The following is a 57,418-nucleotide window of genomic DNA, read 5'->3' as shown; positions in this document are numbered from 1 at the left end:
GCGCGACGCCGCCGGGGCGCTGGTCGTGCTCGCGGCCTGCGCCAGCGACCTCACCGACCGGGAGCACGACGAGGTGCTGACGCTGTCCACCGCGTTCCTCGCCGCGGGTGCCGCCGGGGTGGTCGGCACCCGCTGGGAAGTCGAGGACATTCCCACGGCCATGTTCATGATCGTGTTCCACCACTACCTCAACTCCGGCTATGCCGACCCGGCGAGCGCGCTGCGGGCCGCGCAGCAGTGGATGCTCGACCCGCGCCGCCGCCCGCTTTCCGGTATTCCCGAAGAACTGGCGGCGTTTTTCGCCGACATCGACCCCACCGGGCTCGCCCACTGGGCAGGATTCACCTACCAAGGCCGCTAGCACCGGCACGACGAAGGGAGCTCCATGGCGCCGGCCACGTTCGGCATCGACCTCGGCACCACGCATTCCTGCATCGCGCACATCGACGAGGCGGCACGCCCGGTGATCGCCAAGAGCGCGGTCGGCGAGGACACCACGCCCTCGGTGGTGTACTTCGAGCGGCCTGGCGTGGCGCTGGTGGGCACGGCGGCGAAGAACTCCGCGCTGCTCGCGCCGCACCTGGTGGCGCAGCTGGTCAAGCGCGACATGGGGCGCAGGAAAACCGAGTTCACCTACCACGGCAACCGCTACACCCCGGAGAAGATCTCCGCGCTGATCCTGCGCGAACTCGCCCGCGCCGCCGAGGAGAACACCGGGCACACCGTGCGGGACGTGGTGATCACGGTGCCCGCCTATTTCGGCATCGCCGAACGCGACGCCACCCGCAAGGCCGGGGCGATCGCCGGGCTGAACGTGCTCGACGTGCTGGACGAGCCGGTCGCCGCGGCGCTGCACCACCATGCGCTGGACGACTCGCCGCAGGCCCGGCACGTACTGGTATACGACCTGGGCGGCGGCACCTTCGACACCACCGTGATCCGGGTGTCGGGGCACGACATCCAGGTGGTGTGCACCGACGGGGACGGCGAGCTCGGCGGCGCGGACTGGGACCAGCGGATCGTCGACCACCTGCTGGCCGCGTTCCGGGACGCGCACCCGAACCTGGATCCCAGCGCCGACGAGCAGGCCATGCAGGAGTTCACCGACCGCGCCGAGGACGTCAAGAAGGCGTTGAGCGCCACCATGTCCCGCAACGTCGCGTTGCGGGCCGGGGGCGCCGCGGTCACCGTGCCGGTCACCCGGCAGCAGCTGGAGGACCTCACCGCCGACCTGCTCGACCGGACGATGTCGATCACTGAGCGGATCATCGAAACCGCCCGGCGCAAGGGCGTCGAGCGGTTCGACGAGGTGCTGCTGGCGGGCGGGATGACCCGGATGCCCGCCGTGGCGGGCGGGCTCAAGCAGCGCTTCGGGCTCGACGCCCGGCTTTCCGAACCGGACCTCGCGGTCGCCAAGGGCGCGGCCCTGTTCGCGCTGATCAGGCAGGCCAAGAAGGTTCAGGGCGCGCCGGCCGAACGGCAGTTGGGGATCAGCGCGGCCGACGTCGACGCGATGGCCAAGAAGCGGGTCGCCACCGTGGTGCCGCGGGCGTTCGGGGTCAAGGCGGTGGACCCGCGTGATCCGCTGGCGCTCACCGATCCGATGCGGGCGCGGCAGATGGTGGCGCACCTGCTGCACGCCAACACCGAGCTGCCCGCCGACACCGGTCCGTATCCGTTCCAGACGGCCGTCGACAACCAGCGGATGGTCGAGATCGAGGTGTGGGAGCAGGCCGGTCCGCTCGCGTCGGACGAACCGGCCGACAACACCAAGGTCGGGACCGGCATGCTCACCGGCATCCCGGCGCGCCCGGCCGGTTGCCGCATCGAGATCACCTTCAACATGTCCGAAACCGGTGAACTGACGGTGCACGCCAAGGAGCTGGAGGGCGGCAACGATGTGCGCTTCGAGCTCAAGATTGGCGGCATGGACCAGAAGGCGGTGGCCAAGGCCCGCACCGACATCGCCGGGCACCAGGTGAGCGGTTAGCGGGGCAGGACATTGACGGCAGGTCAGGGCAGGGCAGTCGCTGGCCTGGTTTCGAGACCCCTACTCTGCGGCGAGGCTGCGTAGCGCGAGATCTACCTGGTGTCCGATCACGCTGGGTTCGGGGTCGGGGATCAGCTGCGCGATGCGGATGAGACCGAGGAGCTGGTAGGCGATGTCGTGAGCGGTCACATCGGTGCCGAGGGTGTGATCGGTCCGGGCGCGATCGACAGCCTGCTGGCCAATCTTGGTGAGGTGCGAGAGGCATCGTTCGAGATCCTCGTTCGACGGTGATCCGACGGCGAGCAGATCGACCATCGCCTTGTTGCCGGCGAGTTGAGCCATCGTCGAGGCGAAGAACTCGCGGAGTCCGGCAATCGCGGGTACTCCTTTGGGAAGGGCTGCCTTGGCGAGGTCGGCGAGGTCGGTCCCTGTCACGGCCTGCACGAGGTGCTCGCGTGTGGGGAAGTGCCGGTAGAGGGTGCCGATGCCGACACCGGCCGCTGCGGCGATGGCGCGCATGTCCACGGCCATGCCGTTGTCCCGGAAGGCCTTTCCCGCGGCCACCAAGATCCGCTCCCTGTTGGCGACGGCGTCTCGTCGCTGCTTCCGATCCTCGGCCATCCCCTCACTATAGCGATTCGGAACATCTGTTCCGTCGATGCTAGTTTGATCCGGAACACCGGTTCCGAAACAAGGAGGAAAGGGCATGCGGACGATCGTGATCACCGGAGGCACCGACGGCATGGGAGCAGCGCTGGCGCGTCACTTCCTGAGAACGGGTGACCGCGTCGTGGTGATCGGGCGAAGCCGTGCCAAGTTCGACGCGCTGCTCACGACCGTGACGGGCAACGACAAGTCAGCGGCGTCACGAGCGGATTTCGTCGCGGCTGATCTGTCATTGGTCGCTGACAGCCGCCGCGTGGTCGAACACTTGCAGGCGAACCACGCGCGAATCGACGCACTGGTTCTTGCGGCCTCGTTCATCCGGCAACGTCGACACGCCACGGTCGAGGGGCATGAGGCGTCCTGGGTGCTGTTCTTCATCTCCAAGTACCTGTTCGTCACGGGACTCGCCGCGCTCCTCCATGCGGCCGAGCGGCCGGTCATCGTGAACATGGCCGTTCCGGGTGCGCGAGATGATGCGATCGACTTCGACGATCTCGAGATGCGCGAGGGGTTCACCTTCGCGAGGTCCAACGCGCAGCAGCGTCGAGCCAACGAGTTGCTCGGCATCCTTGCCACCAATGAGAATCCGGACCTCGCTTACGTGACCTGGGGCCCGGCTCGGCTCGTCCGTTCCAGCTTCGCCGGCGAAGCTGGGAAGGTCATGAAAGCCGCTGCCGCAGTTCTCGGGACGCTGCTGGGCCAACGCCCGGATGCTGCGGTCAGCCCGATCATCGGCATCATCGGCACCCCGGCCTCAGGAAGGGCCGCCTACCGCGGCGCTAAGAAGCTCACGCTCACCGTCGGCAACCACGACGACGAGGACGCCGCGCGCCTGGCAACGGCGGTCGGGGACTCGTTCTGACGCCACGCCGCACCGCTGCGCTACACCGAGCCGCAACCGGGCAAGTCAAGCGCTACCAGCGAATCCTCGCCGAAGAAACCCGCTACGCCCGCGAGTACCGATCCGGGGAACAACGTTCAGGAGCACCAACCTCCAACCTCCGACACCTAGCGGCTCAGTCCAGCAGCGCGGCCGGCTCCGCCACCACGGCGGTGACGCGGCTTTCCGCCTTCGGCAGCGAATAACCCTCCGGGTGGTGCGTGAGCACCACAACCAGGTAGCGGTCCCCGCTGCCGACGAGGCCGCTGGTGTGCGCGTCGACGCCGCCGCGCCCGGCGGCCCAGGCTTGTCTGACCGCCCACTGCTCACCGGGCAGCCGAGAACGGGATCCTGACCGTTCAGTTGCCGGTGCCGCCAAGCACTTTGTCCGGGCTCGCTGTCACGCAGCTGGCCTGCACGGGCGTCGGGGTCGGCGCGATGGCCGGGCGAACGCCCGGAAGCTCATGGCGCGGCTCAACGGCGCGGGAGAGGCCGGGAAACCCTGTTCTGCCCGGCCAACGGCTAGGGTGCGGCACCGGAGTTCCGCAATCCCGGCTTTCTCGCCCCGGTTCGATGGATCTTGGTGTTGACTGGGCAGGTGTCGGGTTCGTGGATCTCGTCGGGTCGCGCGGACGAACGGGAACCGTGGGCACCACCGGAAAGGAGGTCGGCGGTTGAGTCAACAGCGGATGCTGGACGCGCTGGCGACCGAGTGGGACGACGTGGCCGACCGGCTCGATCCCGAGACGTTCACCCGGCTGGTCGCGCTGGTCGCCGAGTTGCAGGACGCGGCGGATTCGGAGACCTCGGCGCTGATCGCCGAGGACATCGCCTCGCTGCTGGGTGATGCGCTGCCGATGACCCACCCGGTCCGGCAGGCGCTGGCCGAGCCCCAGTCGCGGTTCCGGCGGCCGACGGTGGACTGGCAGCGGCTGAGCGCGGACCTGCGCGTCCAGCTGACGAGCTCCGCGCCGCACCCCGACCTGGACCGGCTGCGCGCGGCGGATTCGTTGGACGAGCAGCAGGTCGAGGCCGCCGGGGCGGATCCGGCCGACCCCGACCTGATCCGGCTGCCTTCGGAAGACGGCCCGAGCCGGTGGCCCGCGTTCCAGTTCGACGCCGCCGGTGCCCCCCGCGAGCTGGTGCGGACCGTGAACCGCTACCTGCACGCCGCGGAGGACCCGTGGGGCGCGGCGGACTGGTGGCTCGGGCCGAACGACTGGCTCGGCGGGGTGCCCGCCGAGCTGATCGGGCAGGTCGCCGACCGGGCGCTGATCGACGCCGCCCGCGAAGACTCGGCGGAGGTGTGAGCATGCCGGAGGCCACACCACCACCGGAGTTCGAAGCCGCCCCGAACAAGTACGTGCTGCCCGCCGACACCACGCTGTTCCGGCTGCATTTCCGCACGCGGCACGCGGCCGAGTTCAAGCCCGCGCAAGCGGGCAACGGGTCGTCGGGCGGCCGGTTCGACGGAACCGCGGCCGACCCGTTTCCCACCTACTACGCGGGCTTGCACGTGACGACGGCGTTGGCGGAGGTGCTGTTGCGCAACCTCGGGTTCGGCGGCAACGGGCAGCGGCTGGTCCGCCGGGCTCAGATCGCCGAGCGGCGGCTCAGCGCGGTGCGCACCGCCCGGGAGCTGAACCTGGTCAGCCTGCTGACGGCACCGGATCTTGCCGCGGTTGCACAGGATTCATGGCTGGTCGACGCCGAGGGCGAGGACGCCTACGCGCGAACCCAGGCGTGGGCGGCCTGGATCCGATCGCAGGCGGAATGGGCGGACGGCTTGATCTGGCCGTCCAAAAGGGACACCGGGAACCCGGCGCTGGTGCTGTTCGGCGACCGCTGCGGCGCGGACGGCCTGGACGGCGACGAACCGGAGCTGCAGATCGACCTGGACACCCCGATCGGCGAGGCCTGGCTGGGCAAGATGCTCGCCCCCTACCGCGCAGCGGTAGCCCCCCGACCGAACTGACGTTCCCGCTGGTCCGGGGCCGTGAGCGTTTTCGGGTCGCGACAGAGGCTGTTTGGGAACTCGTTCTGGGTGGGGGCTCCGCCGGCCGCCCCGGCGGGAGCGACCTGGTTCCGCCTCGCCAACCGCGGTGAAGCGAACGGCCTGTTCACCTCGGTAGGCGGCACGAACGTTCGCTTCAACCAGAACCATCCAAACTTGTCCTGCCTGGCGGAACGTCAGGAGGATTCCGTCATGCCAGTGGGGATTTGCCCTTCTTGACGGCGCCCCTGTTCGGTTGCAACGCAGGACGAGGCTGGAAACAGTATCCAGAACGGGAAATTTACCGTTGGGACCAGGTGCCGCCGTGCTGGAGGAACGCCCATTCGCGTTCCCACGCCCGCATGGACATGCGGCGGGCGAAATTCTGGGTTCCGGCGATCAGGGCGATGCAGGCCAGCTCGATCACCAGCAGCACGAGTATCGCGGCGAAGATCGCCGAGATCGTGATCGAGCCAGCGCTCGCCGGCGGCGGCACGCGGTTGCCCGCCTGGTCGATCCACACCGTCAACGTGTCGCCCGGCGAGCTGTCGGCCGGTACTTGGAGGGTCGTGGAGTGCGGCTGCAGCCCGGTGCGCCATTCGACGACCGCCGTGGAGCTGAGGGCATCCTGGCTGTAGGCCTCGGAGACCGGCACGCTGAGCGTGGGACGGGTGGTCAGCGTTGCGGTCACCGGCTGGGTGGTGGCCGCCGACTCCGCCGCCCGCTGCGTCAGGTCGGCGTGCAGTGACGCACCGAACAGACCCGATGCGGGGATCGCGATCAGCGCGATCATGAGTAGCAGTACCGTGATGCCGGCCGCCAGTCGATCGATGGGCCTGCGCAGCGGATTCCGGTTCACCCCCAGCGCGTTCACCAACCATGCTGCGTGCGCTTTCAGCGCCGCGACCATCGCCAACCTCCAAGACCCTCGGTGCACCATGAGCCGCGTAACGACCGTCGTGTGGTTTTGCGTCGATGGTTGTGCGCGGCAACCGCCAATACGAGTATCCCCCCGATCCAATCTGCCGTTATCACAACGTGACCAGTCATACACCATTGGTGTAATGGGTCACGTTGTTCGCAGCTCCGCACTCCCAAATAACGGGAAACCAAATATTCGGCCGAATGCACCTGTTCCGGCATTCGAAACGGTAGTGGCGGGCCTCCGCGACCGCTGGCCGCAGCGATCCGTCAGATCAACCTTCAGTCCTTAGTGGACGGAAGAAGGGCCGCAACTCGCCGGCCACCTGCGCCGGCTCCTCGCGCGCCATGAAGTGCCCGCCGCGTCGCGGCGTGCTCCAGTGGCGCGGGTCTCGGTAAACGCGCTCGGCGAGGCTCTTCGGGAAGTCCACGAACGCGGGTTCGTGGCTCGACGTGACCGCCCCGGGCACCGCGATCGCCAGTACCGGGTCGTTGCGGTGGTAGTCGTACTGCCGGAACGACGAGCCGATGGTGCCGGTGGCCCAGTACGGGACCGTCACCGTGCGCGGCGGTATCGGTCAGCGGCCCAGCGACGAGCAGCATCGCCACGAAGCTGCTCGGCCAGCCGTGCGTCAGGACCAGCGGCATCGGCTCGGGCGCGCCTTGCGCGCTTGCCCCGCAGATGCACGAAATGCACCTGCCACCCGACCTGCCACCCGACCTGCCACCCGACCTGCCACCCGGCGACCTGCACCCGGCGACCTCGGCGACGCGCTCAACGCCTACCCGCACTACGGGTTCGCGCCAAGCGTGCGCGCGGGTCGTCGAGGACTTCGCCGGAAACGGAAATGCGAAAAGGCTGAATCATTCTTCCTTCGTCCAGGCACGTTCGTGGAACGGCCCTCCTGGACGACGGTCAGACAGCCACCGCAGCAAGGTACGCCCAGCGGGAACCGGTCGTGGTCATCGGGCTCACTTCCTCGCGTCGCGGTCGGCAGCACCCTACTGCAGTGATCGCCGTGCACGAATATCGCTCGTGAGTGCTGGTTCCGGTAAGAACCGGAACCAGCACTCACGAGCGCAGCCCGGTCAGCCGCCGCGCACCGACAGGCCGGTAGCCATCGAGGCGATGCCGGACGCGACACCGGCCGCATCGTCGATCTGCTGGTCGTCGTCCCGCACGCCGGGGCAGGCGAGATCGGCGAGCGCCGAGGCCGCCTTTCGCCCGAGGCCGCGAACGATGATGCGGATACCCATCGAGCAGGCCTTCTGCGCCAGCGCACTGGCCTTCTCGTGGTCCGCCAGCGCCCCGTCGCTGAAGATGCACAGCACGCGGTCGCCCGGGTATTCCGGCAGCACGTCGATGCCGAGCTGCAGCGCGTGTGACAGCACGGTGCCGCCGGCCGCTTTTGCCTTTCGGAGCACGGAGATCACGTCGTGCAGCTGGGCCTCCGGCGGCACGTACTCCTGCACCCCATCGGACCAGAGCACCAGCCCGCTCTCGTAATGCGCGCCTCCGGCCTCGGCGAGGAACTGCTCACCGCCGGCGATGGCCTGGGACAGCAGGCCGCCGCTCATCGAGCCGCTCACGTCGATGCACAGCAGCACGTGCCCGCCGTACCGTTCCTGCAGCCTCGGCAGGTGTGGGCCCGGTGGGGACTGCGTCAGGCCGATCCCGCCGAAGTTCCGGCGAATCCACGAACTCATCGCTTCCCCTTCAGCACCGCACCGACAGACCGGCGATGGTCTTGGCGAGCTGGTCGGTCTCCGCGCCGTCGACGACACCGTCCACATAGGCCTCCAGGTCCAGCGCGGCGCCGCCGAGCGGTTCCCGCGCGGTCACCGCGAGCAGGCCGTCCGCGCTGACCCGCAGCGTCACCTCGATCACCGAACCCGCGGGGAGCGGCGGCAATCCGGCGAACTCGCCGTCCAGCACCCGCCGGTTGTGCTCGACCTCCGGCGACGGCACGTCGCCGGACTGCTCGAACACCTGGATCCGTACTGATCGCTGCCGGTCCACGATGGTGGCGAACCGGGCCGTCGCGACGGCGGGCAGCGGTTCGTTGCGGTGCACGAGGTGTTCGGTGAAGCTCCGCAGCTTCTCGTCGTGGCTGTCCTCGATCAGCACGCCAAAGCTGCGCGGTACCACTGCGGCCGTGGTCCGGGCACCGGCCTGCGACGAGGCGAGCCGACGCGCGCGAACGGCTGCGCCGGAGACGACCGCCAGGTCCGGGTCGACGATCTTCGGGGCGCGGCCGAGATGTGCTTGCAGCGCCGTCCGAATCGCCGGCATCTTGGTGGCTCCGCCGACCAGCAGCACCTCGTCGATCCGGGACACTCCCTTCTCCGCGGCAGCGGCCAGCGCCCGGTCCACGATCCGCAGGGTGCGGTCCACCAGGTCGGCTCCGAGGTCTTCCAGCGTCTTCCGGTCGATGTCGAAGCTCGCCGCATCAGCTCCGCAGCGCAGCCCCACCCTGCGCCCGGTGACCGTGCTCAGCTGACGTTTGACCTGCTCGGTGACGTCCCGGAGCTGCTGCTGGAAGTCCTCGTCATCCGGGTCCGCGTCCGGAAACTCGCGGGCGAACGCGTCCGCCAGGTGCTCGGCGATGCGCTCGTTCCAGTCGGTGCCGCCCAGCCTGCTGTCGCCGTCGGTGGCCACCACGTGCACCTCGCCGACGGCCACTCGCAGCACGGTCGTGTCGAAGGTGCCGCCGCCGAGGTCGTAGACGAGCGCGGCGCCCGACTCAGCCTGGGTGGCGTAGTGCAGCGCCGCCGCGGCGGGCTCGCTCAGCACCTCCAGCACGTCGATCCCGGCCAGCCGGGCCGCTTGCAGCGTGGCCTCGCGTTCCCGGATCCCGAAATACGCCGGGACGGTGATCACCGCCCGGACCGTCTCATGTGGACCGAAGCGGGCGATGGCGTCGTCGACGAGGCTGCGCAGGATCAGCGCCGACACCGATTCCGGCGTGTGCCTCGCGCCGTGGAACATCAGCTCGAATACGGTGCCCATCCGGCGTTTGATCAGCTCGACGGTGTTCTCCGGGTCCAGGCTGTCCCGCGCCGCCGCGCCGACCACGGCCGTGCCGGCGGACGCGAAGTGCACCACCGAGGGCGTGGTGAGCTCGCCCAACCGATTGCGGACCACCTCGACATCACCGTCCACGATGCACGCCACCGCGGAGTAGGTGGTGCCGAGGTCGATGCCGAGCACCAGCTCGTCAGCCATTGTTCAGCACCGAGGTCACGACGTCGGCGCAGCTGGTCGCCGAAAACAGGATGCTGGCCAGCATCGCGATCGCCAAGACCACGACCAGCAACCAGCGGGACACCCGGTAGTTCGCCGGGGGACGAATGCTCATACCGCCTCCGTGGTCGGTTTCTCGTCGCGACCGAGGGCGAAACCGCCGCGCCCCAGCAGCCAGCGGAACGGCGCGGCCGGGGTGAGCCGGTGGCCGGGCTTGGTCCCGGTGACCGACGAGACCACGAAGTAGCGGACCTCGGCGAAGTCCCGCTCCGCGGCCAGCACGAGGTTGTCCAGGCCCGCGGTGTTCAGCCAACCTCGCACCGCACCGGCGCACAGGTCGGCGGCCCACGGCAGGTCGGTCAGCAGGTCCGCCTTGACCACGGCGATCGCCAGGGCACGCCGTTCGGTCTCGACCCCGTAGTCGCGCAGCCGCCGGGCCGTCACGTGGTAGACCTGCTCGGGGTCGCCGTTGGCCGGGTGCGCCTCGACGAGGCGGGATTCCAGCGCGCCGCCGAGCTGGTCGCGCACCCAGCCGATGGCGAACGGGTCGACCACGAAAACCAGTCCCCCGGCGTGGTCCAGGAATTCCAGCTCGCTGTTGTCGTCCCGGTCGAGGTAGAACTCGCCGGCCGCGTCGAAGAGGTGCACCAGCGCCTGGCCCCGGGACTTCCCCGAACCGCCGCGGGTGAACCGGACCGTGATCGCCGGGGGCAGCTGCCCGGCCGGGGTCTTCGCGGTGTCGCCGCCGCTGGCGATCAGCTGCTCGCCGTGCTGGAAGGCCTGCCTGCTGGTGTCGTCGACGAAGTCCAGCACCACGCCTTCGGCGGCGGCCACGTCCCGGAGCGTGACCAGACCCGCGTGCACGAGCCGGGTCTTGCCCGCCGACACCGGGCCGAAGACCGGCACCCGGATGTCGGTGACCGCGCCCGAGCCGCCGCGCAGCGGCCGGTCGCACCGCTGGCAAAGCGCCTCCAGCTGCCGGGACGCCCGCAGCACTGTCGTCGGGAGCTTCGCGCCGCACCCGCAGGTGCGCGACGCCGCGCCCAGCACGCCGGGCCGGATGTCGTGGTGCACCACCTGGCACGCGCTGCACCGGTAGGCGGGGACTGCCATCACGTGGTAGCACACCGGGCAACTCCCGCTGGCCTTCCGCATCCGCCGCACGACGTGGTCGTAGCCGCGCAGGGCGCCGACCACCGCGGCCCACCCGAGCCAACCGAGGCCCAGCGCGATCGCGCAGATGACCACCACCTCGACCGCGCCCAGCACCGCACCCAGCGTGACACCGGACCAGACCAGGATGGTCAGGCCGATGCTCACCCACTTGAGCTTGCTGCCGTTGCCGTAGTTGAAGCCCCACCGCCAGCCGCGCACGATGAAGCCGGAACCGTTGTGCCAGGCGGCGATCAGGTCGCGGCGCCACTGGGCGGCGAGGTAGCTCGGCCAGGCCCAGTCGCGCGGAAACGGCCCCTTCGGCTCGTGCAGCCCGGCGGTGCCGTTGACCACGTCGTTGGGCGTGACCAGCACCGGAACCCGGGAACCGCGCCCCAGCAGCACCTGGCAGGTCGCGACGAACGCCCAGGAGCTGCCGATCAGCATGAACACCGGGAACAGCCAGGCGACGATGGTGATCACAACCGAGGCGATCCAGAGCCCCAAGCACAGCAGCAGGATGCCGCCGATGATGTACGGCATCACTTCTCCCGTCTGTGGAACAGCCGCCGAGCGAGCTCACGGGTGCGGGTCGGTTTGGGCTTCTGCTGCGAGTACTCCTGCAACCACTCGTGCCAGGCGGCGGCGTCCTCGGCCGCCACGCCGCGCAGTAGCTTGCTGATCCGCCGGTAGTCGGACTGCTTGTGTTTGCCGGCCCAGCGTTCCAGGGCCTTGTCGAAAGCTTTCCGCACCTCTTCGGAGGTGGTGTCGTGCCAGGCGGTCAGGAACGCCAGCACGACCGCCTGGTCCCGCCGCGACGGCTCGGCCTGCTCGTCGTTCCACACCGCGGGCAGCGCGTGGACCAGTATCGTCTGCAGCTGTTCGCCGCCCTGCTCGGTGGCGTCCAGCGTGGCTTGCGGCGAGGCGCCGATCAGCGCCGCGATGATCTGTTCCGCGCGGGCGGTGAAGACCTCTTCGGAGACGTCTTTCAGTGCCGCGGCATCGGTTGCGGCACCCTTGCGGGTGACGGTGCTCAGCCAGGACCGCAGCCGGCTGTCCTCCTCCCACAGCTTGCGCAGGTTCTCCCGGTCGCCGATGTGGTGCCCCAGCATCCGCAGGACGTCCAGGTAGCGACCGGACACTTTGGACTTATCGAGTGCCGCGAATGCCTTCTGCGCCAAGGAATCCGAAACAGCCGTAGAAGGAAGAACGGTGAGAAAGTCCTTCACCTCGGCCATGGTGGGCGCCGAGTTCCGGAACAACGCCTCCCACACCGCTTCGCCGGTACCCGGCCGGTCCGGTGCGCGCAGCTGCTCGCGGAAGCGCTCGATAGTCTCCTGGCGGGCCGGACCGCCCGCGGCCACCGCCGCTGCGCCGATCGCCGCATCCAGCGGAATGAAGGGGTCGCTGAGGGTCGGGGCGAGCAGCCGCCACCAGCGGTCATTGATCGCCTCGACGACCGCGGCCGAGTCCGGGCCGGTCAGGCGGCGGGTCAGCGCGTCGCGTAGCAAGTCGGTCATCTCCGGGCCGCACGTCCAGCGCGCCGGGTCGAAACCGGCGTGCGGGTGCTCGGCCCACCACTCGACGAACCGCCCGGCGGCCTCGCCGAACCTCCCGACCCGGGGCCGCACGTCGAACCTGGTCGCGGTCCGCAGCAGCAGGTCCATCCGTTCCGGGGCGACAGCGCCGACGGCTGCCTCGACCAGGGCGCAGGTCTCCTCCGCCTCGTCCGGGCTCCACGGCCACGGCGCGAGTGGCGGCCGGGCGTCGGCCGGGGTGCCGCGCACGATCTCGTCTATCTCCGCGCGCAGCAACGCGGTCCGCACCCGACCGGCCTGGGCCGTGTTGGTCTCCGCCATTTTCGCCAGTACCGGCAGACCGGGTGAGGCGGCCAGCACGGCATCCAGCACCGGCTCTACGACGTCCGTCGCGGACACCGACGGCAGGGCGACCAGCCACTCGGCCAGCGCCAGCGCGGAATCCTGCCCGGAAACGGTCTCGTCGAGCATCAGCACCCCGGCGGCCAGCCGATCCGCCACGATCGGCGGCTTCCCGCCCCGGCCTCGTGCGAACTGGTGCGACAGCTCGATGGCGTCGACCACGTCGTAGGGGTCGGCGCCGAGGAAGCGCGGCACCCAATGCCGGGCGGCGGCGGTCGGCTCGGCCTTCCGGTGCTCGCCGCTGACCAGGTTGAACACCGCGTAGTCGGAGTTGCGGTCCGGGTCGGCCAGCGATCCGGCCCAGTCCGGGTGCACCGCCAGCACCTCGTGGCCGCTGTACTGCGGATTGGTCGCGAATACCCGGAAGCCCACCCGCAGCGCCCGTTCCTGCGGCAGCAGGAGCGTTCCGGCCGCGATCCAGCGCACCGCGGTCTCCGCGTCCTCGCTGACGAATACCAGCCGGGGCGCGCCCTCGTCGTGCACCCGGTCCATCGCGGAATGCACGGCGAGCAACCAGGATTCGCCGTCCTGCCGGCCCAGCACCCAGTCCCGCAGCGCCTCTACGCCGAGCGGGCCGGCCTCGGGTTCGGCGGGCACCGCCTCGCACTCGGTTGTCTCCGCAGGTTCCTCGACCCACCACCGCGCGCCCCACAGCTGCGCGGGCCGGATCGGCCCGTACAACTGCGGGTCGGCGGTGGCCAGCGCATGGGTGAACTGGTTGCCCTCCCGCACGCCGCCGGTCTCCGCGCCCAGGTAGATCCCGCGGGCGGTCGCGTAAACGGCGCCGTGCACGTGGACCAGCGAAGGCGGGTATTCGGAGACCTCGCGTTTCTCGCGCATCCAGCCGACCGGGGCCTCGTAGAGCGCCGAGCGCTGCACCGCGGTCATCATCTCGTCGGTGGTGCCCGGGGTGACGGCCTGGAACTGGAATCCCGCGCCGCCGCGCAGTCCCTGGCCCGGTCGGCAGTCGGTGTAGTACAGCGACTGGAACTCGCGCCCGCTCATCGTCGGCTCCGTTCGATGATCCCGAAGTGGCTGAGCAGCCACAGCAGTGGTTCGTCCACGCGGAACGGCCGCACCCCGGCCGGGTCGATCTGCTTGCGGTCATAGTCCGGCTCCGCACCCAGCGAGGAAACCGCGAAATAGCGGAATGCCTGGTAATGCGCCCGCAGATGCCCGTCGAGGTCGTCGGCGCCGAGCTCGGCCAGCAGCGCCCGCAGGTGCTCGTCGGCGTCCTGACCGCCCGCCTCGTCGTATTCGGGCCCGGTGGCTGGCGGGCGCAGCAGCGGGTGGTTGTCGCCGAGCATCCCGAAGAACGCGTCGATCTTGGAGAACACCACGGCGATCGGGGTGGCGATCTTCTTGCGGTCGCTGAGCCCGACGCTGGAGCGCAGCATCTCGGTGACCCGGTTGAGCACGTTGATCGGCGGCTCGGCGTCGCGGCGGCCGACGTCCGGCACCGCGATGCGGTCCTGCGCACCGGGCAGCTGGAACGGGTCGAGGAGCACGATCAGCCCGTCCGCCGCGGTCAGGTAGGCCTGGCTGTTGACGAACTCCTGGGTCGTCATGTCCTCGCCGGCGGCGTCGTAGAACGACAGCGTCGTGGTGTTGTGCACCTGGCGGCCGAACTGCACGCGCGGCTGCCGCCACTGCATGACCAGCGGGATGCGGATGCCGTCGGCGGAGCTGGCGGTGGACTCGAACAGCGCCCGGTCGCCGAACAGCGCCTGTTCGTAGCGTTCCAGCCACTGGGCGGTGCCGACCCCGGCCTGCTCCCCGGCGAAGGAGATGTCGGCGTCGAAGCGGCGCCGGATGTTGTGCCGCAGTTCGTGCACCAGCACCGTGGTGTAGACGGTCTTGCCGGCGTTCTTGCCGCCCACCACCCCGATCAGCGGGCTGCGGCTGTCGGCGAAGTTGGCGGGCAGCGGCGTGTGGCACACCGGGCAGGCTCGGATGCCGCTGACCGTGCCGCAGTCCGGGCACGGCGCCCGGCGCGGCGTGCGCCCGAGCAGGGCCTTCGCCGCGGCGAAGGCCGGCCAGGAAGCGGGGGCGTAGCCGGTGAGCCGCTGCCGTTCGGGGTCGACGACCTTCCGGCACTTCTCCTTGCCGGGTGCGGGCCGACCGGTGCACTGGAACCACAGGTTGCTCGCGGGAAACCGGTGGTAGCAGTAGGGACATGCGAGTTTGGCCATCAGGAGCCTTCCCCGGACTCGTTCCACGCGGCAAACCGACCGACCACCCCGTTCCACCGCAATTTCAATGGAAATCGGAGGTCCGATTTCCATTGAAATCGCGGACCTCCGGAGTGTCGGTCCGTCGACACGCCGGAGGTTGTGGAGAACTTCCGCAATTTCCATTGAAATTGCGGACCTCTCCACGTCGAGACGGCGACGGGCTTCGGGGTCGGTTGTGCCGCATCGAGGATGTGCATCAGGACACCTTCAGCTGGGAGATCGGCGGATCGATCAGCTCGATACCGGCGGCGTGCACGAAGCACCGCAGCCAGAACGGTTTCCGGCGCGGCAGTTCGACGGTCAGCTCCAGCGGTTCGCGGAGATCGTGGACACCGCGGTGCAGGACGTGGCCGTCGTCGGGTTTGAGCGGCATGACGCGGCCGGGCGCGACGACCACCAGCACCGTGCAGTCCGGCACCGGCTGGTCGGCGGTCAGCACGATTCGCGCGGTGCTCGTGCCGAACAACCGGTTCTGCCGTTCCACCCGGTAGCTGACCTGCGGCGGCGCCCCGGGCACCTCCAGCGCGGCGGGCAGCGACCGGCTTTCGCCGTTGTCGGCGGTCGCGATCGCCGACACCTGCGCGCGCACGGTGCCGGGCCCGGCGCCGATGCGGCAACCGCCGTCGGCCTGGTACTGCTGCCGGGTCAACCGCAGCTGCCCGCCTCCGGTGCCGGCCAACGCGTTCGTCCAGGTCACTTCGGCCATCCGAACGTCTTCCGGCCACACCCACGACAGCACCAGCTCGCCGCCGAAGCGCCGCGCGTCCAACGAGGTGACCGGCGGCAGCGTCGCCGCGACCCGCGCGGTGTGCCGCACCGGCACGGCCTCGGCCGAGACCTCGGTGCCGTCCGGTCGGCGGTACCGAGCGGTCAGCAGGTAGGTGCAGTCACCATCGGTGTCCACTGTGGAATCGCGAAAGGCCGTGCCACCGCTGGTCGGCACCGGAACGTCCGCGGATTCCCCGTCGCGACGCCGGCGCACGTCCACGCCGACGGCGTCCCGGTGAACGACCCAACTCCCCTCGACCGCCCCGCCGCGAACGGCCAACCGCACCTTGTGCACGGGCGGCAGCACGTCGATGGTCGCCCCGACCGGCCGGGACCAGACGCCACCGTCCCCGGCGGCGAAAACCGCGTACCCGACGCGCCCGCCGGCCGCCACGGCCGCGTCCACCACCGCCGTCGCCCCGCCTTCGGCGACTACGTCGCCGTCGTCGGCGTCGCCGGGCATCCGCCCGGCTCGGCGCACCACCCGGTACCGGGTGCCGTCGTCGTGGTCGGGCTTTGCCCGCCACGACACCCGCACCCCGACGCCTTCCGGCTGCGCAGTCACGGCGTCGACCGGGCTCAGCGGGATCCGCCGCAGCTCCGCCGCTATCGCGTCGTCGTCGGCGGCGAGTCGCGCGGCTTCGCCGAGCTGCCGCCTGGCTTCGCCTTCGGCTCCGCCGCGCAGCGCACGGTGCGCGGCTTCGCGCAGCTGCCGTACTTGCTCCGCGTGCCGGTCGACGGCCGCTTTCGCGGCGGTCGCCTCGTCGGTGTCGGTGATCGCTGCCAGGGTCTGCTGGGCGGCGATGAGCTGGCCGTCGGCCAGCAGATCGGTGACCTTCTGCAGGCCGGTGACCGGTGGCGCGGTGGTGCCGGTTTCGCTGAGGACGCTCACCACGACCTGCCGGACCTCGCCCGCGTCCAGCCCGCTTCGGCCGAGCACCTTCAGCAACGCGCTGGCGGGTGCGCCGTTCTCGCGGAGCCGGCGCACGTCGTCGAGGAGGTGGTAGAGCGCCAGCAGCCGGAGGTCCGCGCCGTCCTTGCCGACCACCGTGTTGAGGATGCCGAGCGCCTCGCGGGCGGCCTGGTTTCCGGAGCGCCGGTTCTCCCGGTCGATGGCCTGCTGGATGGCTTTCGCGGTGAGTCCGGTCGGGAAGGACGGAGTGCTGTCGAAGTCCACCAGGAGCCGGTAGTTCTTGAGCTTGCCGTGCAGGAGTTCGGGAATTCCGGTGACTTCAGCGTCGCCCAGCAGGGCTTTCAGCCGCCGGAACAGGGTCTCGGACAGGCCGCTGATCTTCGGCAGTTCCCGCGGTGTCGCGGTCTGCACGCCGGCCTTGTCCAGGGCCTGGTCGACCTCGGCGGGCGCCAGCTGGCCGAACGTCTCGCGCATCGCCGCCAGCTGCCCGGGCGTGATCAGGCCGAGTTCGCCGAAGCTCGCCTTCAGCATCCCGACGAGTTCGTCGATCTGTTCCTTGCTGGCGCCGGCCCTGTCGATGTTCCGGTTGCGCCACCAGGACATGCCGGACATCGCATCGCCGTGCGCGCGCCGCAGCTCCTCGTCCTCACGCAGGAACGCCTTGTAGACGCTGGTGGTGAAGCTGGACTTCGCGGTGGACTGGGCGCTCTTGTTCCAGTGCGAACGGACCTGGGTGAGCCGCTGCGCCAGCTCAGCGTCGGAGCAGCCCGGCTCGACCGCGTACCTGGTCAGCAGGTCGTCGGGTAATCGGCCGCTGCGTCCCCGCAGCGGCCGCACCACTTCGCGCTCATAGGCCTTGGGATCGAAGGGTTGCATCGGATCCTGCCTTTGACCTTTGTTCGATCTTCATCTCGGACACGGCGCAGCCGCCGCCGCAGGTTCTCGACTGTGTCCTGCGGGGACACCCCGCACCCCGGACAACCTCGCGGCGGATTCTCAGCCGGAGACCGTGATCCCGGCGACCACCTTCTTGGCCTCGGCGACCTCCTCGTCGCTGCGCACGCTCACCCGGACCTTGATGTCCAGCGACTTGCCGGTGGACGGTTCGGCGGCGGTCAGCTCCAGCAGGCCCTCGTCGTCGACCGTCATGCGGATGTTCACCGGCGATCCGGCGGGCAGCTGCGGCAACCCGTCGATGAGCCCCTTGCCCTCGTTGATCGGCTTGTTCTCGTCCAGGTCCGGCCCGGCGACCACCCCGGATTGCTCGAACAGCTCGATCATCACGCTGGTCTGGCCGTCTTCGACGGTGACCGCCTCCAGCACGCGCTCGTCGGTGGGCAGCGAGTCGTTGGCGTGCACGAGGTGCTTGACGAAGTGCTTCGTCGGCTTCTGCTGCCAGTCCCGGTCGCTGGTGTCGACCAGCTTCACGCCGAAGGCCTTGGGCAGCACGTTGCGGGTCTGTTTGGCGGCGAGGTTCTCCAGCGCCTTGACCGAGATCCCGGTCTGCTGCGCCACGTTCTGCACCGCTTCCGCGACACCGGTGGTGCCCTGCTCGGCGGCCTCGGTCATCTCGCGGTGCACCACGCGGCCCAGCGCGTACAGCGCGGCGCCCTTGGCCACCGCCAGGTCCGGGTCGTGCAGCTTCGGGTCCCAGCCGAAGTCCGCGCGCAGCCGCTCGGCGACCGCGGGCATCTTGGTGGACCCGCCGACCAGCAGCACGTCGTCGATCTGCGCGCCGGGCTGCTTGTTCTGCAGGGTCGCCAGCGTGCGCTTGACGATGTCGACGGTCTTGTCCAGCAGGTCCTGGGTTTCGGTCTCGAACTGGGCGCGGGTCACCTCGACGCGGGCGCTGACCCCGGCGCCGCGCAGCGCCACCGCGCGGGATTCCGCCTTGGACAGCTGCTTCTTGGTCTCCTCGGCGGTGGTGGCCAGCGACTGCATGAACTCTTCGTCGTCGTCGGCCTCGGTGCCTTCCGGCGCCTGCTCCAGGAACTTCGCCAGCAGGTGGTTGCGCAGCCGCGTGTCCCAGTCCGCGCCGCCGAGGTTGTCGTCGCCGTCGGTACAGATCACCACGATCTCGTCGGAGGACACCCGGATCACCGTGGTGTCGAAGGTGCCGCCGCCGAGGTCGTAGACCAGGATCGTCTTGTCCTCGGCGTCGGTGGTCGCCTCGTAGTGCAGCGCCGCCGCCACCGGCTCCGGCACGATGCCGATCACGTCCAGCCCGGCGATCTGACCGGCGTTCTTGGTCGCGCTGCGCTCCAGCATGCCGAAGTAGGCGGGCACGGTGATCACGGCGCGAGTCGCCTCGCCACCTGTGTGCGCGGCGGCGTCCTGGGCGAGCTGCTTGAGGATCAGCGCCGAGATCGACTCCGGGGTGTAGGTGGTGCCGTCGAACTGGAACTCGGCGTCGCTGCCCATCTGCCGCTTGATCAGCGACACCACCCGGTCCGGGTCGATGATCGCGGAGTTCTTCGCCACCGACCCGACGACCACGTTGGACTCGTTCTCGAAGAACACCACCGAGGGCGTGGTCTCGTTGCTGTCAGTGTTGCGGCAAACCGCAGGTCGGCCGGTCTCGTCGACGTACGAGATGGCCGAATAGGTGGTGCCCAGGTCGATGCCGAACACCCTCAGGTCGCCGTCAGACATCTGCGCTCATCCCCTCTGCTCGCGGGTCGTTCTCGGTGGCCACGGTTTCGGCGCTCCAGCGGTACACGTGCACCCGCGCGGGGACGGTCACGCGATCGGTAGTGGTGTCCAGGTATCCGTCGGAGACGACGACGGCGATCCGCTCGTGCTGGGCGGGGTCGTCGGCCGGGAGGACCTTGATGGCGCGGTGCTCGCGCGGCGCGAACTCGGCGCCGATCTCCGGTCGGATCGGGGCGCTGCCGCAGCGCTCCAACGCCTGCTCCGCGCTCAGCGCGAAGGATTCGAGCAGGTCAACAACCTGCTGGCGGCCGATTTCGGCGGGCAGCAGGCGGGCTTGGTGCAGCAGGTCCTTGCGGAGGTTCTGCAGATCCTTGGTGATCGGGCGCAGCACAAGGTTCTGCTCCCCGGCGCGCAGCCGCTCCACCTCGGCGTGCAGCTTGTCGATGACGCCTTCGCGGGCGGCGGCGCGCTCGTGGTGTTCGCGGACCTGTTCGGTGAGCGCCGCGACCGCCTCGGCCAGCTGCGCGACCGGGTCCGGCGGTGCGTCGGGTAACGGCTCGCCGGATTCCTCAGGCTGCTCGCCGGATTCCTGGGGCTGCTCGCCGGATTCCTCAGGCTGCTCGCCGGATTCCTGTTCGACCGCCGAATCAGCGTGGTCGTCCCCGAGCTCAGCTGGGTTTTCCGGCGGCCCGACCAGTTTTCTCGCCGCCTCGGCCGACCCTTTCGCAGGCTCAACCGGGTCATTCTCCGATCGGGCCGATCCAGCCGGTTTCCCTGTCGATTCGCCCGCCGATTCGCCCGCCGGTTCGCCCGCCGGCACCGCCGGTTCCCGCGCGGCGCCAACCGGCTCGCCGGTTTCCGGCTGCCGCTCGTCGTGCCCTGGCTCGTCGCGCATGACCTCGCCCGCCTCGCTGCTCTCCGCTGTCGCGGAGTGACCCGTTGATGATCACCAAGCCTAGTACCGCCAAACCCCGTTCAAGCGGGGTTCACGGAGTTTGACGGCGGCGCAGCGAAAGCGGTTCCCGGCACCGTTTACTCCGAACCGGTGAGGCAGGGCCCGTGAGTGCTTTTGGGGGTTATCGCACAATGCCGCTTAGCCTATTTTGATCATGCTGCTGTGTGGGTGAGTTGGATGCTGGGCGGGCTGTCGTGGCGGGTTCCGGTGTCGGTGGGTTTTTTGACTCGGTAGGCGTTGTGGCGGCCGCGTTTGATCACGCGGGGGTAGCTGCGGTGGCGGCGGCGGGGATTGAGGTTGCGGGCGGCGGTGATGTCGGAGGTGATAGCGGCCAGAGATCGTTTCTGGTGTTCAGGGGGAAAAAGCCGCCGGATCGGCGATCCGGCGGCGGACGATGCGGACGGTGCGGGTGAATTTGACCCGGTCGGGGTCGATGTCGGCTTCGGTGGCCGCCCGGCAGATCAGCGCGCTGATCGCGTAGTGGGTGAGCAGGTAGCCGTAGAGCTCCTGGCGGACCATGTCGGGGCTTTTCGACCGCAGCACTCTTCCCGGTCCGCGCAGGACGGTTTTGATCTGTCCGTTGGCGGTTTCGTGTTCCCAGCGGTGGTGGTAGCTCTCGGCCAACGCCGCCGCCGGCGCTGCGGTGGGGTCGGTGATAGTGGTGATCAGCCGGATCAGTTCGCCCTTGCCGTTGCCGTCGCGGTCGGGCACCGTGTATTCCACGACCCGCACAATCCTGGCCTGATCAGGAGGGAGATCCTCGCCGCGGGCGGCGGCGTCGATGAGCGCTTGCCGTGCCCTGCCCCGGATTTTCGCCTCGATCAGCACCGAGCGGTAGGAGCCGTCATACAGCGATCCCAGCACCGGCAGCCTCGTGTTGGACTTGACGCGCCACAATAGCTCCGCACCCGTGTCAGCCGCGGTGCACCAGTCCTGCCAGGTGTAGAAGTTGCGGTCGGCGATCAGCAACCAGCCAGGCTGCAGGCGCCGGTACAACCGTCTCGCCAGGGTCTGTTCCCCGCTGCCCTTGCCGGTGACCCCACCGATTTCAGCGTCCACCATCGCATGCGAGCCGCACTCGCTGACCGACACCACACGGACCTTCGGAAACGCCGACCGGCTCTCCCCCGAGCCGCCGTATCCGAACTCCGCGCCGTTGGCCTTGGTGTCCGGTGCATCCCACTCGAACCCGTCGATGGCCATCAACCGCCACGGCCCGAGAAACGCACCCCGGGTCAGCTCCCCGGCCACCGGGACCGCGACCCGGGCGAACAACTCCGCAAGCGGCTCGGCCCCCAACCGCTGACGAGCCTGGGTGATCCCACCCGAAGTAGGCAGACTCCACTGCTGATCCCAGCAGCCCCACGCCGCCAGCGTATCGGTCAGCCGGGCCGCGACTTCCTCATAATCCTCCGTGGCGAACAACGCCATCGCCATCACGAAATACACCATGACGTGCGGCGGAAGCTTCCCATCCGAGCGCTTGGCCTGCCGCCCCGCCGCGACGATCACTTCATCGACCACATCCCGAGGAACCGACGAGGCCAGCACCCCCAGCGAAACCAGATCCGTCAACCGGGCCCCAGCCACCACGCCATCATCCACCACACCCGAGATCATCCCCGCCACCAACAACAAGATCAACTCAAGCTAAGCGGCATTGGGTTATCGCACCCAAAAGCACTCACGGGCCCTGAACAGCGGAAACAGCAAGTTCTACCGGGTGGCGGCGCATCGGGGCGAAGACCGCCGCCGCCCGCGTGCTCACCGCGCGGCGAGCACGTCCTCGCGGAACACCTGCGGGGCGATCCGCACGCCGCCGGCGAAGTTGCGCTCCACCTCGGCGATCTCGTCCGGGTTCGGCTTCGCGTTGTCGCAGTCCGGCCCGGCGCTCACGCCCGACATCAGGTCCTCGCACTCCCCGGTGCGGTTGTCCGGCAGGCCGAGGATGTGGCCGAGCTAGTGCGCCGCGATGCGGATGGCGCCGTGGCCCTCGTTCACCGCCTGGCGACCCATCCAGACCCGGCCCTGCCCGAGCCCGATCACCTCGGCGCGCGGCCAGCCGTCGTCGGCGAGCACCACGGCGTCGGCCGCGCCGCCGGTGGCGGGCTCCAGCCGGAGATTCCGCACGTTTTCTTTCCAGACGTTCGCACCGGCATCCACCGCGTCGCGGAATTCGGCCGCCTGGCGGGCGTCGTAGGTGACGACCGGGACGTTCTCCGGGGCCGCCGCCGCGGCTGCGGCCGGGATGCCCAACGCGACGAGAAATGCGATGAGCAGACCGACAACGGGTCTTGACGTCCGAGGCAGTTTCATCTGCTGAGCTGACCTCCTCGCGAACCGGATCACCTTCCCCCCGAACGTATTGGCCCCGACCAACCCGACGCAGTTGCCTAGCGTAGATGTGCCACAACGCGAATTTCCCGGAATAGAAGAAAGTTGTTGAGGGAGGAGCTGGTTCGCGAGGCCGTGCGGGTAGCAGAACCCCGGACGACGTCCGAGAACCCGCGGCGCGAGCTGCGCAGGTGAGCAAGCGCCTCCGGCGCTTGCTCACCTGCGTATGCGTTCGGATATAGCGGTTGCGGTTGGCCGCGGGACGGAAAAGGGACTCCACCAAAGCGATGATTCCTGCGGAGGACGGGAAATTGCGTGGCAAGTTGTTCCGCGCAACCCCAGAATGAACTATTAGCAACGGGACTTTGGGAGGATGACTCGATGGCCGACGACCTCAAGCCCATGCCGCAGGACTGGCACCGCGCGCTGGCCATCGTCGCCCACCCCGACGACCTCGAGTACGGCTGCTCAGGCGCGGTGGCGGCCTGGACCGCGAGCGGCCGGGAGGTCGCCTACCTGCTGGTGACTCGCGGCGAGGCGGGCATCGACGGGGTCACACCGGAGGACGCCGCGCCGCTGCGCGAAGCCGAGCAAATCGCCAGCGCGGCCGAGGTCGGCGTGCGGTCGGTGGAGTTCCTCGATCACCGCGACGGCGTGATCGAGCACGGCCTGCCGCTGCGGCAGGACCTGGCTCGCGCCATCCGCAAGCACCGGCCGGAACTGGTGATCACGCTCAACCACCACGACGACTGGGGGCCGGGCAACTGGAACAGCGCCGACCACCGCGCGGTCGGCCGGGCGGTGCTGGACGCGGTGGCCGATGCGGGGAACCGCTGGATCTTCCCGGAACTGGTCGAGCAGGGCTACGAGCCGTGGCGAGGCGTGCGCTGGATCGGTATCGCCGCCTCGCCGCACCCGACGCACGCCGAGGACATCACCGGCACCCTGGACCGGGCGGTGGCCTCGCTGGCGGCGCACCGGACCTACCTGGAGGCGTTGAGCGACGAACCCGCCGAGGAGCACGCCCGTGGTTTCCTCGAAGCAGCCGTCCACGAGCACGCCGACCGCTTCGGCGGCCGGGCGTGCGTGACCTTCGAACTGATCGGAGAAGCATGATCATCGACGCCCTGGATCAAGCGTGGCGGGCGTGGGCCGAGCTGGGCAGCAGCCTCGACGAGACCCGGTGGCAGCGGCCGACCCGGCTGCCTGGCTGGACGATCAAGGACGTCTACGCCCACCACAGCGGATTCCCGGCCGCGACCGGCGCGGCCTTGGACGCGCCGGAAGCCGAGGGACAGGTGACTCATAACAACGCCGCCGAACTGCTCGCGTTCATGCAGCAGTCCGGCGGCGTCGCCGAGCAGACGGCCGACCTCCTCCGCGACCAGGCGACCGAGCAGGCCGCAGCGACCTCGACCGGCGAGCTGGTCGCCCAGTTCACCGAGGTGGCCCCGAAGGTCGTCGCCGCGTTGCGGGGCGCCGATCTGAACCGCCGCGTCGACTACGGCGGCGTTGCCGTGGTGCCGGCGGGCGAGGCGCTGCGGATCTTCGTGATGGAGGCGGTGGTGCACTACTTCGACATGGCCACCGCGCTGGACCTCCCGGTGCCCGGGCCGATGGTGGGCGAACCGCTGCGCGAGACGGTGCACCTGCTCACCGACACCGCGGATCCGGTCGCCTTCGTCGACGCGGCCACCGGGCGCGGCGCACCAGGCATCTTCCCGATCATGCGCTGAACGTTTCCGCTGGTCAGGTCCCGTGAGTGGTTTCGGGTGCCATGGCGCCGCAAAACGCTCACGGGCATCTACCAGGCAAAACAGCGGTATGACCGCGGGTGGTAGCGCGGGTAGCATCGCGGTATGAAGGTGAGTGTGAGCCTGACCGACGAAGACGTCACCTTCGTCGACGAGTACGCCCAGCAGATCGGCGCGCCATCGCGGTCGGCAGTAATCCATCAGGCGATCAACCTGCTGCGCAACGCCGGCCTGGAAGACGCCTACGCCAGCGCCTGGGAGGAGTGGGACGGCAGCGCCGACGCGCAACTGTGGGACGCGACTGCCGCCGACGGAATCGCCGATGCGCCGCGGTGACCTCTACTGGGTCGACTTCGAACCCATCCGCGGCTCGGAAGCCAACAAGACCCGCCCCGCGGTCGTCATCAGCAACGACGCCGCGAACCGCGGCGCCCAGCGGGCCGGGCGAGGAGTGATCACCGTCGTGCCGGTGACCTCCAACATCGACCGCGTGCACCCGTTCCAGGTGCTCCTGCGGGCCGCCGAATGCGGCCTGCCCAACGACTCGAAAGCCCAGGCCGAGCAGGTCCGGGCGGTCGCGGTCAACCGCATCGGCAACCGCATCGGAACCTTGCCGCAGAACACCCTCGCCAAGCTCGAGAGCGCCCTCCGACTCCACCTCCGCCTATAGTCGACGGCGATGGGTGCCGTTTCAGCCCAGCACGGGCAGACCGACGGCGGCGTCCACCGCGATGGCCACGAACAGCAGCGCCAGGTACGAGTTCGACAGGTGGAAGAGCTTCATCGGGTTGAAGGCCTGGCCGTTGCGCACCGCCGCGTGCAGCCGCTGCGCGACGATCAGGAACGCCGCCCCGCCGAGCACCGCGAACGCCACGTACACCCAGCTCGTCACCGGCACCAGCAGCAACGTGCAGCCCACGGTGGCCCAGCTGTAGGCCAGGATCCGCGCCGACACCTGCCGCGCGGTGGCGACCACCGGCAGCATCGGCACCCCGGCACGCGCGTAGTCGTCCTTGTACTTCATGGCCAGCGACCAGAAGTGCGGCGGCGTCCACAGGAACACCACACCGAACATCACCAGCGCGGGCCACTCCACCTTGCCGGTGACGGCGGCCCACCCGACCACCACGGGCATGCAGCCGGCCGCGCCGCCCCACACGATGTTCTGCGAGGTCCGGCGCTTGAGCACCAGCGTGTAGACGAAGACGTAGAACAGCAGCGCGGCCGTGGCGAGGATCGCAGCCAGCAGGTTCGCGCCCAGCCACAGCACGGCGAACGACACCACGCCGAGCACGATGCCGAAGACCAGCGCGTTGCGGCGCGGCACCTCGTAGCGCACCAGCGGGCGCTTCTTGGTCCGGTTCATCACCGCGTCGATGTCGGAGTCCGCGACGCAGTTGAGGGCGTTGGCGCTACCGGCGGACATGGCACCGCCGACCAGCGTCACGATGACCAGCCACAACGATGGGACACCGCGCTGCGCGAGGAACATCGCGGGAATCGTGGTGACAAGCAGCAGCTCGATGACGCGCGGCTTGGTCAAGGCCAGGTAGGCGGCCACCACGCCGCGACGACGACCGGCGGCCGGCGCGGGCTGCGAAGTGGCGGATTCCGGAGCTGCTGTCATTAGGCGTGCGATTCCTCCGACTTCGCGACGCTGCGCGGCGCGGTGATCGGCTTGCCCGCCAATCGCAGCTCGTGCCAGTGCGTCACCTTGCGCTCGGCGACGAACGCGCCGAACGGGATCGTGCCGGCCAGCAGCACCAGCAGCATCCGGCCGATCGGTGCGCGGAGCTGGGTGGTGGCGACCACTGCGACGAGCAGGTACACCATGTACAACCACCCGTGCGCCACGCCGATCCGGAAGGTCCACGTCTCACCGAGTTGCTGGGTCGAGGAACCCTCCGACCACAAACCGACGTAGTGGCCGTACTTGAGCACCATCGCGGCGCACAGGAGGATCAACAGCACCGCGGTGACGTACGCCATGATCCGGTAGAAGGCCAGCACACCAGGCTTCACGCCAATCCCTCAATCCCGCCTCGTGCCTAGAAAGACCGGTGTCAATAGACCGTACGCCACGGGTCCGAGCGCCTGCGCCGGACCTCGGCCAAGAGTGGCGGCGCACACCTTGAGAACTTGTTCTAGTGACCAATTTGCGTAGGTGGTCCCGTAGCGGAACCTCAGACGCCCCCTCGGTCCGGCAATCCCCGACTCATGCATGCCCAAACGCCACGCTGGGGGCTGTGTTCCCGAGACTACCCCCGAAAACCCGCGGGTGGTCACCTCGCATGCGCGGGCCAGGCGGCTTCGCCAGTTCAAGAACAACTGGCGAGCGGCTAGATCATCCGGTACGCCTTGGCGATCAGTTCGAACGAGTGCAGCTTGCTGTCCCGGTCCGGCACATTCGCGGTGAGCATCAGCTCGTCGACTCCGGTGCGTTCGCGCAGCTCGTCGAGCCCGGCCCGGACGGACTCCGGAGCGCCGTAGACGGCGTCTGCCAGCCAGCTGTCTACGAAGCTCTGCTCCAGCTCGGTGTACGGGTACTCGCGGGCCTCCCGGCGGGTCGGCTGCTTGCCGGGCATACCCCGCCGCAGCCGCAGCATGCTCAGCGCGACGGGCCGGATGATGTCCAGCGCTTCCTCGTCGGTGTCGGCCGCGACGGCCTGCACACCGATCAGCGCGTACGGCTCGGCCAGCACTTCCGAGGGCTGGAAGGACTGCCGGTAGAGCTGCAGCGCGGGCAGCGTGTTCTGCGCGCTGAAGTGGTGCGCGAAAGCGAATGGCAGGCCGAGGGCGCCGGCCAGTTGCGCGCTGAAGCCGCTGGAACCGAGCAGCCACACCGGCGGCATGGGGCCGTGCGGCACGGACTGGATCGCGGCGTACGGGTGGTCGACCGGGAAGTCGTCGTCGAGGAAGGCGATCAGTTCGCCGAGCTGCTGCGGGAAGTCGTCGGCGGACAGCAGCCCGGTGGTGCGCCGCAGGGCCCGGGCGGTGGCCTGGTCGGTGCCGGGTGCGCGGCCGACGCCGAGGTCGATGCGGCCGGGGTGCAGCGCCTGCAGGGTGCCGAACTGCTCGGCGACGACGAGCGGCGCGTGGTTCGGCAGCATCACGCCGCCGGAGCCCAGGCGCAGGGTGGTGGTGTGCGCGGCGAGGTGCGCGATCACCACGGCGGGCGCGGAGCTGGCGATGCCGGGCATGCCGTGGTGCTCGGCGACCCACAGCCGGTGGAACCCCCACCGCTCGACGCTGCGGGCGAGCTCGGTGGTGGTGCGCAGGGCGTCCGAAGGGCTGTGCTCGACGCCGACGGTGGACAGGTCGAGCACCGACAACGCCACGGGCGAGTCGCCACGGGCCAGGCCCTTGATCGGGTCGTCCTGCTCTGCAGTCGCGCTGCCCGACTCGGTGTGCTCCGGGGACGCATCAGTTTCCATCGGTGCCTACAACCGCACCCGGCCGTACATCATTCCCGCTGTGCCCGCGATTACAAGACCCGCGGTTTCAGTTTCTCATTTGTAGCCGACGTCGACCGCCGAGGTGGCGCTTGGCGGCACGGCGGACTCGGCGCCGATGGCCGGCAGCGCCACGTTGACGATCGTGGCATCCATGCCGTTCATGAACATCGCCGCACGTAGCAGACGCACACGGCCGCCTGCGGGCGCACGCCGCGGAGCAACACCACCATCAGCACGCGGGCCGCATGTCGGTCCAGTTCACCTCGATGTGGTCCACGCAGGACTCCCGGTCGGCCGGGCCGTGCGCGATGGTCCACCCGGCGGGCACGGCGATCGCGGCGGGCCACAGCGAGTACTGGTCCTGCTCGTTGATCAGCGCGTAGTACTCCGCGGCCGGATCTTCGAACGGGTTCGTCATCGTCGTGCTCCTTCATTGTTCGCCCAACACCCACCGTGTCCCCCAACCCGGAAGGGGCGCAATTTCGCGAGAAATTGACGTTCACCCGGGTGACGGTCAATTTCTCGCGAAATTGGCACCCCGGTCACCGGGCGGCCCCGGTCACCGGGCGGCCCCGGTCAAGGCCGGGTCGACGATCGCGGCGATCTCGGCGAGCGGGCCGCATTGCGTCATGTCCTTGTGCTCGCAGGCGATGTCGTGGTTGTGCACCGTGCCGTCGACGTACGGCTGCCACATGTGCGCGGTCAGCGAGGGCTTGGCCGGGTTGACCGTGGCGGTGAAGAACAGCACGTCGCCCTGGAACTTGTCGTGGACCGCCTCGTTCTCCAGCACCGCGCAGTTGGCGAAGTTGTCGATGATCGCCGTGATGCTGTGCTCTTCGAGGTTCGCCAGCGCGGTGCCCTCGGCAGACAGGATCTCCATCACGTCGGCCCTGGTCAGCGTCCCCTCCCCGAGCTCCGCGAGGTCGTAGCCGGCCATGTAGAGCAGCGCCTTCAGCGCCTCCTCCTTGGCCGGCAACACGTCCCACACGTCGTTCGGGTAGGAGTCGAGCATGCACAGGAACCGCACTTCCTCGCCCTGCGCCTGCAGCTGGGTGCTCATCTCGTGGGCGACGACGCCGCCGAAGGACCAGCCGAGGAAGTAGTACGGCCCGTACGGCTGCACCTGCCGGATGTGCTCCAGGTATTCGGCGGCCATCTCGGGCAGGCTCCCCGCGACGGGCTTCGGCTCCGCGAGCCCGCGCGACTGGATGCCGTAGATCGGCCGCGCGGCGTCGATGTGCTTGAGCAGCCCGGAGAACGGCCACGCCAGCCCCGCCGCCGGGTGCACGCAGAACAGCGGTTCCTTGCTGCCCTCGGTGCGCAGCGGCAGCAAGATTTCCAGAGCGTCGCGCGAACCGTAGGACGGCAGCCGGTCCGCCAGGTGCGCACGCAGTTCGCTCGGCTCTGCCGCACCGACGGGGTAACCGATCAGTCGCTTGTCGCCGGGCTGGTCCTCGCGCACCACGACGGCGGCCTGCCGCACCTGCGGATGCGCCGCCAGGTTCGTCTCGATCTCGCCGAGCTCGATGCGGAACCCGCGCACCTTGACCTGCTGGCCGGCGCGGCCGACGAACTCGATGCCGCCGTCCGCCCGCCACCGGCCCAGGTCGCCGGAGCGGTACATCCGGGTCCCCGGCGCGCCGTGCGGGTCCGCGACGAACCGCTGCGCGGTCAGCCCGCGCTTCCCCAGGTAGCCCCGGGCCAGGCCTTCGCCTGCCACGTACAGCTCCCCGACCACGCCTGGCGGCACCGGCTGCAGCAGTCCGTCGAGCAGGTACACCCGCAGGTCGGGAATGCCGCGGCCGATCAGGCTGCCGTCGCGGCGGGCGACCGCCTCGCGGTCGAGCTCCACATAGGACACGTGCACGGTGGCCTCGGTGATCCCGTACATGTTGATCAACTTCGGCGTCTCGGGGTGCCGGTCGTACCAGTCGTCCAACCTGTACAGTTCCAGCGCTTCGCCGCCGAAGATGACGTACCGCAGCGCCAGCTCGGTGCCCGGCGCCTCCCGATCGGCCTGGCTGAGCTGGTAGAACGCCGAAGGCGTCTGGTTGAGCACGGTCACGCGCTCGCGGGCGAGCAGCCGCAGGAACTCCTGCGGCGACCGGCTGACCTCGTGCGACACCACCACCAACCGGCCGCCGTGCAGCAGCGCGCCCCATAGCTCCCACACCGAGAAGTCGAACGCGTGGGAGTGGAACAACGTCCAGACGTCGTTGCCGTCGAAGGAGAACCACGGTTCGGTCGCGCTGAACAGCCGGACCACGTTGTGGTGCGGGATCGACACGCCCCTGGGCTGCCCTGTCGAGGTAGACGTGTAGATCACGTAGGCGGCGTGCTCGGAGGTCAGCGGTCCCCGCTCGCCGGCCTTCGGATCGCGTTGCGAGTGCCGGGAGATCTCCTCGGCCTCGACCGGATCGTCCAGCAGGATGCGGGTGATCCCGTCCGGCAGCCGGGCCGCGTGCTCGGCGTCGCTGATCAGCAAGGCCGGCTGCGCGTCCCCGATCACATAGTTCCGCTCGGCCGGATGCCCCGGGTCCAGCGGCAGGTACGCGGCACCGGCCTTCAGCACCGCCAGCAGCGCCACCACCAGTTCTACGGATCTCGGCAGCGCCAGCGCGACCAGTTGCTCCGGCCCGACGCCGTGGTCGATCAGGTGGTGCGCGAGCTGGTTGGCCCGCGCGTCGAGCTCGGCGTAGGTGAGGTTCTGCTCGCCGAAGGTGACCGCGACTGAATCCGGGGTGCGCTGGGCCTGCTCCTCGAACAGTTGCGGCAGCGGCGCCGCCGGGGGCGCGCCGACATCGGCGATCGGCGCGTTCCACTCGTTCAGGATCCGGTCGCGCTCTTCGGCCGAGAGCAGGTCGATCCGGCCGACCGGGGTGTCCCCGGCGCAGTCCGAGAACTCCTGGAGGAACCGCAGGAACCGCTCGCGGTGCGCGGTCAGCTCGGCCTCGCCGTAGCGCTCGGGGTTGGCGTCGAACTCGAAGCGCAGGTCGCCGCCGGAGTTGTGCACCTCGATGGTCAGGTCGTCGACCGGCCCGGCCGCGAGCTTGTGCACGGTCGCCGGGCTGTCGCCGAAGGTGAGCTCGTGGTCGAGGGACCTGATGTTGATCACCGGCCCGGACAGCGGCCGGTCCGAGCTCAGCAGCTTCGGGTCGCGGCGCAGGTCTTCGCTGCGGTAGTTCTGCTGCCTGCGCACCTGCCGCATAGCCTTGACGACCTGCGTGATCAGCTCCGCGCGCGTGGTGTCCGGGGCGATCCGCAGCCGCAGCGGCAGCACGTTGACGACCATGCCGGGCACCCGCGGCGCAGCCGACCCGAGCGGGCCCATCACCGGCAGTCCGAGCACGACGTCGGTGGCCCCGGTCAACCGGTGCAGGTAGGCGCCCAAGGCGGCGATGAGCGCGTCGGACCAGATCGCCCGGCTTCCGGTCGCGGTGAGGGCCAGGGCATCGGCCGCGCCGGAGGCGTCGGCCTGGCGGTGGAAGGTGGGCGCGGTGGCGCTCGAATCTCCGGCCAGCGACGCGACATCCGGCCGCGCGGCGGACAACGGCAACTGCTCGTCAGCACGACCCGGCATCGTTCTCCCCACGATCAACAAGATAAGTAAGGCTTACCTTACTTATGATCCGATCCGGAGTACAGCTGCTGACCGCATCGACCGACGTGGGACTACTCACCCGGCGCGGAGCGGCCAAACAGCATCAGCGCGGAATTCTTGTTCGGCAACCCCACTTCCGCAGCTCGCCCGGACCCCGCCTTGCCGAACACGCCCACCGAAGATCCATTGTGGACGCCGGGCTCAGCGACGCCCCGGCCGCAGTCCGGAACCGTTGAGCGCGGCGAATCGGTCAGCCTCGGGCTGATCAACCAGTGCCGCACCAGCCATTCCGCGTCCGGATACGCCTCGGCGATGGGCCGCAGCCGATCTGTGAGGTCGGCGATCAGGTCCGTGTCCGTGAGCGGAGCCTAACCTAACCACTCGATCTCGTGACAGTGCTTCACACCACTGCCGTACCCGCCCCGATCGGCCCGGGTGTCACCCGGCGAACGAAACGAGCACAGTGGACGAACCCGTGTCACGATCGCTGAGCGCAAGGCGACTGTTTGATCGCCTGGTCATCAGCACCTGATCCGGTGATGATCGTTGTTTTCCGCTGGGCGAACCCGCACCATCGCCCCTACTCTCCGACCTATCGAATCGGCCCAGACCGTCCGGAGAGGAGTTCACCAATGGAAGACGCCGACTCCATCGTGCCGCTCCGGCCGGGATTCGACATCCAGGTGCGCGGCTTCAACCGCCACCAGGTCATCGAACACCTGGAACTGCTGGAGGACCAGCTGCGCCTGGTCACCATCGACCGCAACGAGGCCGCGCAGCTCAACTCCGACCTCCGCAAGCTCTGCGACGACACCCGCCGCAACCTCGACGCCGCCGAGCAGCGGCTCAAGCAGATCGAGTCCTCCGACACCGGGCTGCCCGCCGCCTCCCAGCGGGTGCAGAACATGCTCTCGATCGCCGAAGAAGAGGTGCAGACCCTGCGCGACCAGGCGAGGAGGCAGGCCGAGATCATCCGGGGCACGGCGGAAACCGAGGCGCGCGAGCTGCTCAACGAGGCCCAGCGAGCCGCCACCGAGCTGCGCAACGAGTGCGGCGAGCTGGTCACCGACGTCGAGGAGCGACGCGCGCGGCTGCACCGCGAGCACGACCAGAAGGTCAGCGACCTGCGCTCCCGGGAACAGCGGCTGCGGCAGGACATCCGCAACGAGTACAAGCGGACCATGTCGGCCGCCCAGGACGAAGCCGACCAGCTGATCGACCAGACCCGGCGGCAGTGCGGCCAGTGGGACGCCGAGACCGAGCAGCAGCGGTTGGAAGCCCTGGAAGAGATCCGCACCAAGCAGCTCCGGCTGGAGGAGCTGCGCAGTTCGGTCCTGTCCGCAATGGACAAGGCTCAGCACCTGCTGGACCAGTCCGTCGCGGAACTGCGCGACCCGGTTCCGGACATCGCCGACGACATCGACCAGATCACGCGGGACCGGCATGTCGAGCAGGTGGAGCGGATCAAGCAGGTCGAACAGCAGCCGGTGCGGCTGCCCGAACAGCGCGACGACGCGCAGACCTACACCATTCCCATCGAGCGGCCGCACACCAACGGCGCCGCCCCGCAGACAGGCCCCGCCAGACAGAACTGATCGGAGCTACTCGTGGATCTGCTCGTGCTGATGTTCGTCACCGGTTTCGCATTGGCCACGCTGATCTTCTGGCCGCTGCTCAACCGCGCGAACCGACGCCTCGCCGAGAGCGGCATCGCCGAACCAGCGACCGCCCCGAAGGGCAGGCACGCGCTGCGCACCCCGGCCGCCCCGGTCAAGCCGGCGACGCCGACGGTCATCCCCCGGCGGCCGAGCACCGACAACCAGCCATCGGCGACCGAACACGAACCCGAAACCGGGTCCGACGCAGAAACCAGGCCCGAGGCCGAGCCGGAGGCATCCCGGCCGGCGCCGGTCGCACCGCGGCAGCGTCCGGCGGAGCCGGCGGAGGTCCCGCAGCTGCCCACGGACCTGTTCGAGAAGCACTTCGAGGCCAAGTTCAACCGCTCCCGCCAGCGTCTGGCCCGCATCCGCGACGAGATCAGCAAGGAATAGCGAATTCCGGGTCGTTGTGCGAGCCGTGTAGTGGAACCTCAGCTGCCTTCTCGGTCCAGGGTCCCCGACTCATGCATGACGACGCATGAGAACCTGCGGTGGCGCGAGCTGCGCTGGTGGCAGGAAGCGGCTGATGCCGATCGCCAACCTCTGCATGATCATCGCGACTGTTAATACTCAGTCGTTCGACCAGTTGACCTTGAGCTCGTCGCGCTGACCGAAGCGCTCGAGGTGGCGGCCGAGCACGTCCTGCACGCGGTCGAGCACCTCGGCGTTCTCCGCCTCGGCGCGCAGGGCGAGCACATCCGAGTCGTTGACCAGCAGGCAGCTGCCCACGCCGCTGCCGGTAAAGTTAGCCACCCTAATTGGTACGAGCGGTGGCGGTGGGGTGCGAGACGTCACCAAGCACGGCGGTCGGGGCTTCGTCGTTGCTACGTTCGAAAGGGACTCGGCACCCCGAAGGCTGGAGCCCCACCGTTGACGAAGCCCCCCACCATCTACCTCGTCGCCACCACCGGGCACCCGAACTACGGGGACGAACTGATCGCCGCCGCCTGGTTGAAGCACCTGGCACGCGTCGCGCCGGACAGCGAGATCTGGGTGGACTGCCCCAACCCGGGACCGAGCGACGTCCTGCTCGGCCACCTGCATCCGCGGGTCCGGTTCACCGACACCTTATGGCGGCTGTGCTGGGAGGCCCCGTCGGACGGGCCGTGGGAGGTCGCGTCGTTCGTGCAGCACGCGTTCAACAACCCGGGGCTGGCGCCGCGATGGGTGGCCGGCATCGAACTGGCGGCCCGCGCCGACCTGGTGCACATCGTCGGCGGCGGATTCGTCAACGGCATCTGGCCGCGGCACATCGGCCTGCTCGCGGCCGCGGTCGCGGCGACGCGCCGTTCCGGCGGCCGGGCGGTGATGACCGGCCAAGGGCTGTCGCCGGTCGCCGACGAAGCGGAACCGCTGCTGCGCAACCTCGCCGCGCAGTTCGAGGTCGTCGACGTGCGCGACGAGCCGTCGGCGGCGCTGTCCAGCGCCACCTCGCACACCGGCGACGACATGTTCTTCGGGGTCGAACCCGGGATGTACCGGGACGACGACCTGCGCGAGGTCATGGTGTGCCTGCAGTCGGACCTGCTCGACGATTCGGTGCCCGCGCTCGCCGGATTCCTGTTGGACACGCTGGGCGAATGGGGCGTGCGCCCCGAGCAAGTCGGCTTCGTCGAAGGCATCCCACGCGTGGACCGCGAGGTCTTCGCGCTGGTGGAACACGACCTACCGGGCGCCCGCTTCTACCCGTTCTCCGAGATCATGGCCGACGGGCTGCCCGCGGCGGCCGGGCAGCGCTGGCTGTCCAGCCGGTTCCACGTGCACCTGATGGCGGCCGCGGCCGGAGCGCACGGGGTCGCGGTGTCGATCAACTCCGGCTACTACACCAACAAGCACCGGTCGCTGATCGACTGCGGCTCCGGCTGGACGCTCAGCGAAGGCCTGCGGATCCCGGCCATGCCGACCAGCCGTGGATTCGCCGCCAATACGTTGCAGGAACTCAAGCGGGGCAAGGAAGAACTCGCGAAGAAGATCTACGGGGGCTGACCTATTCATCGCCCTCGACGGCATCCTGCTGCTCCCGACGGCGGTCGGCGAGGTAGAACGGCGCAGCCGCTAACACGGGCACCAGCATGCCCATCAGAACAATCAGAATAGAATTGCCCACTGTCGTCGAAACTCCGTCTACGGTGGGAAGAACCCACATCCAAGTCCCCGCCCGGACGGGCGTCTCGCTGGGAGAATCGCTTCGGCTCGCGATTCGTTACGGCCCCGTTCGTGCACCGGATCACACTGGGCCGAAGTGCGTTCCTGCCCACCTTGCAAGGGGTTTCGCGATTAGTTCAGGAATCGCGAAGTCTGCCACTCCTCCTTGATCCAAGCGCTGTTCCAGAACAGCCACTCGTACTCAGTCGCTCGGGTGAACGCGTCGAGCATCCGCTGCCGGGTCTCGGCGTCGGCTCCCTTGGCGACCCGGTCGGTGAGGTCGCGCGCGGTCAGCACCGCCTCGGCGAACTCGTCGTCGGCATAGGTCTGGATCCACGCCCGGTACGGATGATCTTCGGCACCACCGGTGGCTTCCAGGATCGCGGTGCCCACGTGCTGGTACACCCAGAAGCACGGCAGGATCGCCGCCAGCAGCACCGGATACGGCTCGGTCAGCGCGGTCGCCCGCAGGTACGAGGTGTAGGCCAGGCAGGACGGGGACGTGTCGACCCCGGCAATCTCGGCGTCGGTAAGGCCGAACTCCGCGACGTAACCGGCGTGCAGCCGGCGCTCCTCGACCAGTGCGCCCTGGGACGCACCGGCCAAGAACGCCGCGTCCTCGGCGTTGTCGGCCCGCGTCGCGGCGGCCGCCAGCGCCTGCGCGAAACCGACCAGGTAGCGCGCGTCCTGCACGATGTAGAACGCGAACCGGTCGCGGTCCAGGGTGCCGTCGGTGAGCGCGGCGTTGAACGGGTGCTCGACGATCGCCTGCTGCAGATCGGCGGTGTGCGCCCAAGCCTCGGCGCAGAAACCGTCGGCGGGCGGAGCGGGCAGCTTGCTCATCAGAACCTCTCGTAGCTGTCTCGACCTGTGGTGCGGGGCCCCCGTGAGCACTTTTCGGCGCTATGGCAACCAAAAGCGCTCACGACACCGGGGAGCGTCGATCACCACCAGTGGTGGAAGTGGTGCACCGGGCCGTGGCCGTGGCCCACGTCGAGCCGGTCGGAAGCGCGCAGCGCCTCCGTCAGGTACTCCTTGGCCTCGCGCACCGCGTCGAGCCAGTCTGCGCGCTGCGGACGCAGCGCCGCGATCGCGGCCGACAGCGTGCAGCCGGTGCCGTGGTCGTTGGTGGTCACGACGCGCTCGCTGGACAGGAACTCGGCGATCCCTTCGCCGTAGAGCAGGTCCACGCTGGACCGGCCGTCGAGGTGACCGCCCTTTAGCAGCACCTGCTTCGCGCCCAGCCTGGCCAGCCGCTCGGCCTGCGCGGGCATGTCGTTGGGGTCGGTGATCTCCGGCTCGCCCAGCAGATCGGCGGTCTCGGGCAGGTTCGGGGTGATCAGGTCCACGCGCGGCAACAGCTCGTCGCGCAGCACGCTGACCGCCTCCGGCGCGAGCAGCCGGTCACCGCTCTTGGCGACCATCACCGGGTCCAGCACGACGTGCGGCGGCGAGTAGCGGTCGAGGACCCCGATCACCGCGCGGATCACCTCGGCGTTGGCCAGCATGCCGATCTTGACCGCGTCCACCCGCACGTCGTCGAGCAGCGTTACCAGCTGCGCGGTGATGAACTCCGGCGGCACCTCGTGGACCTCGGAAACACCGGTGGTGGTCTGCGCGACCAGCGCGGTGATCACGGACATGCCGTAGGCGCCGTGCGCGGAGAAGGTCTTCAGATCGGCTTGCACACCGGCGCCGCCGCTGGGGTCGGTGCCTGCGATGGTCAGCACATTGGGAACCATGACGTCCCTCCGCTAGTACGAGCTAGGTCAGGTTCAACGGGTCTGTTCTCAGCCCGGCAGCCCAGGCACCCCGCGTCACTGCCACCAACCTAACAACCGGGACCGCCGCGCGACCACGCCCTCGGCGCCCTCAGTCGATCAGGCGCACGGCCGCTCGCCCGGCGCCCGACCCGGCACAGCGATCGAATTCACACCGTGAAGGTCACCACCGGCAGGCCAGGCAACCCTTCGCCGCGGACTAAAGTGGTTGATGATGGAAACCACGACCGATGCCCCGAGTTTCGCCCGTTCCCGCCGGCAGCCCCGGCCGGAGGATCCCGCCCGGATCTGGGCCCCGCTGGCGGACCTGACCGAAGCCGCCGTGGCGGCCGCCGGTTCGGGGACGGTGGCGATCACCCGCGGATTCGACCGCAACAGCAGGCAGCGCGCGAAGGCGCTGCGCGAGTTGCTGAACCGGCGCGACGTCGCCGCGGTCGAAGTGACTCCGGCTCCCGGCAGCGACCGGCTGCTGGCCGACGTCGAGATCACCGCGGTGGTCAACCTGATCGGCGCCGGATCGTGGCAGCCCTACCGGGTGGCCGCCGAACTGCGCGCCCCGGTGCTCGCGCCGAAGCCCGGGGACGGCCCCGCCGAGGAGGTCAAGCGGGACGTGATCGCGCTGGCCGGCGACTCCGGCCAGCGCGACGTCGCGATCTCGCACGTCGCCGTGCGCGCCGAGAACCCCGGTGCCAGCCGGCTGGTCCTGACCTCCGACGGTGAGCAGCTGACGGTGCCCGGCGGTTGGCTGACCATGACGGTGCAGGGCGGCGAGCTGCAGGTCCAGGTCGGCGGCGCGGACTTCCCGGAGCGGACGCTGACCACCCGCGAGATCCGGGTCGAGGCCTTCGACGCGCCGCACCGGCTGGTGCGCGATGAGCTGCCGATCGCCGACTTCGAGGAAGCCGCGGTCACCTTCACCGCCGAACCGAACGGCCTGGTGGTCCGCCCGGTCTGAAGACCGGCCGACCCCGCCCGTGTCCGCAGTTTCAATTGAAATTGCGGACACTCTGCGTATCGGTTCCCCTTACCAGGGGTAAACCTGAAGTTTTCGGGTGGCTTATGCGCAGAACCGCCGTCACGGTGCGCGTCCAGCTGCGTCCCTCGATCAACAACCGCGCGCGGGAGGCAGAGCGCGCGGACTGCAACAGGGAGGCTGGGAACGTGGAGCCCGCCAGGCAGTGGCACGTGAGCTGCCGCGATGTCGCCGGCAGACGTCGTGACATGTCGGTGTTGATCAACCAGGGGAACGTGGTGGTGATCGCTCCAGCGGGCGAGACCGCGGTGCTTTCCCCGCTGGAGGTCGGCAGACTTCGCGCTGCCCTGCGCGACGCGATCGTGGTGGCCGCCGCAATGGAATGAATCCCCTCGTGAGCGCGGTGGCTGGCGGTCCGTCCGCCGCCGCGCTCACGATCGCAGTCTTCCCCCGCAAGTCCGCTCGCGGCATCATCCACTCCCGGTAGCCTGGCAACCGAGAGGTGACTGCGTGAGCACGTTCTGGCAACGATCAGTCGCGCTGCTCCGGCGCGGGACGTCGGGCCTGCACACGGTGTCCGTCCTGACCAAGCAGGGCGTGATCAGCCCGCTTCGGCCGGACAAGCTGCTGCGCATCGTCCTCGCCTGGCGCCGCTGGGGCATCACCCCGCCGCTGGGCTTCGCCGTCGGCGCGGTGCGCCACGCCGACCGCCCGGCCGTGATCGACGAGCGTGGCGCGCTCAGCTACGCCGAGCTCTCGCAACGCACCACCCGGCTCGCCAACGGCCTGCGCAACCGGGTTCCCCGAGGCACCCGGATCGGCGTGCTGTGCCACAACCACCACGGGCCGATCGAGACGATCGTCGCCGCCGCCAAGCTCGGCATAGACGTGGTTCTGCTCAACACGGGCCTGAGCACCCCGCTGCTCGCCAACGTGATCGCCGAGCAGCGGGTCGGCCTGCTGGTCCTGGACGCCGAATACCGCGCCCACCTGCCGGACCTGCCCGAAGACGTCGAAGCCGTGCTGGCGTGGACCGAAGGCACCACCCGGCACGACACGCTGGAGCACCTGATCGCCACGTCCTCGGCCAAGCACTTGCCCCGGCCGAAGCGGCACTCCCGGATGATCGTGCTCACCTCCGGCACCACCGGAACCCCGAAGGGCGCCCGCCGCCCCGATCCGCCGGGGCTCGCGCCCGCGGCGTCGATCCTGTCCCGCGTGCCGCTGCGCAACGGGGACCGGATCTTGGTCAGCGCACCGCTGTTCCACACCTGGGGCCTCGCCGCGTTCCAGCTCGGCTCCGTGCTCGGCGCGACGCTGGTGCTGCGCCGCCGGTTCGACCCCGAGCAGTCGCTCGGCGCGGTGCAGCGCAACCGGTGCACATCGATGTTCATGGTGCCGGTGATGCTCCAGCGCATCCTCGAGCTCCCCGAACGGGTCCGCGACGATTACGACCACAGCACGTTGCGCGTCGTGGCGAGCAGCGGCTCTGCGCTGCCCGCCGACCTGGCCACCAGGTTCCAGCGCGCCTTCGGGCCGGTGCTCTACAACCTCTACGGCTCCACCGAGGTGTCCTGGGTCAGCATCGCGACACCGCACGACCTGCGCGCCGCCCCGGGCACGGCGGGCCGACCGCCGCGCGGGACGACGGTGCGCATCCTCGGCGATGACGGAACCCCGGTGCGCCGCGGTGCGACCGGGCGGATCTTCGCCGGCAACGACATGCTCTTCGAGGGCTACACCAACGGCAGCAGCCGGGAGACCCACGACGGCCTGATGTCGACCGGAGACCTCGGGCGGTTCGACGCCGCCGCGCGGTTGTTCGTCGTCGGCCGCGAAGACGACATGATCATCGCTGGCGGCGAGAACGTCTACCCCAAGGAGACCGAGGACGTCATCGCCGGCCTGCCGGAGGTGTCCGAGGCCGCCGTCATCGGAGTCGACGACGCCGAGTTCGGGCAGCGGCTAGCGGCGTTCGTGGTGCTCCGAGCCGACGGCCGCCTAGACGCCGAGCAGCTGCGTGAGCGGGTCCGTGGCCGGTTGCCGAAATTCGCCATGCCCCGCGATGTGGTGTTCCTCGACGAGCTGCCGCGCAACGCCACCGGCAAGGTCGTGCCTCGCGAACTGCTCGCCCGCTTGGACGCCTGACCGGCAGGGCCGCACGATCACCCCTCGTGTCGAGTTAGGCTGCCTCGGGTGAACGACCGTCTAGTGTGGATCGACTGCGAAATGACCGGTCTCGATCTCGGCAAGGACGCGCTGATCGAGATCGCCGCCCTGGTCACCGATGCCGACCTCAACATCCTCGGCGAAGGCGTGGACATCGTTATCCACGCCGACGAGGAGAAGCTCGCCGGAATGCCCGACGTGGTCCGCGAGATGCACGACCGCTCCGGGCTTACCGAAGAGGTACGCCGCTCCACGGTGACGCTCGAAGAGGCCGAACAGCGCGTGCTGGACTACATCCGCCAGTACGTGCCCGACGGCCGGTCCGCGCCGCTGGCCGGCAACTCGATCGCCACCGACCGTGGCTTCATCTCCCGCGACATGCCGCGGCTGGACGCCCACCTGCACTACCGGATGGTCGACGTGTCGTCCATCAAGGAGCTGTGCCGCCGCTGGTACCCGCGCATCTACTACGCGCAGCCGGAGAAGGGCCTCGCCCACCGCGCGCTCGCCGACATCCGGGAGTCCATCCGCGAGCTCGCCTACTACCGGCGGACCGCGTTCGTCCCGCAGCCGGGGCCGACCAGCGAACAGGCCCAGGCGGTGGCGGCCGAACTGCTCGACGGCGATGGCGTCGGCGGCACTGAGAAGGCCCGCGAGGAGTCCGGCCAGAACCCGGAATCCGGCCGCTGACCAGCGCGCTCCGGATAAACCGGAGCCGGTGGAAAACCGGGTGACGGCGCACGCTACGATATGAGCGTTGCTCCGGCAAGGGTGCCCGAGAGGGTTAGTCTGAGCGGCCACGGTGGGTGTAGCTCAGTCGGTAGAGCACTGGGTTGTGGTCCCAGGTGTCGCGGGTTCGATTCCCGTCACTCACCCGATGAAGAAAGGCCCCGTTCCAGTTGGAACGGGGCCTTTCTTCATCATCGTCCTGGTGGCCGCGGGTGGTCGTTCCGGCCGGAACGACCACCGGCGGCTTCAACTCACTTGTTGCCCTGCACCCACTGGGCCCACGGGACCTGCCAGTCTCCGAAACCGTCCCAGGCGCGCAGGTTCGGCCCGCCTGAGTTGGTGATCTGCACGACATCGCCCTTCTTCAGCAGGTCGAAGACCCACTTGGCGTCGGCCATGCTCATGTTGATGCAGCCGTGGCTGACGTTGCGCCGCCCCTGATCGCCCACCGACCACGGCGCGGCGTGCAGGAACTCACCGCCGTTGGAGATCCGGACCGCCCACTGGACCTCGGTGCGGTAACCGCCCGCCTCGACAGGCAGGCCGTAGGTGGAGGAGTCCATCATCTTCGTAGCGTGGTGCTCGGTGACCACGTGCACACCGTTGTTGGACGGGAACGACGGTTTGCCCAGCGACACCGGCATGGTCCGCAGCAGCTTGCCGTTCTTCTCGATGGTCATCTTGTGGGTGGCGCCATCGGCCTTCAGCACGACCGCGTCGCCGATGGTGATGGTCGCCTTGCGGTCCTCCTCGCCCCAGGCGCCGTTGCCGAGGTCCCTTCCGTACACGTCGATGTCGATCGACACCTTGGTGCCCGGCTTCCAGTACTCCTTCGGCCGCCAGTGCACCTCGCGGCTGTTGAACCAGTAGAAAGCGCCCTCCACCGCCGGCTCGGTGCGGATCTTGATCGCTTCCTCGGCCTTCGCCTTGTCCGGCGCCGGGACCTTCGCGCTGAAGTAGAACGCCAGCGGCTGACCGACGCCGACGGTCTGCCCGTCCAGCGGGTTCATCGACACGAAGGTCTGATTGCCGGGTGAAATGGTGCTGAAGGTGGACTGCTGGGTGATCGCCGGCCCGTTCGCCCCCTGCGCGGTCACGGACAGCGTGTAGGTCGTGCCGTAACCGAGCTTCTCGGTGGTTGCCCAGCCGGCCCCGTCCGGCGCGATGGAGCCGGCCATCGCGTCGCCTTCCGCGTTGGTCAGCACCGCCTCGACGATCTTGCCGTTGATCGCCTTCGCGCTGATCGGGCCGGTCGGCGAAATGTCCTTGGCCCCGTTCTGCGGTGCCAGCTCCAACGTCGGCGCGGACGCCACCTCGCCGGACGCCGTGGAACCGGACCCGCTGCAGCCGGCGACGAGCAACGCCGCCAAACCGAAGATCAACATAGTCAGCAGTCGTGACACCCGTACGGGCACCCCGACCGAATTACTCCACTCCCTCATGGGCAACTGTCCGTCCGCTCCGATGCGCCGCTACGCCTGAGAACAGTGTGCAGCAATGCCCCGACAGTGAGTGAAGGGACCAGGTTGCACACATAGGGTGATCTCCCCTGCGAGATCACCCTCCATGAGACGCAACACCCCACCCCGGGGTTGCGTCCCCACCCCCGACAACCTCGCCCGCCCCAAAACCGACCCCCTCTTCGGCACCCCCCAGGGCCGTGCTAATGTTTTCCACGTCGCCAGGGAGACCGGGGCGGAACCGAAAAGGAACCGAGCCGATCAAAACCTGGCGGACAGCCAGCGCCAATAGCTCAACTGGCAGAGCAGCTGACTCTTAATCAGCGGGTTCGGGGTTCGAGTCCCTGTTGGCGCACTCGATATGCGAGACGCCCTGCTTACGCGGGGCGTTTCGCGTTTTCATATCTCGTCATTGTATTGGGGGTCGAACCCCCCAAACCCCCCACGGTGCGGCGGCTTGGTTTCGGGGTTCCGCATCCCGTGGAGACGCTTCCGGGTAGCGCTGTGCCTTGAGAGCATCCTTTTGGAGCAGGTGGCTTTCTTGTTGCTTGGGTGAGCGGCGTCACTATTTTTGTGGGCGTGCGCATTTGGTGCGGCTTCGCCGACGCATGGGTTTGGTCGTGGTCTTCGTTGCTTCGGGTTGGTGTTTGAAAGCACCGACTGGACCTAGACCTCGGGTGGAGGGGCGCGAACAATCGGGTACCTCGGGTTGCCGATCGGACGCCGGGGGTTGTTGGTGGTCGACCAGGTGTTGGGCGGGGCGGTCATCGCGGTGACCTTGGCGTGCTTGGTTCGGCTGGTGGTCCGCCGTTGGCGGCTTCCGGAGGCTTGGGGTGGCTGCAGGAGCGTGGACGTTGCTCATGTCTTGATGGGCATCGGGATGTCCGCGATGTTCCTGCCCCAGGTGATTCCGCCCGGCGCGTGGGCTGCGCTGTTCGTCGCGAACGCCGTTTGGATGGGCGTGCTGGCGCTGCGTCGGCGTGCGGCCCTGACCTACCTGCACCACTTGGTCAGCGGGTTGGCCATGGCGTACATGTTCGCCGCCGCTCGGCCGCACGGGCCCAGTTCAGGCCTGTTGTCGTTGTCCACCGCACATTCGTCCGGCCACTCGCACGGCAGCGCGCTGGCCGTCGTCGGCGCACAGCCTGCGGGCTTCGCTTTTCCGCTCCTGGCCTGGGTACTGATGACCTACTGCCTGCTCAGCGCCGGCTTCGCCGGAACCGACCTGATCCGCCCGCCCCGAGAGCACCCCAGGCTGACGGCCACCACCGAACTGGTCCTCTCCCTGAGTATGGGCTACATGTTCCTGACCACGCTCTGACGAGGGGTCGCGGCTGGTCAGTGGCCGTGAGCGGTTTGGGGTGCTATAGCACCGCAAAGTACTCACGGGCGTTGACCTTCAGTCCATTCCGGACACTCGGAGGGTCATGTTCAGGCGGCCTGCCGTCATGCCTGTGTTCGGTCCCGTTCCCGGGTGCGTCTTCGGGACTCCGTGGTACGCCAGGCGGGATTCGCCGCCGAAGACGAACAGGTCTCCCGAGCACAGTTCCACGTCCGTCCACGGCCGGTTCCGGTTCTCCGTGTTGCCGAACCTGAAGACGCACGTGTCGCCGAGGCTCAGCGACACCACCGGCTCCCGGCTCTGCTCGTCGCGATCCTGGTGCATTCCCATCCGCGCCGTGTCGTCGTAGAAGTTAACCAGCGCGACGTCCGGGCGGTAGTCGTCGGCGGCGCGGCCGTAGACGTCGGCGAGCGCCCTGCGCCCCAAGTCACCGAGCCAGTCCGGGAACGGCGTCACCGGCGAGCCGTCTCCGTCGTCGACAGTTCGCGAGTACCGGTAGGGGTACCAGTGCCAGCCGAGGCACACGGTGCGCACCGACATCACTCCCCCGCTCGGCAACCGCGCGGAGCGCATGCCCGCCGGGGAGCGCGCCCACTCCCGGCACGCGACGACCAGTTCGCGCTGCTGGCCGAGGTCGAGCCAGTCGGGCAGGTGCACCGCACCCGGCGCTATCTCGGCGCGCTCCCGCGGGATCAACGACTCCATGTCCGCCCCTCTACCACGTCATGATCACCTTCGCGGCCGCTCACCCGTGACAACCCTCTCAAAGCTGGTTTCCATCCCCCGGCCAGGTTAGGCTTACCAAACTTTTGAGCCAACCAAAAATGCAGGGAGCACCATGTTCCGTCCCCGTCGACTGCTCGCGGCCGTTACCGCAATGCTCGCGCTCGGCACCGTCGCCGCGTGCGGCTCGTCGACTCCCGAGCAGCCCGCCGCGCCCCAGGGCGACGAGCGAATCGTCACGCACGCCAAGGGGCAGACCAAGATCGCCGCCAACCCGCAGCGCGTCGTCGTGCTCGACACCGGGGAGCTCGACGCGGTGCTGGCGCTGGGAATCAAGCCCGTCGGCACCGTGCTGCCGGACGCCAACAAGGCCCTGCAGCCGTACCTGGCCGAGAAGGCCGGCAACATCGAGATCGTCGGCACCATCGGCTCGCCGAACCTGGAGAAGATCGCCGCGCTCAAGCCCGACCTGATCCTCTCCAGCAAGGTGCGCGACGACCAGAACTACGACGCGCTGAGCAAGATCGCGCCGACGGTGTTCGCCGAGAAGGTCGGCAAGACCTGGAAGCAGAACTTCCTGCTCGACGCCGATGCGCTGGGCAAGAAGGCCGAGGCACAGCAGATCCTCGACGCCTACCAGCAACGCGCCGCCGACATCGGTAAGCAGGCCGGCGACCCCGCCGCCCGCAAGATCAGCATGCTGCGGTTCATCCCCGGCGACATCCGCCTGTACGGCAAGGACTCGTTCATCGGCACGATCCTGGCCGACGCGGGCTTCGGCCGCCCCGACAACCAGCAGACCGACCAGACCTTCACCAAGATCAGCCGCGAGCAGATCTCCCAGGCCGACGGCGACCAGCTGTTCTACGCCGCCTACGGCGAAAGCGCCAAGCAGCAGCTGGCCGACGTGGTCAACTCCGTGCAGTGGACGACGCTCGGCGTCGTGAAGAACGGCAAGGCCGTCGAGGTGCACGACGACACCTGGTTCCTCGGCCTCGGCCCCATCGCGGCCAACCTGGTCCTGGACGACCTGCAGAAGGCCTTCCCGCAGCAGTGACCGAGCGAAGAGCCCGTGGGTCCGCCGGACTCACGGGCTCTTCGCTGCGCGAATCCGCAGGTCCCCGGCGCTGCGCCCCACCGCGAACTCACCGCCCGGCTCGACGTCCACCACCACCGACACCTCGGCTCCCGCCTCGGCCTCGGCGACGGCGAACCCCGCCAGCCGCAACGGCTCCGCCGTGTACACCTGCACGACCTCGCGTCCCGCTCGGTCGCCGGTGTTGCGAAGCTTCACCCGCACGACCTCGCCTTCGGCGACGGCCGCCAGGTACTCCCAGGCCGTGTACCCGAGCCCGTGTCCGAAGTGGAACGCCGGATTGACGCCCCGATCCTGGTAAGCGCGGTAGCCGACCAGGGTTCCCTCGGTGTAGTGCAGTTCGCCGTCCACCGGCTGCACGCCGGGCAGCGGCACCGGGACGTCGCCCAGTTCGGCCGGGAAGGTGGTCGGCAACCTGCCGCCGGGTTCTGCCCGGCCCAGCAGCACGTCGGCCAGCGCGTCCCCGTACTCCTGGCTGCCGAACCACGTCCACAGCACCGCGCGGACGTCGGACGCCCAGGGCATCAGCACCGGCGACCCGGCGTTGACCACCACGACCGTGTTCGGGTTCACCGCGGCAACCTTGCGTACCAGCTCGTTCTGGGCGCCCGGCAGGTCCAGCGAGACGCGATCGCGGCCCTCGGTCTCGACCTCGTCGTTGGTGCCAACCACGACGACCGCGACGTCGGAGTCGCGGGCGATCGCCAGCGCGGCGGCGAGTTCGCTCGCGTCGTCCCACTCCTGCGCTCGGTGCCCGATCCCGACCGCCACCAGCGCGTCGGGGCGCTGCGGGGTGAACTCGACGGTCATGTTTGCCCGGCCGTCGGCGTCCAAGTCCGACTCGACGAGCACGACGTTGAACCGCTGCTCGGGCGGTTCCAGCATGCCGCCCAGCGGGTCGTCGATCCCGTTGGTGCGCACCACGTCCGCAGCCAGCACCTCCCGGCCGGAGAGCTCGACGCGGAAGCGCCCGGTGCCGTTCACCCCGAACACGTGCTCGCCGAGATCGAGTTGGAGCTTCCCCTGCAACCGCAACGCCTTCGCCCCGGGCGGCAGGCCGCCGAGCCACATCAGCCGCTCGGTTCCGCGCAGCTCGCTGTCGAGGACTTCTCCCTTGTCACCGAGGTATTCGACCCGGATACCGGTGCCCTCGCCGGCCGGGTCAGCAACCTCCTCGCGCGGGATCACGTCCAGCAACCGCCGATGCCGCACACCGCGCTGGTAAACCACATCCGCGTCGGGCAGCGCCGCGCGCAATCCATCCAGCGGAGTCACCACGTGCGGCGGGCTAACGTGCGACGACCCGCCTCCCTGCACCACCGGGATGGTGGCGTTCTCACCGATCACCGCGACCTTGGCGACCATCGGGCCGATCGGCAGCAGCGGCGCATCATCGACGATCTCGTTGCGCAACAACACGAATCCCTGCGTCGCGAGCCGCCGGATGACCGGCCTGGCCTCCCCCGAAGGCCCGCCGCCGGGTTCGGAATCTTCGAAAGCACCTACCCGATCGGCCAACCGCAGCACCCGCAGGACCTTGTCGTCGAGAACTTCTTCCGGGACCTTGCGCCGCGCCACGGCCGCTGCGAGTTTCCCGTCGCTCCACGGGCTTTTCGGGCCGGGCATGGCCAGGTCGAGGCCGCCGAGCGCCGCCGCCTCCAGCGAGCGGGTGGCAAACCAGTCCGACATGAGCATCCCGTCCCACGCCCACTCGCCCTTGAGGACATCGTTCACCAGAGCGGAATTCTCGGTCATCGTGCGCCCGTTCACCGAGTTGTAGGCGGCCATCATCGCCCACGGCGAAGCCTTCGCCACGATCCGCTCGAACGGCTTGAGGTAGATCTCGCGCAGCGCCTGCTCGTCGACCACCGCGTCGTAGCTCAGCCGCTCGGTTTCGCTGTCGTTGGCGACGTAGTGCTTCGGAGTCGCGGCCACCCCGCGCGACTGGATGCCCGCGACGACCTCGGCACCGATCTCGGCGATCAGCAGCGGATCCTCCGAGAAGTTCTCGAAATTCCTGCCCCCGAAAGGACTTCGGTGCACGTTGATCGTCGGCGCCAGCACCACGTGCACACCCCTGCGGCGCGCCTCGTCGCCGAACACCTCACCCGCGGTGCGCGCCGCCGCCCGATCCCAGGTCGCCGCCAGCGCGGACGCCACCGGGAACAGCAACGACGTGTCGCGCTCGTCCCATGCCGTGCCGCGCACCCCGTTCGGCCCGTCGGAGAGCACCAACGACCGCAGCCCGATCTTCGGCATCGGGTGCAGGGTCCAGAGGTCGGCACCGGTCAGCAACCGCGCCTTCTCTGCCGCTGTCAACTCCGAAACCAACGACAGGAGTTTCGCCTCGTCCACCGCTACCCCTTTTCGCCGACCTCCGGCCGCCAAGTCTCGACCACCTCGCCCGCACTGTCGACCAGGACCACGACACTCCGTTATCTGCCCATCCGATCACTCCCCGAACCCAACATGTAGTGTGTCGCTCGCTGGTGGTTCACCGGAGGCGTCCGGTGAGGCAAGAGGGAACCCGGTGCGAATCCGGGACTGCCCCGCAGCGGTGAACGGGAACGAACGTCGTGACCCGGCTGCCTGACGGCAGCGGGTAGAGCACTGGGCGAGCAGCCTGGGAAGCCACGACCAGTAGGCCGCCCGTGAGTCCGAAGACCTGCCGCCGGTGCACGCTGCGAAGCGTGCTGTCCGGGACTTCGAGGGCGGGTCCGCGTGGACGACCAGCGGCTCCTGCCGCCGTGTCTCCTCGCGCGCCGTCGTGGTCCGCCGAGCTCGCGAGGGAGAGAGCCCGTGACGGCGACACTCAACGACTGGACCCGCGTGTCCACTGTGGTCCACCACGCCTGCGCCGGACTGCCCGGCGTGTCGGCCGATGCCGTGCTCGAAGAGGTGCGGCGCACCGGCTACGCCGGTATCAGCGACGACGAGCTCTCGCTGGCCCAGGTCATGGCGGCACGCACGCTCATCGAGACCGAGCCGAACTATTCGCAGGTCACGGCCCGCCTCTTGCTGGACCGGATGCGCCGCGAGGCGCTGAGCTTCCTGGGCGAGCCGCAGGAGGCCGACCAGGAGCAGATGCGCGACCACTACCCGGCGTACTTCGCCGACTACGTGCGCCGCGGTGTCGAGCTGGAGCGGCTCGACCCGGAACTGGGCTCCTTCGACCTCGACCGGCTGGGCCGCGCCCTGGTGCCGGAACGCGACCTGACCTTCGGCTTTCTCGGCCTGCAGACTCTCTACGACCGCTACTTCCTGCACGAAGACGGCGCCCGCTTCGAGCTGCCGCAGGCGTTCTTCATGCGGGTCGCGATGGGCCTGGCGCTGCGCGAGGACGACCGCGAGGCGCGGGCGATCGAGTTCTACCACCTGCTGTCGACGTTCGACTTCATGTGCTCGACCCCGACCCTGTTCAACGCCGGCACCACCCGGCCGCAGCTGTCCTCCTGCTTCCTGACCACTGTGGACGACGACCTGTCCGGGATCTTCCACTCCATCAGCAACAACGCGCGGCTGTCGAAGTACGCGGGCGGACTGGGCAACGACTGGACGCCGGTGCGTGGCATCGGCGCCCACATCAACGGCACCAACGGCAAGTCCCAGGGTGTGGTGCCATTCCTGAAGATCGCCAACGACACCGCCGTGGCGGTCAACCAGGGCGGCCGGCGCAAGGGCGCGGTGTGCGCATACCTGGAGACCTGGCACATCGACGTCGAGGAGTTCCTCGACCTGCGCAAGAACACCGGCGACGACCGCCGCCGCACCCACGACATGAACACCGCGAACTGGGTGCCCGACGAGTTCCTGCGCCGCGTCGAGGCCGATGAGCAGTGGACGCTGTTCTCCCCGGATGAGACGCCTGACCTGCACGACCTCTACGGCAAGGCGTTCGCCGAGCGCTACCGCGCCTACGAGCAGGCCGCCGACCGCGGCGAGATCCGCGTGTTCCGCCGGGTGCGCGCGGTGGAGCTGTGGCGGCGGATGCTGACGATGCTCTTCGAGACCGGCCACCCCTGGATCACCTTCAAGGACCCGTGCAACCTGCGGTCGCCGCAGCAGCACAGCGGGGTCGTGCACTCCTCCAACCTGTGCACCGAGATCACCCTGAACACCAGCACCGACGAGGTGGCGGTGTGCAACCTCGGGTCGATCAACCTGGCCCGGCACGTCGACGCCGACGGCATCGACGCCGCGAAGCTGGAGCGCACCACGCGCACCGCCGTGCGAATGCTGGACAACGTCATCGACATCAACTTCTACACGATCCCCGAGGCACGCCGGTCCAACCTGCGGCACCGGCCGATCGGGCTGGGCCTCATGGGCTTCGCGGACGCGCTGTTCGCGCAGCGCATCCCGGTTTCGTCGGAGGCCGCCGTCGAGTTCGCCGACCGCAGCATGGAGCAGATCAGCTACCACGCGATCGCCGCGTCCAGCGAGCTCGCGGCCGATCGGGGTCGGTACGAGTCCTTCGACGGATCGCTGTGGAACCAGGGAGTCCTGCCCATCGACTCGCTCGACCTGCTCGCCGACGCCCGCGGCGGCGACGTCGACCTGGACCGCTCGTCCACCCTGGACTGGGAGGCGCTGCGTGAGCGGGTGCGCACCGTCGGGATGCGCAACTCCAACGTGATGGCCATCGCCCCGACCGCCACGATCTCCAACATCTGCGGCGTGAACCAGTCCATCGAGCCGGTCTACCGCAACCTGTACGTCAAGGCGAACATGTCCGGCGACTTCACCGTGGTCAACCCGCACCTGGTCGCCGACCTGAAGCAGGCCGGGCTGTGGGACGAGGCGATGATCGCCGACCTCAAGTTCCACGACGGCAGCCTGCTGCCGATCGAGCGGATCCCACAGCAGTTCAAGGAGCTCTACGCCACCGCGTTCGAGATCGAGCCGCGCTGGCTGGTGGAGGCGGCGGCACGCCGGCAGAAATGGATCGACCAGGCGCAGTCGCTGAACCTCTACGTCTCCCGGCCCAGCGGCCGAACGCTCGACGAGCTCTACCGCCTCGCCTGGCGGAAGGGCCTCAAGACCACGTACTACCTGCGCTCCACGAGCGCGACCCACGTGGAGAAGAGCACCCTGCGCGGCACCGACGGCAAGCTCAACGCCGTCCCGACGGCGCCGACCGCCACCGGCGCTGCTTGCTCGGTCGAAGACCCCGACTGCGAAGCCTGCCAGTAACACCCCACCCGGGTCACGCCGCAATTTCAATGGAAATCGAATCGCCGATTTCCATTGAAATTGCGGCACCCCGAGGCCGGGTCCCAGTCAAGTCCTGTTCGACGCGCGGACTCGACCTGCGCGATTTCCCTTGGAGCAACACAGCATGACGTCCCTGCAGTCCCCATCCTCGGCCGCCGGGCTCGGCGAGATCGACCGCGCCGGTGGGCGCGTCGACGTCGGAGACAAGGCGATGATCAACGCCCGTGCCGACGTCAACCAACTGCTCCCCCTCAAGTACGGGTGGGCCTGGGAGAAGTACCTCGCGGGCTGCAACAACCACTGGATGCCCACCGAGATCTCGATGCAGGCCGACATCGCGCTGTGGAAGTCCACCGACGGCCTCAGCGACGACGAACGCCTGCTGCTCAAACGCAACCTCGGCTTCTTCGCCACCGCCGAATCCCTGGTGGCCAACAACATCGTCCTCGCCGTCTACCGGCACATCACCAACCCCGAATGCCGCCAGTACCTGCTGCGGCAGGCCTTCGAGGAGGCCGTGCACACCCACACCTTCCAGTACATCTGTGAAAGCCTCGGCCTCGACGAGGGCGAGCTGTTCAACATGTACCGGGAGATCCCGTCGATCGCCGATAAGGACGCCTGGGCGCTGCAGTACACGCGCAGCCTGGAAGACCCGGACTTCACCACCGGCAGCACCGAAACCGACCAGGCCTTCCTCCGCGACCTCGTCGCCTTCTACGTGATCTTCGAAGGCATGTGGTTCTACACCGGGTTCGCGCAGATCCTCGCGCTGGGCCGGCGGAACAAGATGGTCGGCATCGCCGAGCAGTACCAGTACATCCTGCGTGACGAATCGATCCACCTGAACTTCGGCATCGACTGCATCAACCAGATCAAGCTGGAAAACCCGCACCTGTGGACCGAGGAATTCCAGGCCGAGATCCGGCAGATGCTCACCGAAGCCTGTGAGCTGGAAATCGCCTACGGTCGCGACACGATGCCCCGCGGCATCCTCGGCATCAACGCCGGCCTCTGCGCCCAGTACATGCACTTCATCACCAACCGGCGCTGCGCCCAGCTCGGCCTGGAACCGGTCTTCCCGGAAGCCGACAACCCCTTCCCGTGGATGTCGGAGGCCATGGACCTGAAGAAGGAGAAGAACTTCTTCGAAACCCGGGTCATCGAATACCAGTCCGGCGGCTCCCTCCAGTGGGACTGACTCCCCGACCGACCAGGTGAAGCGAACGGCCTGTTCACGCCATTAGGGGCGGAGTGAACAGGCCGTTCGCTTCAATTGTGATCACTCCCACCCGTCGACGATGTAGCAACCCGCCGCATTCAGGCCCCCGCCCCGCCGGCACGTGGCCTAACGTCGGGTGATGATCACACCGGCTGAGGGGAGGGAAATGTGATCATCTGAGGATTCCGGAGCACCGTCCAACGGCTGGCCGGCCTGCTGCTCGTCTGCCCGGGCTGCCGCGGGACGGACGCGACGACCCTCAACAAGGGTGTCCCGAAGTTCACGCTGTCCTTCGTCCCGCTATTCCCGGCCAGCACCCGGTACACGCTGACCTACACATGGTGCGGCACGATGTCTCCGATCAGCAAGGATGAGGCGGAACAGCTCCAGGCCCAGGCACCGCCGCAACCCAGCAGGGCCTGCGGTCTTGATCACGAGCAAACCGCTCCTTCCGACGCGGAGCCGACCAGCTTCGCATACTTGCCGAGCACGCCTTTGCGGAGAAGCGGCGCCGGTGGGGACCAGTGCTCGCGGCGCCGCACGAGTTCATCGCCGTCGACGAGCAGGTCCAGGGTGCGGTTGGTGAGGTCGAGGCGGATCGGGTCGCCGTCCTGCACCAACGCGATAGGTCCGCCATCGGTCGCTTCCGGCGCGACGTGCCCGATGCACAGCCCGGTGGTGCCGCCGGAGAATCGGCCATCGGTGACCAGCAGGACGTCCTTGCCGAGGCCGGCGCCCTTGATCGCGCCGGTCACGGCGAGCATCTCCCGCATCCCCGGCCCGCCGCGCGGCCCCTCGTAGCGGATGATGACGACGTCACCGGGCTTCAGCGAGCCGTCCTCCACGGCGTCCATGGCACCCTGCTCGCCGTCGAAAACCCTTGCCGTACCTTCGAAACTCGTCGAATCGAAGCCCGCGCTCTTGACCACCGCGCCGTCGGGCGCCAACGATCCGCGCAGGATGGTGAGACCGCCGGTGGGGTGGATCGGGTTCGACAGCTGGTGCAGCACCTCGCCGTCCAGCTCCGGAGGGTCGAGCTCGGCGAGGTTCTCCGCAACGGTGCGACCGGTCACCGTCATGCAGTCGCCGTGCAACAGGCCCGCGTCCAGCAGGGCCTTCATGACCACCGGCACTCCACCGATCCGGTCCACCGCAGGCATCACGTACCGGCCGAACGGCTTGACGTCCGCCAGGTGTGGCACCCGGTCGCCGATCCGGTTGAAGTCGTCCAGCCGCAGATCGACCTCGGCTTCCCGCGCGATCGCGAGCAGGTGCAGCACGGCATTGGTCGACCCGCCGAAGGCCATGGTCACGGCGATCGCGTTCTCGAACGCCTCCTTGGTGAGGATCTGCCGAGCGGTCAGCTGCCGGGCCAGCAGGCCGACCACCACGCGGCCGGCTTCGCGGGCGCTCGCGTCGCGACGCCGATCCACCGATGGCGGACTGGCCGAACCCGGGACCGACATGCCGAGCGCTTCGGCCGCGCAGGCCATGGTGTTAGCGGTGTACATCCCGCCGCAAGCGCCCTCACCAGGACAGATCGCGCGCTCGATGCGGTCGACCTCCTCGCGCGTGATCAGGCCGCGCGCGCACGCACCGACCGCTTCGAAAGCATCGATGATGGTGACCTCGCGGTCGTCGACGTGCCCAGGCAGGATCGAACCGGCGTAGACGAACACCGAGGCCAGGTCGAGTCGGGCCGCGGCCATCAACATGCCCGGCAGGCTCTTGTCGCAGCCGGCGAGCAGCACAGAGCCGTCCAGCCGTTCGGCCTCCATCACGGTCTCGACGGAATCGGCGATGATCTCCCGCGACACCAGGGAGTAGTGCATGCCGACGTGCCCCATCGAGATGCCGTCGGAGACCGAGATGGTGCCGAACTCCATCGGATAGCCGCCGGCCGCGTGCACGCCTTCTTTCGCCGCCTGGGCCAGGCGCTGCAGCGAGAGGTTGCACGGGGTGATCTCGTTCCAGGATGACGCGACCCCGATCTGCGGCTTCGCGAAGTCGGCGTCCTGCATGCCGACGGCGCGCAGCATGCCGCGCGCCGCGGCCCGTTCCATACCTTCGGTGACCTCGCTGCTGCGAGGCTTCAGCGTGCGCTGGTCGTTGCTGAGCTTGGCATCGTCCACGCTCCGACTGTAGTTCGCGTCACACCACCAGCGCTGCTCCGAACCGCCTTAGAAATGAGAAGGGGCCCCTTCTTCCGTTCCGGAAGAAGGGGCCCCTTCAAATAGTGTGTCGGCGGTGTCTTACTCTCCCACACCCTGTCGAGTGCAGTACCATCAGCGCTGGGGAGCTTAGCTACCGGGTTCGGAATGGGACCGGGCGGACCCTCCCCGCCATCGCCACCGACAACCCTCACCCCGCCGTAAACGACGGGAAACCAGGCGTCAGAACACGAATGACACATGTTCAATTATCAAAAGGTTCTGGTTGTTGCCCCAGAACCGTATAGTGGGTGCGTAGCAATCTTTGTGAGCAAGTCCTCGGCCTATCAGCACCAGTCAACTCCACACGTTACCGTGCTTCCATATCTGGCCTGTCAACCCAATCATCTCTTGGGGGCCTTAACCCACAACGGGTGGGAGACCTCATCTAGGAACAGGCTTCCCGCTTAGATGCTTTCAGCGGTTATCCCTCCCGAACATAGCCAACCAGCCACGCCCTTGGCAGAACGACTGGCACACCAGAGGTTCGTCCGTCCCGGTCCTCTCGTACTAGGGACAGCCTTCCGCAAGTCTCCTACGCGCGCGGCGGATAGGGACCGAACTGTCTCACGACGTTCTAAACCCAGCTCGCGTGCCGCTTTAATGGGCGAACAGCCCAACCCTTGGGACCAACTCCAGCCCCAGGATGCGACGAGCCGACATCGAGGTGCCAAACCATGCCGTCGATATGGACTCTTGGGCAAGATCAGCCTGTTATCCCCGGGGTACCTTTTATCCGTTGAGCGACACCGCTTCCACCAGCCAGTGCCGGATCACTAGTCCCTGCTTTCGCACCTGCTCGACCCGTCAGTCTCACAGTCAAGCTCCCTTATACACTTACACTCAACACCTGATTGCCAACCAGGCTGAGGGAACCTTTGGGCGCCTCCGTTACCCTTTAGGAGGCAACCGCCCCAGTTAAACTACCCACCAGGCACTGTCCCCGATCCGGATCACGGACCCGAGTTAGATGCCCGGAACGACCAGAGTGGTATTTCACCAACGACTCCACACCCACTAGCGTGAATGCTTCACAGTCTCCCACCTATCCTACACAAGCCGAACCAAACACCAATACCAAGCTATAGTAAAGGTCCCGGGGTCTTTCCGTCCTGCCGCGCGAAACGAGCATCTTTACTCGTACTGCAATTTCACCGGGCCTGTGGTCGAGACAGCGGAGAAGTCGTTACGCCATTCGTGCAGGTCGGAACTTACCCGACAAGGAATTTCGCTACCTTAGGATGGTTATAGTTACCACCGCCGTTTACTGGCGCTTAAATTCTCCGCTACACCCCAAAGGGTTCACGGGTCCTCTTAACGTTCCAGCACCGGGCAGGCGTCAGTCCATATACATCGCCTTACGGCTTCGCATGGACCTGTGTTTTTAGTAAACAGTCGCTTCTCCCTGGCCTCTGCGACCACCACCAGCTCCCCAAGCACGTCGGTTCACCAGCAGTGGCCCCCCTTCTCCCAAAGTTACGGGGGCAATTTGCCGAATTCCTTAACCACAGTTCACCCGACCGCCTCGGTATTCTCTACCTGACCACCTGTGTCGGTTTCGGGTACGGGCCGTGAAGACACTCGCTAGAGGCTTTTCTCGACAGCATGGGATCACTCACATCGCCACAACGGCTACGCATCACCCCTCACCCACAAGGCATGCGGATTTACCTACACACCGGGCTACAGGCTTACACCAGTACAACCACTCACTGGCAGAGCTACCCTCCTGCGTCACCCCATCACTTAACTACCGCCCCATCAGGTCCCATGCCAGCACGCATATCACCCAAAGGATCAACACACACCAAGATGGTTAGTATCAAAGGTTTCGCTATGGACGCATCAACACGGGTACGGGAATATCAACCCGTTATCCATCGACTACGCCTGTCGGCCTCGCCTTAGGCCCCGACTCACCCTGGGCGGACGAACCTTCCCCAGGAACCCTTGGTCATCCGGCGGCAGAGATTCTCACTCTGCACTCGCTACTCATGCCTGCATTCTCACTCCCACACACTCCACACCAGGATCACTCCGGCGCTTCACCGCATGCAGGACGCTCCCCTACCCAACAACACCACAGTGTCATTGGCATGGCTTCGGCGGTGCGCTTCAGCCCCGCTACATTGTCGGCGCAGGACCACTTGACCAGTGAGCTATTACGCACTCTTTCAAGGATGGCTGCTTCTAAGCCAACCTCCTGGTTGTCTCGGCGATCCCACATCCTTTCCCACTAAGCGCACACTTAGGGGCCTTAGCCGATGCTCTGGGCTGTTTCCCTCTCGACGACGAAGCTTCTCCCCCGCCGTCTCACTGCCACGCTCAACTCAGGCGTATTCGGAGTTTGGCTGATCTCAGTAACCCGCGAAGGCCCATCAACCAACCAGTGCTCTACCCCACCCAAGCAAACACGCAACGCTGCACCTAAATGCATTTCGGGGAGAACCAGCTATCACGGAGTTTGATTGGCCTTTCACCCCTACCCACAACTCATCCCCCAGGTTTTCAACCCTGGTGGGTTCGGGCCTCCACACGGTCTTACCCGCGCTTCACCCTGGCCATGGGTAGATCACTCCGCTTCGGGTCTACACCACGCGACTCAAAACGCCCTATTCAGACTCGCTTTCGCTCCGGCTCCCCCACACACGGGTTAACCTCGCCACGCAGCAGTAACTCGCAGGCTCATTCTTCAAAAGGCACGCCATCACCCAAAGGCTCTGACGGTTTGCAGGCACACGGTTTCAGGAACTCTTTCACTCCCCTCCCGGGGTACTTTTCACCATTCCCTCACGGTACTATCCACTATCGGTCACCAGGAAGTATTTAGGCTTAGCGAGTGGTCCCGCCAGATTCACAGCACCCTCCACGAAAGCGCTGCTACTCGGGAACACCACCACACGCACCGATCGCATTTTCGCCTACCGGACTCTCACCGTCTACGGTCAGGTTTCCCAACCTATTCGACTAACACGACACAGCAACGCTGGCAGACTGGTAGATCTGCCCAGTAGCGTCCCACAACCCCGCACACGCAACCCCTACCAGGTATCCCACGCGCACGGTTTAGCCTCCTCCGCTTTCGCTCGCCACTACTCACGGAATCACCAGTGTTTTCTCTTCCTACGGGTACTAAGATGTTTCACTTCCCCGCGTTCCCCCCAACACCCTATATATTCAGGCGCTGGTAACCCGACATCACTCGGGCTGGGTTACCCCATTCGGACACCCTCGGATCACAGCT

General features: G+C 68.3%; 48 protein-coding genes, 2 tRNA genes, 2 rRNA genes and 2 riboswitches (2 of these 54 cut by a window edge). Of the genes, 22 read left to right on the top strand and 30 right to left on the bottom strand.

Features of this window, described 5'->3' with window-relative positions; translation table 11 throughout:
* Together FDZ84_RS18255 and FDZ84_RS18250 are read left to right on the top strand one after the other, a co-directional pair.
* Window positions 1-361, top strand: the final stretch of a protein-coding gene (locus tag FDZ84_RS18255; protein ID WP_168586902.1) for a CHAT domain-containing protein. The gene continues 3,395 nt to the left of window position 1, outside the view; 361 of the gene's 3,756 nt are visible here — the last part of the coding sequence; its start codon lies off the left edge, out of view; the stop codon is at window positions 359-361.
* A gap of 24 nt (window positions 362-385) precedes the next feature.
* On the top strand, window positions 386-1,990 hold the full coding sequence (locus tag FDZ84_RS18250) for an Hsp70 family protein (protein WP_168586901.1): 1,605 nt from the start codon (window positions 386-388) through the stop codon (window positions 1,988-1,990).
* A gap of 60 nt (window positions 1,991-2,050) precedes the next feature.
* On the opposite strand, the gene FDZ84_RS18245 is transcribed toward FDZ84_RS18250, so the two are convergent.
* Window positions 2,051-2,611 carry a TetR/AcrR family transcriptional regulator gene (locus FDZ84_RS18245; protein ID WP_168586900.1) on the bottom strand — a complete coding sequence of 187 codons (561 nt, stop codon included), beginning with the start codon at window positions 2,609-2,611 and terminating at the stop codon, window positions 2,051-2,053.
* An 85-nt stretch (window positions 2,612-2,696) separates the two neighbouring features.
* Here FDZ84_RS18245 and FDZ84_RS18240 point away from each other — a divergent pair, with 85 nt between their 5' ends.
* A complete protein-coding gene (locus FDZ84_RS18240; protein WP_168586899.1) occupies window positions 2,697-3,518 on the top strand; it encodes an SDR family NAD(P)-dependent oxidoreductase in 822 nt (273 codons plus the stop codon).
* Window positions 3,519-3,672: 154 nt separating this feature from the next.
* Here the strand turns inward: FDZ84_RS18240 and FDZ84_RS18235 are convergent, their stop codons facing one another.
* A complete protein-coding gene (locus tag FDZ84_RS18235; protein ID WP_246869084.1) occupies window positions 3,673-3,915 on the bottom strand; it encodes a hypothetical protein in 243 nt (80 codons plus the stop codon).
* Between the two features lie 295 nt (window positions 3,916-4,210).
* On the opposite strand from FDZ84_RS18235, the gene FDZ84_RS18230 reads away from it, so the two are divergent.
* Both FDZ84_RS18230 and FDZ84_RS18225 read left to right on the top strand, forming a co-directional pair.
* The gene (locus tag FDZ84_RS18230; RefSeq protein ID WP_168586898.1) at window positions 4,211-4,846 is read left to right on the top strand and encodes a hypothetical protein; all 636 of its coding nucleotides are present in this window, start codon (window positions 4,211-4,213) and stop codon (window positions 4,844-4,846) included.
* Window positions 4,847-4,848: 2 nt separating this feature from the next.
* Complete coding sequence (locus FDZ84_RS18225; protein ID WP_168586897.1) at window positions 4,849-5,511, top strand: RES family NAD+ phosphorylase; 663 nt, start codon at window positions 4,849-4,851, stop codon at window positions 5,509-5,511.
* A 319-nt stretch (window positions 5,512-5,830) separates the two neighbouring features.
* Here the strand turns inward: FDZ84_RS18225 and FDZ84_RS18220 are convergent, their stop codons facing one another.
* The 14 genes from FDZ84_RS18220 to FDZ84_RS38955 all read right to left on the bottom strand — a co-directional run bounded on the left by FDZ84_RS18220 (window position 5,831) and on the right by FDZ84_RS38955 (window position 22,624).
* Entirely contained in the window at window positions 5,831-6,439 is a 609-nt protein-coding gene (locus tag FDZ84_RS18220) for a hypothetical protein (RefSeq protein WP_168586896.1), read from the bottom strand.
* 286 nt (window positions 6,440-6,725) lie between these two features.
* Complete coding sequence (locus FDZ84_RS18215) at window positions 6,726-7,010, bottom strand: hypothetical protein (RefSeq protein WP_168586895.1); 285 nt, start codon at window positions 7,008-7,010, stop codon at window positions 6,726-6,728.
* Between the two features lie 529 nt (window positions 7,011-7,539).
* On the bottom strand, window positions 7,540-8,157 hold the full coding sequence (locus FDZ84_RS18210; RefSeq protein WP_168586894.1) for a VWA domain-containing protein: 618 nt from the start codon (window positions 8,155-8,157) through the stop codon (window positions 7,540-7,542).
* Between the two features lie 10 nt (window positions 8,158-8,167).
* Entirely contained in the window at window positions 8,168-9,676 is a 1,509-nt protein-coding gene (locus FDZ84_RS18205) for an Hsp70 family protein (protein ID WP_168586893.1), read from the bottom strand.
* Window positions 9,669-9,809, bottom strand: coding sequence for a hypothetical protein (locus tag FDZ84_RS18200; RefSeq protein ID WP_168586892.1), 141 nt, complete (start codon window positions 9,807-9,809; stop codon window positions 9,669-9,671). The genes FDZ84_RS18205 and FDZ84_RS18200 overlap by 8 nt, the downstream gene beginning before the upstream one ends.
* Window positions 9,806-11,389, bottom strand: coding sequence for a hypothetical protein (locus FDZ84_RS18195; protein WP_168586891.1), 1,584 nt, complete (start codon window positions 11,387-11,389; stop codon window positions 9,806-9,808). Before FDZ84_RS18195 ends, FDZ84_RS18200 begins: the two co-directional genes overlap by 4 nt.
* The gene (locus FDZ84_RS18190; RefSeq protein ID WP_168586890.1) at window positions 11,389-13,791 is read right to left on the bottom strand and encodes a GTPase-associated protein 1-related protein; all 2,403 of its coding nucleotides are present in this window, start codon (window positions 13,789-13,791) and stop codon (window positions 11,389-11,391) included. The genes FDZ84_RS18195 and FDZ84_RS18190 overlap by 1 nt, the downstream gene beginning before the upstream one ends.
* On the bottom strand, window positions 13,788-14,978 hold the full coding sequence (locus tag FDZ84_RS18185) for a zinc ribbon domain-containing protein (protein ID WP_168586889.1): 1,191 nt from the start codon (window positions 14,976-14,978) through the stop codon (window positions 13,788-13,790). The genes FDZ84_RS18190 and FDZ84_RS18185 overlap by 4 nt, the downstream gene beginning before the upstream one ends.
* Before the next feature lie 238 nt (window positions 14,979-15,216).
* The gene (locus tag FDZ84_RS18180) at window positions 15,217-17,577 is read right to left on the bottom strand and encodes a hypothetical protein (RefSeq protein ID WP_168586888.1); all 2,361 of its coding nucleotides are present in this window, start codon (window positions 17,575-17,577) and stop codon (window positions 15,217-15,219) included.
* Window positions 17,578-17,697: 120 nt separating this feature from the next.
* Window positions 17,698-19,353 carry an Hsp70 family protein gene (locus tag FDZ84_RS18175; protein WP_168586887.1) on the bottom strand — a complete coding sequence of 552 codons (1,656 nt, stop codon included), beginning with the start codon at window positions 19,351-19,353 and terminating at the stop codon, window positions 17,698-17,700.
* Window positions 19,346-20,248 carry a nucleotide exchange factor GrpE gene (gene grpE, locus FDZ84_RS18170; protein WP_210435605.1) on the bottom strand — a complete coding sequence of 301 codons (903 nt, stop codon included), beginning with the start codon at window positions 20,246-20,248 and terminating at the stop codon, window positions 19,346-19,348. Before grpE ends, FDZ84_RS18175 begins: the two co-directional genes overlap by 8 nt.
* 411 nt (window positions 20,249-20,659) lie before the next feature.
* Window positions 20,660-21,928: an IS4 family transposase gene (locus FDZ84_RS18165; protein WP_168585803.1), complete on the bottom strand. Its 1,269-nt coding sequence runs from the start codon at window positions 21,926-21,928 to the stop codon at window positions 20,660-20,662.
* A gap of 144 nt (window positions 21,929-22,072) precedes the next feature.
* The gene (locus tag FDZ84_RS38960; protein ID WP_256413756.1) at window positions 22,073-22,258 is read right to left on the bottom strand and encodes a snapalysin family zinc-dependent metalloprotease; all 186 of its coding nucleotides are present in this window, start codon (window positions 22,256-22,258) and stop codon (window positions 22,073-22,075) included.
* Window positions 22,259-22,267: 9 nt separating this feature from the next.
* A complete protein-coding gene (locus FDZ84_RS38955; RefSeq protein WP_246869082.1) occupies window positions 22,268-22,624 on the bottom strand; it encodes a hypothetical protein in 357 nt (118 codons plus the stop codon).
* Between the two features lie 399 nt (window positions 22,625-23,023).
* Between FDZ84_RS38955 and FDZ84_RS18155 the strand changes: the two genes are divergently transcribed.
* From FDZ84_RS18155 to FDZ84_RS18140, 4 genes are all read left to right on the top strand, one after another.
* Window positions 23,024-23,758 carry a PIG-L deacetylase family protein gene (locus FDZ84_RS18155; protein WP_168586886.1) on the top strand — a complete coding sequence of 245 codons (735 nt, stop codon included), beginning with the start codon at window positions 23,024-23,026 and terminating at the stop codon, window positions 23,756-23,758.
* Window positions 23,755-24,378: a maleylpyruvate isomerase N-terminal domain-containing protein gene (locus FDZ84_RS18150; RefSeq protein WP_168586885.1), complete on the top strand. Its 624-nt coding sequence runs from the start codon at window positions 23,755-23,757 to the stop codon at window positions 24,376-24,378. Before FDZ84_RS18155 ends, FDZ84_RS18150 begins: the two co-directional genes overlap by 4 nt.
* A gap of 135 nt (window positions 24,379-24,513) precedes the next feature.
* Window positions 24,514-24,732: an antitoxin gene (locus tag FDZ84_RS18145; RefSeq protein WP_237710550.1), complete on the top strand. Its 219-nt coding sequence runs from the start codon at window positions 24,514-24,516 to the stop codon at window positions 24,730-24,732.
* Window positions 24,719-25,066, top strand: a complete 348-nt coding sequence (locus tag FDZ84_RS18140; protein WP_168586884.1) for a type II toxin-antitoxin system PemK/MazF family toxin — start codon at window positions 24,719-24,721, stop codon at window positions 25,064-25,066. Before FDZ84_RS18145 ends, FDZ84_RS18140 begins: the two co-directional genes overlap by 14 nt.
* A gap of 21 nt (window positions 25,067-25,087) precedes the next feature.
* Here the strand turns inward: FDZ84_RS18140 and FDZ84_RS18135 are convergent, their stop codons facing one another.
* The 5 genes from FDZ84_RS18135 to FDZ84_RS18110 form a co-directional block, all read right to left on the bottom strand.
* A complete protein-coding gene (locus tag FDZ84_RS18135; RefSeq protein WP_168586883.1) occupies window positions 25,088-26,023 on the bottom strand; it encodes a heme o synthase in 936 nt (311 codons plus the stop codon).
* The gene (locus FDZ84_RS18130) at window positions 26,023-26,418 is read right to left on the bottom strand and encodes a DUF3817 domain-containing protein (protein WP_168586882.1); all 396 of its coding nucleotides are present in this window, start codon (window positions 26,416-26,418) and stop codon (window positions 26,023-26,025) included. The genes FDZ84_RS18135 and FDZ84_RS18130 overlap by 1 nt, the downstream gene beginning before the upstream one ends.
* Before the next feature lie 317 nt (window positions 26,419-26,735).
* Window positions 26,736-27,830, bottom strand: a complete 1,095-nt coding sequence (locus tag FDZ84_RS18125; RefSeq protein WP_168586881.1) for an LLM class flavin-dependent oxidoreductase — start codon at window positions 27,828-27,830, stop codon at window positions 26,736-26,738.
* Window positions 27,831-28,080: 250 nt separating this feature from the next.
* Window positions 28,081-28,269 carry an MbtH family protein gene (locus FDZ84_RS18115; protein WP_168586880.1) on the bottom strand — a complete coding sequence of 63 codons (189 nt, stop codon included), beginning with the start codon at window positions 28,267-28,269 and terminating at the stop codon, window positions 28,081-28,083.
* A 141-nt stretch (window positions 28,270-28,410) separates the two neighbouring features.
* Entirely contained in the window at window positions 28,411-31,431 is a 3,021-nt protein-coding gene (locus FDZ84_RS18110) for an amino acid adenylation domain-containing protein (protein WP_246869081.1), read from the bottom strand.
* A 653-nt stretch (window positions 31,432-32,084) separates the two neighbouring features.
* On the opposite strand from FDZ84_RS18110, the gene FDZ84_RS18105 reads away from it, so the two are divergent.
* Both FDZ84_RS18105 and FDZ84_RS18100 read left to right on the top strand, forming a co-directional pair.
* The gene (locus FDZ84_RS18105) at window positions 32,085-33,047 is read left to right on the top strand and encodes a hypothetical protein (RefSeq protein WP_168586879.1); all 963 of its coding nucleotides are present in this window, start codon (window positions 32,085-32,087) and stop codon (window positions 33,045-33,047) included.
* Window positions 33,048-33,059: 12 nt separating this feature from the next.
* The gene (locus tag FDZ84_RS18100) at window positions 33,060-33,503 is read left to right on the top strand and encodes a hypothetical protein (RefSeq protein WP_168586878.1); all 444 of its coding nucleotides are present in this window, start codon (window positions 33,060-33,062) and stop codon (window positions 33,501-33,503) included.
* Window positions 33,504-33,680: 177 nt separating this feature from the next.
* Here the strand turns inward: FDZ84_RS18100 and FDZ84_RS18095 are convergent, their stop codons facing one another.
* Window positions 33,681-33,863 carry a DUF2218 domain-containing protein gene (locus FDZ84_RS18095; protein ID WP_246869080.1) on the bottom strand — a complete coding sequence of 61 codons (183 nt, stop codon included), beginning with the start codon at window positions 33,861-33,863 and terminating at the stop codon, window positions 33,681-33,683.
* Between the two features lie 117 nt (window positions 33,864-33,980).
* On the opposite strand from FDZ84_RS18095, the gene FDZ84_RS18090 reads away from it, so the two are divergent.
* The gene (locus FDZ84_RS18090) at window positions 33,981-35,096 is read left to right on the top strand and encodes a polysaccharide pyruvyl transferase family protein (RefSeq protein WP_168586877.1); all 1,116 of its coding nucleotides are present in this window, start codon (window positions 33,981-33,983) and stop codon (window positions 35,094-35,096) included.
* Between the two features lie 291 nt (window positions 35,097-35,387).
* On the opposite strand, the gene tenA is transcribed toward FDZ84_RS18090, so the two are convergent.
* Window positions 35,388-36,098: a thiaminase II gene (gene tenA / locus FDZ84_RS18085; protein WP_168586876.1), complete on the bottom strand. Its 711-nt coding sequence runs from the start codon at window positions 36,096-36,098 to the stop codon at window positions 35,388-35,390.
* Between the two features lie 101 nt (window positions 36,099-36,199).
* Entirely contained in the window at window positions 36,200-36,997 is a 798-nt protein-coding gene (gene thiD, locus FDZ84_RS18080; protein WP_168586875.1) for a bifunctional hydroxymethylpyrimidine kinase/phosphomethylpyrimidine kinase, read from the bottom strand.
* A riboswitch (TPP riboswitch) is annotated at window positions 36,985-37,080 on the bottom strand. It overlaps the preceding gene by 13 nt.
* Window positions 37,081-37,247: 167 nt before the next feature.
* Between thiD and FDZ84_RS18075 the strand changes: the two genes are divergently transcribed.
* The 5 genes from FDZ84_RS18075 (at window position 37,248) to FDZ84_RS18055 (ending at window position 41,053) form a co-directional block, all read left to right on the top strand.
* Window positions 37,248-37,991, top strand: coding sequence for a hypothetical protein (locus FDZ84_RS18075; RefSeq protein ID WP_210435604.1), 744 nt, complete (start codon window positions 37,248-37,250; stop codon window positions 37,989-37,991).
* 104 nt (window positions 37,992-38,095) lie between these two features.
* A complete protein-coding gene (locus FDZ84_RS18070) occupies window positions 38,096-38,395 on the top strand; it encodes a hypothetical protein (protein ID WP_246869302.1) in 300 nt (99 codons plus the stop codon).
* A 124-nt stretch (window positions 38,396-38,519) separates the two neighbouring features.
* The gene (locus tag FDZ84_RS18065) at window positions 38,520-40,157 is read left to right on the top strand and encodes an AMP-binding protein (protein WP_168586874.1); all 1,638 of its coding nucleotides are present in this window, start codon (window positions 38,520-38,522) and stop codon (window positions 40,155-40,157) included.
* A 48-nt stretch (window positions 40,158-40,205) separates the two neighbouring features.
* Entirely contained in the window at window positions 40,206-40,868 is a 663-nt protein-coding gene (gene orn, locus FDZ84_RS18060; protein ID WP_168586873.1) for an oligoribonuclease, read from the top strand.
* 112 nt (window positions 40,869-40,980) lie between these two features.
* Window positions 40,981-41,053 (top strand) — tRNA-His (locus FDZ84_RS18055).
* A gap of 105 nt (window positions 41,054-41,158) precedes the next feature.
* On the opposite strand, the gene FDZ84_RS18050 is transcribed toward FDZ84_RS18055, so the two are convergent.
* Window positions 41,159-42,292, bottom strand: coding sequence for an Ig-like domain-containing protein (locus FDZ84_RS18050; protein WP_168590153.1), 1,134 nt, complete (start codon window positions 42,290-42,292; stop codon window positions 41,159-41,161).
* Window positions 42,293-42,649: 357 nt separating this feature from the next.
* On the opposite strand from FDZ84_RS18050, the gene FDZ84_RS18045 reads away from it, so the two are divergent.
* Window positions 42,650-42,722 (top strand) — tRNA-Lys (locus FDZ84_RS18045).
* A gap of 354 nt (window positions 42,723-43,076) precedes the next feature.
* Window positions 43,077-43,688, top strand: coding sequence for a DUF5134 domain-containing protein (locus FDZ84_RS18040; RefSeq protein ID WP_168586872.1), 612 nt, complete (start codon window positions 43,077-43,079; stop codon window positions 43,686-43,688).
* 78 nt (window positions 43,689-43,766) lie between these two features.
* Here FDZ84_RS18040 and FDZ84_RS18035 read toward each other — a convergent pair whose 3' ends face one another.
* Entirely contained in the window at window positions 43,767-44,414 is a 648-nt protein-coding gene (locus FDZ84_RS18035) for an alpha-ketoglutarate-dependent dioxygenase AlkB (protein ID WP_168586871.1), read from the bottom strand.
* A 133-nt stretch (window positions 44,415-44,547) separates the two neighbouring features.
* Here FDZ84_RS18035 and FDZ84_RS18030 point away from each other — a divergent pair, with 133 nt between their 5' ends.
* Complete coding sequence (locus tag FDZ84_RS18030) at window positions 44,548-45,489, top strand: ABC transporter substrate-binding protein (protein WP_168586870.1); 942 nt, start codon at window positions 44,548-44,550, stop codon at window positions 45,487-45,489.
* 30 nt (window positions 45,490-45,519) lie between these two features.
* On the opposite strand, the gene FDZ84_RS18025 is transcribed toward FDZ84_RS18030, so the two are convergent.
* Window positions 45,520-47,883 carry a glycoside hydrolase family 3 protein gene (locus tag FDZ84_RS18025; RefSeq protein WP_168586869.1) on the bottom strand — a complete coding sequence of 788 codons (2,364 nt, stop codon included), beginning with the start codon at window positions 47,881-47,883 and terminating at the stop codon, window positions 45,520-45,522.
* A gap of 118 nt (window positions 47,884-48,001) precedes the next feature.
* Window positions 48,002-48,216, top strand: a riboswitch (cobalamin riboswitch).
* A gap of 111 nt (window positions 48,217-48,327) precedes the next feature.
* On the opposite strand from FDZ84_RS18025, the gene FDZ84_RS18020 reads away from it, so the two are divergent.
* The gene (locus tag FDZ84_RS18020; RefSeq protein WP_246869079.1) at window positions 48,328-50,721 is read left to right on the top strand and encodes a ribonucleoside-diphosphate reductase subunit alpha; all 2,394 of its coding nucleotides are present in this window, start codon (window positions 48,328-48,330) and stop codon (window positions 50,719-50,721) included.
* Between the two features lie 145 nt (window positions 50,722-50,866).
* On the top strand, window positions 50,867-51,943 hold the full coding sequence (locus tag FDZ84_RS18015) for a ribonucleotide-diphosphate reductase subunit beta (protein ID WP_168586868.1): 1,077 nt from the start codon (window positions 50,867-50,869) through the stop codon (window positions 51,941-51,943).
* A gap of 452 nt (window positions 51,944-52,395) precedes the next feature.
* Here the strand turns inward: FDZ84_RS18015 and ilvD are convergent, their stop codons facing one another.
* The 3 genes from ilvD to FDZ84_RS18000 all read right to left on the bottom strand — a co-directional run.
* Window positions 52,396-54,096: a dihydroxy-acid dehydratase gene (ilvD, locus tag FDZ84_RS18010; RefSeq protein WP_168586867.1), complete on the bottom strand. Its 1,701-nt coding sequence runs from the start codon at window positions 54,094-54,096 to the stop codon at window positions 52,396-52,398.
* Window positions 54,097-54,203: 107 nt separating this feature from the next.
* Window positions 54,204-54,320, bottom strand: a 5S ribosomal RNA gene (gene rrf, locus FDZ84_RS18005).
* 121 nt (window positions 54,321-54,441) lie between these two features.
* Window positions 54,442-57,418, bottom strand: a 23S ribosomal RNA gene (locus FDZ84_RS18000) (it continues 95 nt past the right edge of the window).

Origin of the sequence: Saccharopolyspora sp. ASAGF58 (assembly GCF_012277335.1) — a bacterium.
Classification (GTDB): Bacteria; Actinomycetota; Actinomycetes; order Mycobacteriales; family Pseudonocardiaceae; genus Saccharopolyspora; species Saccharopolyspora hattusasensis.
This window is presented reverse-complemented; position numbering and strand designations above follow the sequence as displayed.

Coding starts and splice junctions, on each gene's coding strand:
- FDZ84_RS18250 (WP_168586901.1), top strand. CDS start 386: ATGGCGCCGGCCACGTTCGGCATCGACCTCGGCACCACGCATTCCTGC.
- FDZ84_RS18245 (WP_168586900.1), bottom strand. CDS start 2,611: ATGGCCGAGGATCGGAAGCAGCGACGAGACGCCGTCGCCAACAGGGAG.
- FDZ84_RS18240 (WP_168586899.1), top strand. CDS start 2,697: ATGCGGACGATCGTGATCACCGGAGGCACCGACGGCATGGGAGCAGCG.
- FDZ84_RS18225 (WP_168586897.1), top strand. CDS start 4,849: ATGCCGGAGGCCACACCACCACCGGAGTTCGAAGCCGCCCCGAACAAG.
- FDZ84_RS18220 (WP_168586896.1), bottom strand. CDS start 6,439: ATGGTCGCGGCGCTGAAAGCGCACGCAGCATGGTTGGTGAACGCGCTG.
- FDZ84_RS18210 (WP_168586894.1), bottom strand. CDS start 8,157: ATGAGTTCGTGGATTCGCCGGAACTTCGGCGGGATCGGCCTGACGCAG.
- FDZ84_RS18205 (WP_168586893.1), bottom strand. CDS start 9,676: ATGGCTGACGAGCTGGTGCTCGGCATCGACCTCGGCACCACCTACTCC.
- FDZ84_RS18200 (WP_168586892.1), bottom strand. CDS start 9,809: ATGAGCATTCGTCCCCCGGCGAACTACCGGGTGTCCCGCTGGTTGCTG.
- FDZ84_RS18195 (WP_168586891.1), bottom strand. CDS start 11,389: ATGCCGTACATCATCGGCGGCATCCTGCTGCTGTGCTTGGGGCTCTGG.
- FDZ84_RS18190 (WP_168586890.1), bottom strand. CDS start 13,791: ATGAGCGGGCGCGAGTTCCAGTCGCTGTACTACACCGACTGCCGACCG.
- FDZ84_RS18185 (WP_168586889.1), bottom strand. CDS start 14,978: ATGGCCAAACTCGCATGTCCCTACTGCTACCACCGGTTTCCCGCGAGC.
- FDZ84_RS18180 (WP_168586888.1), bottom strand. CDS start 17,577: ATGCAACCCTTCGATCCCAAGGCCTATGAGCGCGAAGTGGTGCGGCCG.
- FDZ84_RS18175 (WP_168586887.1), bottom strand. CDS start 19,353: ATGTCTGACGGCGACCTGAGGGTGTTCGGCATCGACCTGGGCACCACC.
- grpE (WP_210435605.1), bottom strand. CDS start 20,248: ATGCGCGACGAGCCAGGGCACGACGAGCGGCAGCCGGAAACCGGCGAG.
- FDZ84_RS18165 (WP_168585803.1), bottom strand. CDS start 21,928: ATGATCTCGGGTGTGGTGGATGATGGCGTGGTGGCTGGGGCCCGGTTG.
- FDZ84_RS38955 (WP_246869082.1), bottom strand. CDS start 22,624: ATGAAACTGCCTCGGACGTCAAGACCCGTTGTCGGTCTGCTCATCGCA.
- FDZ84_RS18155 (WP_168586886.1), top strand. CDS start 23,024: ATGGCCGACGACCTCAAGCCCATGCCGCAGGACTGGCACCGCGCGCTG.
- FDZ84_RS18150 (WP_168586885.1), top strand. CDS start 23,755: ATGATCATCGACGCCCTGGATCAAGCGTGGCGGGCGTGGGCCGAGCTG.
- FDZ84_RS18140 (WP_168586884.1), top strand. CDS start 24,719: ATGCGCCGCGGTGACCTCTACTGGGTCGACTTCGAACCCATCCGCGGC.
- FDZ84_RS18135 (WP_168586883.1), bottom strand. CDS start 26,023: ATGACAGCAGCTCCGGAATCCGCCACTTCGCAGCCCGCGCCGGCCGCC.
- FDZ84_RS18125 (WP_168586881.1), bottom strand. CDS start 27,830: ATGGAAACTGATGCGTCCCCGGAGCACACCGAGTCGGGCAGCGCGACT.
- FDZ84_RS18115 (WP_168586880.1), bottom strand. CDS start 28,269: ATGACGAACCCGTTCGAAGATCCGGCCGCGGAGTACTACGCGCTGATC.
- FDZ84_RS18110 (WP_246869081.1), bottom strand. CDS start 31,431: ATGCCGGGTCGTGCTGACGAGCAGTTGCCGTTGTCCGCCGCGCGGCCG.
- FDZ84_RS18105 (WP_168586879.1), top strand. CDS start 32,085: ATGGAAGACGCCGACTCCATCGTGCCGCTCCGGCCGGGATTCGACATC.
- tenA (WP_168586876.1), bottom strand. CDS start 36,098: ATGAGCAAGCTGCCCGCTCCGCCCGCCGACGGTTTCTGCGCCGAGGCT.
- thiD (WP_168586875.1), bottom strand. CDS start 36,997: ATGGTTCCCAATGTGCTGACCATCGCAGGCACCGACCCCAGCGGCGGC.
- FDZ84_RS18075 (WP_210435604.1), top strand. CDS start 37,248: ATGATGGAAACCACGACCGATGCCCCGAGTTTCGCCCGTTCCCGCCGG.
- FDZ84_RS18070 (WP_246869302.1), top strand. CDS start 38,096: ATGCGCAGAACCGCCGTCACGGTGCGCGTCCAGCTGCGTCCCTCGATC.
- FDZ84_RS18050 (WP_168590153.1), bottom strand. CDS start 42,292: ATGTTGATCTTCGGTTTGGCGGCGTTGCTCGTCGCCGGCTGCAGCGGG.
- FDZ84_RS18035 (WP_168586871.1), bottom strand. CDS start 44,414: ATGGAGTCGTTGATCCCGCGGGAGCGCGCCGAGATAGCGCCGGGTGCG.
- FDZ84_RS18030 (WP_168586870.1), top strand. CDS start 44,548: ATGTTCCGTCCCCGTCGACTGCTCGCGGCCGTTACCGCAATGCTCGCG.
- FDZ84_RS18015 (WP_168586868.1), top strand. CDS start 50,867: ATGACGTCCCTGCAGTCCCCATCCTCGGCCGCCGGGCTCGGCGAGATC.